This is a genomic window from Variovorax sp. dw_308 (genome assembly GCF_019207085.1).
In the GTDB taxonomy this organism is placed as follows: domain Bacteria; phylum Pseudomonadota; class Gammaproteobacteria; order Burkholderiales; family Burkholderiaceae_C; genus Variovorax.
This window is the reverse complement of sequence record NZ_JAATOM010000036.1, coordinates 1-43,852: the sequence shown is the minus strand read 5'-3', so window position 1 is coordinate 43,852 and position 43,852 is coordinate 1. Positions and strand designations below refer to the sequence as shown.

Sequence of the window (43,852 nt, the reverse complement as noted above, 5' to 3'; positions counted from 1 at the left end):
CGCCAGGTCGAAGGCCACGCTGACGCCTTGGCCGCCGGCGGCGAGTGCCTTGCGATAGAAGGCGTTGGATTCCTCTGCCGTCGAGAAGCCCGCGTACTGGCGGATGGTCCACGGGCGCACCGCGTACATGGTGGCCTGCGGGCCGCGCAGGTAGGGCTCGAAGCCCGGCAGCGTGTCGGTGTACTTCAGGCCCTGCAGGTCGGCCGCGGTGTAGAGCGGCTTGACGGTGATGCCGTCCGGCGTGAGCCAGTTGAGCGCTGCCAGGTCGCCGCCGGGGGCGGACTTGGCGGCGGCCTTGGTCCAGGCATCGAGGGTGGAAGGCTTGAAGGTGGGTTCGGAAGGTGTGCTCATGTGCGCCGCCTGGCTAGGGTCAATCTGTGTGGGTGTGGAGTCTACTCGATTTCGTAATTATTAATTTATAAGTCTGTTCTTGGGGTACATTTCGCTCATGTCTGCCGTCACGCTCACTCCCCGCGCCCTTTACGAAGAGGTGGCTGAACTGCTGCGCCAGCGGATCTTCCGCCGCGAACTGGAGCCCGGCAGCTGGATCGATGAACTCAAGCTGGCCGAGGAATACGGTATCAGCCGCACTCCGCTGCGGGAAGCCCTGAAGGTGCTGGCCGCGGAGGGCCTGGTGACGATGAAGGTGCGGCGCGGCGCCTACGTGACGGAGGTGTCGGAGAAGGACCTGTCGGACGTCTATCACCTGCTGAGCCTGCTGGAAAGCGATGCCGCCGGCGTGGTGGCGCAGCGCGCGACCGACGCGCAAGTCGAGGAATTGAAGGCGCTGCATGCCGAACTCGAAGCGGCGGCGCGGCCGGGCCATGTCGACCGCGACAGGTTCTTCGCCATCAACGAGCGCTTTCACATGCGCCTGCTGGCCATGGCCGACAACCGGTGGCGCGACCAGATGGTGGCCGACCTGCGCAAGGTCATGAAGCTCAACCGGCACAACTCCCTGCTGAAATCGGGCCGCATCGGCGAGTCGTTGAATGAGCACCGCGCGATCCTGGCGGCGCTGGTCGAGCGGGACGCGCCGACGGCCATGGCCCGCATGCGCGAGCACTTCGACAGCGGGCTCGAAGCGGCGGCCTGAGCGCCCCCATTGCCGGGCCACGCCCGGACCGCCCCCCTGCGGGGGATGAGTCGAGATGGCGAAGCCACATCGACTCAAGACGCCCAGAGTCCCCCAGGGTCATCGAATGCCGGCGCCCTCCATGGCAAGGCTCGCTCAACTTTTGCTTGCACAATAGCCGCTTCGTCTGATCCTGCGGCGGCGCCATGCCGTGGCGCATAAAAAGAAAGCAATCTGAATGAGTAGCGTGGTCGTGACCGGAGCGGGTTCCGGCATCGGGGCGGCGACCTGCAGGCGCCTGGCGGCGCAGGGCATCGACCTCGTGATCCACACCGGAAGCCAGCGCGCTGGCGCGGAGGCCGTCGCGGCGCAATGCCATGGCGTGCGCAGCAGCATCGTCGTGGGCGACATGGCATTGCCGCAGACGGTCGATGCCTTGCTCGACGCGGCCATTGCCCTGGGCGGACTGCGCGGCGTGGTCGCCAATGCCGGCTTTGCCGACCGCAGCACGCTGGCGCAACTCGATGACGACATCGTCAACCGCTCGCTGCAGACCATGGTCGTGTCGCTCGCCCACCTGCTGCGCAAGGGCCTGCCGCTGCTCCAGCAAGCCGGCGGCGCCGGCCGCTTCGTGGCCGTGAGTTCCTTCGTCGCCCATCGCTTCACGCTGGGCGCATCCACCTTCCCCGCGACCGCCGCGGCCAAGGCGGGCGTGGAAGCACTGGTCAAGGCCGCCGCGGCGGAATCCGCGGGCCTGGGCGTGACGGTCAACGCGGTCGCGCCGGGCTATGTGCGCAAGGACCGGCCCAAGTCCGGCGCCCTGAGCGATGCGCAGTGGCAGCGAGCCCTGCAGCGCGTGCCCGCGGGCCGGCTCGCCACGCCCGACGACATTGCCGCGCCCATTGCTTTCCTGCTGAGCCCGGAGGCCGGCTACATCACCGGACAGGTGATTCATGTCGATGGCGGCATGACGCTCTGACCTTCCCTTTTTCATAACAACCTCGATGGAGAACCACCGCATGACAAACCGTCGCCATTTCATGACCACCGTTGCCATGGCCAGCGCCGCCACGGCCTGGAGCCACAGCGTTTTCGCGCAGCAGCCCGACACCACGGAAAGCGCCTGGGCGCGCATCAACCGCACCAAGGTGATCCGCATGGGCGCGGTCGCGGGCGCGGCGCCCTACTATCACAAGGACCTGGCCTCGGGTGAGTGGAAAGGCTTCATGATCGACTTCGGCAAGGGCCTGGCCGACAGCCTGAAGGCCAAGCTGGAGATCAACGAAACCACCTGGGGCAACTCGGTGCTCGACCTGCAGTCGAACAAGATCGACGTGTTCTTCGGCCTGAACCCGACGCCGGCGCGCGCCCTGGTGGTGGACTTCTCGGATCCGCTGTTCAACAACGCCTTCGTGCTGCTGGCGCGCAAGGACTTCAACCCGAAGACCTGGGAAGAGATCAACAAGCCCGAGGTCAAGATCGCGGTCGACATCGGCTCCTCGCACGACCAGATGATCTCCAAGGTGTGCCCCAACGCCTCGATCATCCGCCTGGAAAAAGCCGCCGACGCCACGCTCGCCGTGCAGACCGGCCGTGCCGATTGCCAAGTGCTGGCGGTGGTGCTGGCGCTCACGGTGATCAGCAAGAATCCGACGATCGGCCACCTGGTGCTGCCTACGCCGACGCAGGCCACCACCACCAACCTCGGCTTCCGCAAGGAGACCGACCACCAGTGGAAGGAGTACGTCAACAAGTGGATCGCCCAGACGCGCAGCAGCGGCAAGGTCAAGGACGTGGTGCTGTCGAACATGCAGGTGCTGTCGGGCGTGAAGCCGGAGCAGATTCCCCCGACCATCAGCTTCTGACGCCGAGAGACCGCCGTGTACCAATGGAACTTTGAATTCCTCTGGGGCTTTCGCGAACTGCTCCTGACCGGCCTCGTCTACACGGCGGGCTACACAGTGATCTGCACGGCGCTGGGCCTGTTGATCGGGCTGGTGGTGGCGATGGGGCGGCTGGCCCAACCCGTGTGGGTGCGCGCCCCGCTGCGCGCCTACGTGGAAGTGTTCCGCTGCACGCCGGTGCTGGTGCAACTGGTGTGGTTCTACTACGCCCTGCCGGTGCTCACCGGCATCCAGATCTCGCCGGCGCTGGCCGCAGTGCTGGCACTGTCGCTCTACGGCGGCTCCTTCTATTCCGAGATCATCCGCGGCGGCATCATCTCGATCGATCCCGGGCAGAGCGAAGCGGCACGCGCCATCGGCATGCGACGTGCGCAGGTGATGCGGCGCGTGGTGCTGCCGCAAGCCTTCCGGCGCATGGTGCCGCCGCTGCTGAACCAGTCGATCATGCAGTTGAAGAACACCTCGCTGCTGTCGGTGCTCGCGCTGCCCGACCTGCTCTACCAGGGCCAGAGCATCGCGCACGAAACGTATCGCCCGCTCGAGACCTACACCATCGTCGCGATCGCCTATTTCCTGGTGCTGCTGCCGGCCACGATCCTGGTCAAGCGCGCCGAGACGCGGCTCTCCTCCTCCACCGCCCACGCATGACCGCATCGACCACATCCATGATCGAGGTGAGCCACCTCGGCAAACGCTTCGGCAGCAACCAGGTGCTGCGCGACGTGTCGCTCTCTGTCGAGAAGGGGCAGGCCGTGGCCCTGATCGGGCCTTCCGGCTCCGGCAAGTCGACGTTGCTGCGCTGCCTCAACCTGCTGACCGTGCCGGACGAAGGTACGGTGCGCATCGGAGAACAGTCGCTCGCTTTCACGGGCGCGGCGACCAGGCTGCCGAAGGATGCACTGCTCGCCGGCTTCCGCGCCCGCACGGGCATGGTGTTCCAGCACTTCAACCTGTTCCCGCACATGTCGGTGCTCGGCAACGTGATGGAGGGGCCGGTCACCGTGCTGCGGCAGCCCAAGGCGCAGGCGGCGGAAAAGGCGCGCGCGCTGCTCGCGAAGGTGGGCATGGAACACAAGGCCGACGCCTGGCCCGAGCAGCTGTCCGGCGGCCAGAAGCAGCGCGTGGCGATCGCCCGCGCGCTGGCGATGGAGCCGAAGGTGATGCTGTTCGACGAAGTCACGTCGGCGCTGGACCCCGAGCTCGTCGGCGAGGTGCTGCGCGTGATCCAGTCGCTGGCCGAGGAAGGCATGACGATGTTGCTGGTGACGCACGAGATGGCGTTTGCGCGCGATGTCGCGCACCGCGTGGCCTTCATGCGCGACGGCGTGATCGTCGAATACGGTCCGGCACGCCAGGTGATCGAGGCGCCGCGGGAGGCGGCGACGCAGGCGTTTTTGGCGCGCTTCCACGAGGGGCGGCCGGCGCGCGGCTGAAGGCCTTGAATACGGGAGCGGACAGCCGTACGCAAAGGTCGCGAAGGTCGCGAAGGTCGCGAAGGTTACGCGAAGGTCGCGAAAGGAATACCAAATTTTTTATTGGAATTCTTCTGCGACTTCTGCGTTCTTTTGTCTTCCTTCTGCGTTCGGCTGTCCGATCCCGTATTCAGCTCACCGCCTCGCGCACACCCTCGCCAGCGTGCGCGAGCGCCATGACCTCGTGCGGCGACGATGACTTGAGCTTGTGATCGCTCCACACCTGGCGCCAGCGGCGGGCGCCAGGGAGGCCGTTGCGCAGGCCCAGGATGTGGCGGGCGATGTTGGACCAGGGCGTGCCGTGCTCGGCGGCTTCGCGGACCATGTAGTTGCACATCTGCCGCTCGACTTCTTCGCGCGTGAGTTCGCGTGGCGCTTCGCCGAAGAAGCCGGCGTCCCATTCGGCCAGCCACCACGGGTTGTGGTACGCCTCGCGGCCGATCATCACGCCGTCGAGCAGGCGCAGTTGCGAATGCACCTCGGCGTTGTCGGCGATGCCGCCGTTGATGGAAATGCGCAGGTCAGGGAAGTCGTGCTTGAGGCGATGCACCAGCGCGTAGCGCAAGGGCGGCACCTCGCGATTCTGCTTGGGTGACAGGCCCTTGAGCCAGGCGTTGCGGGCATGCACGATGAAGGTGTTGCAGCCGGCCTCGTGCACGGTGCCGACGAAGTCGCGCACGAACTCGTAGCTCTCGGTCTTGTCGATGCCGATGCGGTGCTTGACGGTGACCGGCACATCGACGACATCGACCATGGCCTTCACGCAATCGGCCACCAGTTGCGGCTCCTGCATCAGGCAGGCGCCGAAGGCGCCGCGCTGCACGCGCTCACTGGGGCAGCCGCAGTTGAGGTTGATTTCGTCGTAGCCCCATTCCTCGCCCAGCCTGGCGCAGTGCGCCAGGTCGGCGGGTTCGCTGCCGCCGAGTTGCAGGGCCACCGGATGCTCCTCGGCGTTGAAGCGCAGGTGGCGCGGCACGTCGCCATGCACCAGCGCGCCGGTCGTCACCATCTCGGTGTAGAGCAGCGTGCGGCGGCTCAGCAGGCGGTGGAAGAAACGGCAGTGCCTGTCCGTCCAGTCCATCATGGGTGCCACGCTGACGCGCATGGCGTCCAGCTGCTGATTTGAAAGCGTTTTTTTGTCCATCCAAATCTCGAAAATCGATCGTGTGCAATTTCGAAGTGCGCGCATCGGCAACATGGAGGCAATATCCGGTCAACGATTGAACGCACACGGATTGCACACAACTGCACATGCCGGCTTGCACACGACGCCTACATTCTCCCAGCTACGCGGCGGCAATGGATCGTGCCGGTCTACTCGCCGGCGCGCAGGGTTTCCTGACACCACTTGGCATCACCACAGGAGACGGCGACGACTTCCGTCACGACGCCCTTCTCTTTCAGGCGCACAGCCTCTCCGACGGCGATTTCGTCGAAGGGGATCATGCTCATCTTGACGTTGACGATGTCCACGTCAGAACAATCGGACTTCACGCGAACCTTGACGTTGTTGTCAAACGACGCGCTTGACCGCCACCAATGCCTTCATCTCTTCAATCTCCTGTCATGGGCTGGCTTCAGCCCGTGGTTTCACGCTTGGATCTCGGGGGCGCTTCTGTGCGGCACATGCGGGCGCAGACCCCTCATCGCGCCTTGAACGTGGCCAGGTAGTGCGCCACGCTCTCGACGTCGTCTTCCGACATCGTGGCGGTGATGGCCGCCATCACGCCCTGGCGGTCGCGACGTGCGCCGCTCTTGAAGGCCAGCAACTGCTTGGCCAGGTAGTCGTTGCCCTGCCCGGCCAGGCGCGGATTCACGCCCTGGCCCTGCAGCACGGCCCCGTGGCAGGCGATGCAGTTGCCTGACTTGACCAGCAGCTCCCCCTTCTTCACCCGTTCCGGATCGACGGCGAAGGGCGCGTGCCCCGTCACCGGACGCGATTGGAAGAAGTCGCCCAGCGCGCTGATCTCTTCCCCGCTCAACTCGAGTGCCAGCGGCGACATGACCACGCTGGGGCGCTCGCCGCTGGCAAAGGCGTTGAGCTGCGCGACCACGTAGTCCTTGGGCTGGCCGGCGAGCCGCGCATAGCCCGGCGAAGCGGTGTTGCCGCCCGCACCGTGGCAGGGCATGCATGCATCGCTGCGCCGCGGCCATTGGCCCCCGGCGGCCAGGCGTTCCAAACTCGCCGCTCCAACGGCCTGATCGAAGCGGTGGTAGTCCAGCAGCATCGGCCCCAGGACAATGCCTGCCAGCACCGCGAGGGCGACAAGGACCAGGGCGCCCCACTTGAGCACGCGGCGTGCTCGCCAGTTTCTTCTGTTGGATGCCATTTCGTGTCCTCCCTGGCTCAGCCTTGCCGCAAGGCCTGCAGCGCCTGCAGCGCCGCGATGTGACCCGAACGCACAGCGCCATCCATGTAGCCCGCCCAGATGTCCGCCGTCTCCGTACCAGACCAGATCAGCCGGCCGGCCTGCGGACGCAGCGCCTCGCCGTGGCGCGACCAGAAACCGGGCGGGATCGGCGAGACGCAACTGATGGTCCATGGCTCATGGCCCCAGTCCAGGTCGTGGAACTGCTGCGGCTTCAGCGCCTCCTTGCCCAGCGCCTGGGCAAAGATCCCCGAGAGGATGGGCTCGGCCAGCTTCGGATCGTCCGGCAGCATCGACTGCACAACGAAGGCGTTGATGACGCCCATGGACGCGTCCGGCGGCGAGTTGTCGTAGGCCCAGATCAGCGGGCCGTTGACCTGCAGGATGCCACCGCTCAAGCCCTTCTCGCGCCAGAACGGCTTGGCATAGACGTGCGCCGTCTTGCGCCCCGGCGCGTGAGCCGGCCAGCGCCGCTGCAGCTCGGCGCGCGGCGCCGGCAGCGGCGGATCGAACTTGATCTGGTTGCACAGCGGGGGCGACAGGGCCGCGATCACGCACCGCGCGCGCACGGTGCCGGTGTCGGTCTGCAGGCTGACCACGGCCTGGTTCCAGTCGCGGATCTGGCGCACCGGCGACTTGAGCCTGAGCTTGTCGCCCAGGGCCTGCGCCATCTTGTCGCTCAGCAGCTGCGAGCCGCCGATGAAGCGAGTCTCCTGCGCGCTGTCCTTGATCGAATCCAGTTGCTCGTAGCGGCTGTTGGCCGAGTTGATCATCGACAGGAAATGCAGCAGGCCCATCTTGGCCGGCAGCGTGCCGCCGGACAGCAGGGAGGTCATGTCCCAGCCGATCTGGTCTTCCGGCTTGAGCTTCTGCCTGGCCAGGAAGTCGCCCAGCGTCATCTTGTCGAGTTCGGCGACGCGTTTGGATTTCCAGGGTGCGCCCGAGGGAACCTCGCGCGCCAGTTCGTCGAGCTGGGCAGCGATCTTCGGATCGGTGCCGAAGGTGCCGTGCAGGTCGATGGCGACCCGCCCGTCGCCTGCCAGCAGGACGGTCTCGCCGTCGTAGTAGGTGGTGAAGGTGCCGACGCCCAGTTCACGGGCCAGGTCGGCCACGGCGGTCTGGCCCGGGCCGATCCACTGGCCGCCGGCCTCCGACACGTAGCCGTTGCCGAGGTCGTGGTTGTAGGTTCGGCCGCCCACGCGATCGCGCGCCTCGAGCACGAGGAAGGACTCACAGCCGGCGCGGCGCAGGTCGCGTGCCGCGGTGAGGCCGGCCAGCCCTCCGCCGATGATCACCACGTCGAGCACATCGCCGTTGTCCTTGTCCAGCGCGGAGGCCACGCCAGGCAGGGCGCCCACCATCGCGACGCCGCCAGCCGCCTTGCCGAAGAAACGGCGCCGCGTCAGTGCCCGCTTGTCGGAGGGCTTCTCGCTTGCCTCTTGTGTTCTCTTGTTTTCCATGTTCACCACCTGCTCGAAGTTGCTCATGAACAGCGGAACGGCGCCGCTGGGCTTATGGTCGGAAGAATGGGATCGGCACGAATCGCGCCCCTCACCCCGGAAGGGCTCGCGCAGCCCCATGAAGCAGTGGCTCGCACTGGCGGCATTCCTACTCCGGGGCACAGCCCTTTCTGCGCGAGGCGATGACGCTACTGCGCAGGCCGGTACGGATCCGGCGTGCCGGGACGCACGGGCGGCTCCTGCTTCAGCGACTTCATGTGCTCGGTCAGGACCTGCACCGCCGGAAAGCGCACCCAGAAGTTCTCCAGCACGCGCGGGTCGGCGGCGTGCTCCTCCTTCGGGTCGGTCAGCAGGTTGTAGAAGAGCGGCACGCCGTAGCTGCGCACGGGCTCGCCGTAGCCGGTGCCGACTTCCTTGCTCATCATCTTCCAGTTGCGCCACTTGATGCCGTAGATCTCGTTGCCCACGTAGACCACGAAGCCCTCGCGCCCGGACTTCTGCGCCTTGCCGAGCAGGAAGTCGCCCTGGTCGACGCCGTCGATGACGCGGTCCTTCGGCACCTCGGCGCCGGTCCAGCGGGCCAGCGTCGGGAACACGTCCATCTCGTGCACGATCTCGTTGCTGACCGTGCCGGCGGGCACCTTGCCGGGCCAGCGCAGGATGAAGGGCACGCGCAGCGACCCTTCCAGCCCGGTGAAGTAGGTGCCGCGCCACGGGCCGCTCGAGCCGATGTTGGGCAGGAACATCTCCGGGCCGTTGTCCGAGGTGAAGATGAAGATGGTGTTGTCGCGCTGCCCGATCTGGTCGACCGCATCGATCAGGCGCCCGACATAGGCATCGGTCTGCGCCAGCACGTCGGCAAAGTCACCGTTGCCGGTCTTGCCCTTGAACTCGGGGCCGGGCAGCGTCGGGTAGTGCGGCTGCGTCAGCGGCAGGTAAAGGAAGAAGGGCTTGCCGGCCTGGCTCTGGCGGCGCATGAAATCGATGCCGCGCCGGGTCAGCTCGCCGTCAATGAGCGCGCGCTGTTCCAGGTCGTAGACCTTGACCTGCTTCGGGTCGGCGCCCTTCCTGCCTTCCATCAGGTACTCAGGCCTGGCATAGGGATGCACCGCCTTGCCGTCGACCAAGGGGTTGCCGCTCCAGTAGCTCTCGTCGGACGAGTTCGGGATGCCGTACCACTCGTCGAAGCCCTGGTCGGTCGGGAAGCGCCCTTCGGTGTGGCCGAGGTGCCATTTGCCGTAGGCCGCGGTGGCATAGCCCTTCGCCGACAGGGCTTCGGCGATGGTGACTTCCCATTGCGTCAAGCCATACAGCGGCGTGTCGAGCGGCACCGAGCCATTGCCGGTGCGCACCGCGTAGCGGCCGGTCATGAGCGCCGCGCGACTCGGCGTGCATTGCGCCTCGACATTGAAATTGGTGAGGCGCGTGCCCTGCTGCGCCAATGCGTCGATGCGCGGCGTGGCCGCGCCACGCGTGATGCCGCCGCCGTAGACGCCGGGCTCGCCATAGCCCAGGTTGTCCATCAGCACCAGCACGATATTGGGTTGGCCGGTCGCGGCCTGCGCGGGGGGCGCCGTGCACAGCAGGGCGGCCAACAGCCAGCCCATGGACATTCGCATCTTCATGGTCGTTCTCGATTAGATGGGCAGCGCGGCCGGCTACGGCGCCTTCTCGGCCGCCACGTTGATGGCATGCCCCTGCTTGAAGCGCATGGTGAGTGCACCGGGCGCCAGGAAGCCGGGCGCCGCACCCTTGAGGTAGTCCAGCGGATTGCCGGCATAGACCAGGAAGCTCGCCTCGTAGCCATCGCGCAGCATGCCGATCTTGCGGCCCGGGAAGATGTACTGGGGCGTCGTTTCGGTCAGCATCCGCAACACTTCGGGCGGGCTGTAGACGCCGAGGCTGGTCACATAGAGCGCCTCGTCGAACAGCGCCCTGCCCTTGTTCGGGCCGTCCAGCACGGGCACGTCGTCGGTGCCGATCAGCACCGGCACGTTGTACTTGCGCATCAGTTGCAGGTTGGGCAGGACCACTTCCTTTTCCACCAGCGCGACGTCTGCCGGGTTGGTGGCGCGCAGGTTGCCCAGGCGCGCGAGCGTGGTGGTGACCGGGATGCGGCGCTCGCCGGCGAAGCGGACGTCTTCCTCGGCGATCGCGTAGAGACGGTTCTGGTTGGTCGCGAACTTGCGCATCGGCTGCCCGGTCTTGGGATCGGTGGCGAAGGTGAATTCGCCGACCGTCATGTGGGCGATCGCATCCACCCCGGCCGCGAGCGCGTTGTGGAAATCGGGCCCGTTCTGGATGTGGGCCGTGGTGCGCAGGCCGGCCGCATGCGCGCGCCGCACGATCTCGGCCGCCAGCTTCGGATTGATCCCCCGCATGCCGTAGTAGGCGGGGTCGTCGGCGCGCTTGTCGTATTCCTCGCTGGAGACGAAATCGAGCTTCACGATGGCGGGCTTGCTGGCCATGAAGAGCGGCCAGTCGCGCTCGATGTCCGCCACGCTCTGGACCAGGAAGTAGGCCGCGTTCTCCAGGTGGTCGGCATGCATGCCGATGCCCCCGCGCTTGGCGAGCGTGGTGTAGAGCACCGGCGCGTGGCCGCCCTGGGCCGTCCAGCGTTGCTGGGCGCTGGCGAAGTCGACGCTGTCGGGCTTGTTGACCAGCGGGTCCAGGCGCGGGGAGAACTCGGGAATGCCGCCCAGGTCGAGGGCGTAGAACTGGCCGTAGCGCAACGAGGCGGCGACCACCTCGGACAAGTACGCCGGGGTTCCTGGGCCCGCGAGCCAGTGCAGGTGGGCGTCGCCGAACGGCGGGACGACGAACTGGCCGCCCAGGTCGATGGTCCGGTCGACGCTGGCCGGCTCCTTGTCGCGGAAGACGCCGCCCTCGGTGTACATCGTGGCGGCCACGAATTCGGTGCCGTTGAACCACTGGCCGTTGACCAGCTTGAGGTTCGGCGGGCGTTCGACGGCAGAGCGCGGCGCGGGTTGCGCGCTGGTGGCTTGGGCCTCGGGCGTAGCAGGCTGCGCCCACGATCCGCCCATGCTGGCCGACAGCGCGAGCAGGCCAATCGCGCCCAGCAGGTTGCGGCGAAGGTTTTTCATCGACGTGCTCCCGCCGTGGAAACGTTGCCGCTGCGCAGGCTCACGTAGGCGCAGACCAGGCAGATGAGCCACAGAACCCCTTTGATCACGATCGAGGCGGTGTCCTGGTACGGCTGGTCCGGACGCATGGTGTAGCCGCGCAACGCCGCTTCGAGATGGGCAAAGAAGGGCACGAACAGTCCGCCCAGGGAATAGGCCCAGGCCGCCGACATCAGCTTCGGCGCCAGGCTGTGCCGGCGATGCCAGAACAGGGCCGCCGCAATCAGCACGGCCCCACCGAAGTAGTCTTCGAACATCGTGGTCGCGTTGATCGCGAAGTAGCCCGGCCCGCGCTTGACCGTCTCTCCGATGATGAAGAAGAGTCCGACGACATAGGACAGGTGGTAGATGATGTTCATCGCCATGCCGTGGGACTTCGAGGTGTCGCGAAAGCCGATCGGACCCTCGGCGTGGGTGTTGCTTTGCATGTTCATTTCATTTCTCCTGGTTGGATCCGGAACCTCTTCATGGCAGCAGGGCCCCTGCGCGAAGGGGCGCTTCCGGGTAGCTGGGCGCACTGCGCATCCCGGCAGCCGGCGAGACGTCGCGCTCCGGTGGGGGAACCATGACCGATGAAGCGGCCACGATCAGCACGAAGGCTGCGACAGCGATCTCGGGCCAGAAGGATCGAAGATGCTTCATGGATGACTCCTTCGAGGCGAGGCGTGGCCGTGATTCAGCGGTTGGCCTGCGGCAGCGGTTTCGCAAGTGCAGCCGCGTCCAGCGCACCGGCGTCCTTGCGCAGCATCGTCCATCCCGTCAGGAAGGCCCATGCCAGGATGGTGAGCAGTGCCAAAAGCCCCGCCGTCTCCGCGCCCATGGCGGCGCCTGGCACCACGCTGGCCACGCCTGGAATCGTCAGCACCCAATAGAGCAGCCCGAGGACGCCGCCGGCGATCAGCAGGCTGCCGAAGCCGAACTTCGCCGCCCGCAGCGAGGAGCCGCACAGCAGCGCGTAGATCCCGAAGGGCAGCATCTCGAACCACCACAAGCCGTTCTGCGCCGTGTTGACGATGACGACCCAGGCAGCCTCCGCGCCTGGCATGCCCGCAGCGTGGGCCGCGGCGAGGGCCGGCAGGGCCGCCATCTGCAGCAGCGCGCCCAGGATGCCGAGGACCGCGAAGACCAGCAGGCACGGCGAGGCGAGCGCTGCCCGGGCGCGCTGCGCGGCGGGCAGGCAGGTCGCCAGGTAGCCGCCCAGCATCGCCGGCAACAGATAGAAGCCGAGCGTGTCGGCGACCATGCTGGCCGTGAAGACCGCCTGCGCCGAGGCCGGCAGGGCCAGCGCATAGGCCGGATCGAGAAGCGCCTCCGTGTTCCCGTTGGTCACCGACAGGAAGGTGGCGATGTTGAAGAGTCCCAGCGGCGCCGCCAGAAGGCCAGCCCAGCCGGCGATGCGGCGACCGCTCATTGCCTGTGTGTTCATTTCGTGTCTCCGGCGTTGGACGGGATCAGGCGTGCGTCGCCTGGGGAAACTCCGAGAGCTCGGGCACCGGCATGTTCGTCTCCTCGCAGTGCGCGTTCAGGCGTTCCAGCATCGAGCGCCAGTCCTCGATCGCGGCGACGTTGCCGGCCTCGTCGAGAAACTCCAGCGAACCGTCGAGCAGCACGAACAGCAGTGCGTCGTCGCCCGCCTCGCCCTGGAAGCTGTGGCGCGAGCCGGCAGTCTCATACACGAAGTCGCCGGCACGCGCGACCCAGTCGTGCTCCATGTAGCGCCAGCCGCCCTGGATCGTGTAGAGCACCACGCGGCCGCGGTGGTTGTGCGCGCCGAGGAAGGTGCCGGCGGGCACGCGCATCAGCAGGGCCATCTCGCCGCGCGACTGGTCGACGTGCAGCAGCTTGATGCCGACGTCGGCGTTGTAGGGGGTGAAGGGCAGCCAGGGCGTGTCGCCGCCTTGCAGGTACTTGGGATCGAAGCCGATGGAACTCATGTGGGGTCTCCTGGGGTTGTTGCGCTCGACATTGAGCGGTTGGGTGAACTTTAGGTTTTGGGGATTTTTCGACCCCCCCCAGCCCGGGGGGGAGGGTGCATCAGCCGGCGAAGCTGGTGAGGTCCTTGGGCGGGAGGCCCTGCGCCTTGCAATGGGCGATGTAGCGATTCACCGCGGTCTTCCAGTTCTCGATGGCGACGGTGTTGCCCAGGGCGTCGAGGTAGTGCGTCTCCCCGACGATCACGTTCAGGACGATCACATCGCCCTGCTGGTCGGCAATGGCCTGCGGGGTGTGGCGCGACGACGCCGGCTCGAACACCACGCTGCCGGGGCCGGCGACCCACTCGGTTTCCAGGTGGCGCCACCTGCCCTGCACCGTGTAGACGATGACGGTGCCGGTGTTGTGGTGCATCGGCAGCGAAATGCCGGGCGGCACCTTGAGCAGGGCGATGGTCTCGCCGCGGATGGGGTCGGCCCGGAAGTACTTGACCTCGACGCGGTCGCTGTACGGTGCGAACGGCATCCACGGGTACGCGTCGTCGTCCATGAGGCTGGTGTCCACGCGTTCAAAATTCATGCTTGCCTTTCGGGGGAGCCAGTAGTCCATGGGAAGCCCCGAAGGTATCCGCGCTCGCCGCATTCGACCCCCCCAGGCACGGGGGGGCCGGACGGCCCCGACCGGCCGCACCGAGCACGCGATTTCGCGGTACGCTCGGCGCCCCTACAGCATCCGCAGGAGGCCTCGGCAGCGCAGCCGCCCCGGCAACGATGGACCAAGACCGCATCGTCCTGAAGACAACGCCGCCACGCGCCCATCGCATGGTGATCGCGCGTCCCCGGCTGGCCCAGCTGTGGGACGAGGTGCGCGAACGCGCGTTCATCGAGGTGTGCGCGCCGGGCGGATTCGGCAAGTCCACGGTGCTGGTGCAGTGGCGCCTGCTCTGGCTCGAGCGCGGTGCGCTCGTGACCTGGGCGACGCTCGATGCGCAGGACGGCCCGATCCGCTTTGCCCGGGTGCTGGCCCAGGCGATGCGCAGCGCCAGCGGCCGCGCCAGCTTCGACCGCATCGCGCTCGAATACGGGGACGACCCCGAGCGCGCGCTCGATGCGCTGACCGCGGTGCTATCGGAGATTGCCAGCCTGGCCGCGCCCACCGTGATCGTCCTTGACGACGGCGAGAACCTGCCGCGGGAGACGGCGCGTGACGCGCTGGCCTACCTGCTCATGAACGCGCCGGCCAACCTGACTGTGGTTCTCGGCACGCGCGTGCCGCTGGTGCTGCCCACCGTCGAGCTCACCGCCCGCGGCGAATGCGCCCGCGTCACCGTCGACGACCTGCGCCTGGACCTAGACGATGCCGTCGCCCTGCTGCGCAAGCGCTTCGGCAAGCGCCTCGAGCTCGACGACTGCGTCAGGCTGCACGAGATGACCGAGGGTTGGCCGATCGGACTTCAGCTGGCGGCCGCGGCGATCGAGCGCTCGCCGCACTACCACACCGCCGTGCTGGCGCTGTCGGCCCGCAGCGGCGACCTCGAGCGCTACTTCATCGAATCGCTGCTCGACCACCTTCCCGAAGCCGTCGCAGCCTTCCTGACGCGCATCGCGATCCTCGACCCCCTGTCGCGCGAACTGTGCGAAGCGACCACGGGCAGCCCGATGGCGGCGCCATGGCTGGAGCAGATGATGGCGGACACGCCGATCTTCACCGTGACCGAGGCGCAAGGGTGGATGCGGCTGCACGCGCTCGCGCGCGACTTCCTGCTGGGCCGCTTCGAGCAGCTTCCCGAGGCGGAAAGAACGCAACTGCACCTGCGCGCCGCCCAGTGGCTGGCGCAGCGCCGGTTCTTTCCGGACGCAGCGCGGCACGCGCTCGCGGCAAAGGACGAGCCGCTCGCCCAGGCTTGCGCGAGCCAAGGCCTGTGGTCGGTGGCCACCAGCGGCGACCTCGCGGAAGCGCTGCAATGGATCCCCCACTTGGCGCCGGAAACGCTGGCCGACAACGTCCAGCTCCGGCTGATCGGAGCCTGGGTCATGGCACTCGGCAATCGTCCCGACGAAGCGCGCCGGACGGCGGACGAAGTCCTGCGCGATCCATCGACCGAACCCGCCATGACTTTCATGGCCGCGCTGGTCGCATCCTGCGCCGAGGCCTGCGCGGACCGGATCGGGCTGATCCCGGCCATCATGGCGCGCTGGCCGACGCTGCCGGACTACGTGGTCGACCCGGTTCACCGGCAGTCCTACTTCAACACCTGCGCAGTGGTAGCGGTGGCCAGTGGCGAGCTCGCGCAGGTGCATGCCATGGACACCAGCCCCGCCCCCGAGGCCGCCGACAACCGCACGCTGGCGCTGGTGTTCTCGATCTCCCGGCTCTACCTGGCGGTGGCCCTGCTGCGCGAGGGCGACCCGATCCGCGTGGAGGAACTGCTGCAGGGCCCGCTCGCGCATGCGGAGCGGACCCAGGGCCGGCGCAGCACCGTCGCGTGCCTGCACGCCGTTGGCATGGCGGCAGCGCTGCTGGAACGCGACGAGGTCGCGCGCGCCGAGGCCCTGCTCGCCCATCGGGTGGACGTGATGGAGCGCTTCGTGTTTCCCGACGCGATCCTGCTCGCCTATGAAACGCGGGTAAGGCTCGCGGCCGCGCAGGGCGACGAACGCCGTGCGCTGGGGGTGCTGGGCAGCATGGAGGCCGACGGGCGTGCCCGGTCCATGCCGCGGCTGGTGCTTGCGGGTCTGGCGATGCGCATCCACCTGCACGCGTGCAAGGGACACGTCGAATCGGCGACGGCGCTGATGCCGACCCTCGAGGCGCTGGCGCCCACCTTCGAGGGGCCCGAGTACCTGCCCTTCCTGCGCGAGTACAAGCTGCGCTGCGCGCTCGCACGCGCGCTGCTGGCCATCGCGCGATTCGACGGCGCCAGCGCGCAGGCTGAACTTTCGGACGCGGCCGAGCTGGCGCGCGCCGCCAACTTCGCGCGCGAGGCGGTCACGGTCCAGGCCTTGCGCGCGGTCGCGGCCGAGCTGGCGGGATCGGAGCGGGCGCTGCCCCTGCTTGCGGAAGCGCTGAGCATCGGCGCGATGCGTGGCTGCCTGCGGCTCGTGGAAGAAGCCCATCCGGCGGTCCTCGCGCTGCGCCGGAGACTCGAGGCCGCCGATGCGCGCCAGGCGCCGGCCGCCGCGTCAACCGCGCTACCGCCCGCGCACACGCCGCCCCGCAAGCCCGCGGCGAGCCCGGGCGGCTTGCTCACACCCAAGGAAGCCGAGGTGCTGCGCCTGGTCGCGGCCGGCCACTCCAACAAGCACATCGCCAAGGCCATGGACGTCGGCGACGAGACCGTCAAGTGGCACCTGAAAAATCTCTTCGCCAAGCTGTCGGCCGGCTCGCGGCGGCATGCCGTCGACCGGGCGCGGATGATGGGGCTGGTGATCGACGAAGACGCTGTCGCCTGAGGGCGTCAGCGCTCAGGCGGTCGGCAGCCTGTGCTCCTTGAACTGCTCGCGCAGCTTGTTCTTGAGCATCTTGCCGGTGGCACCCAGCGGGATGGCATCGACGAAGACCACGTCGTCGGGCGTCCACCACCTGGCGATCTTGCCGTCGTAGAAGGCCAGCAGTTCCTCGCGCGTCAGGGTCTGGTCCGGCTTCTTCACCACGACCAGCAGCGGCCGCTCGTCCCACTTCGGGTGGGCCACCGCGATGCAGGCCGCCATCGCCACCTGCGGGTGCGCCATGGCGACGTTCTCCAGGTCGATCGAGCCGATCCATTCGCCGCCGGACTTGATCACGTCCTTGCTGCGGTCGGTGATCTGCATGGTGCCGAGGGGGTCGATGGTCGCGACGTCGCCGGTGGGGAACCAGCCCTTGTTGCCCGTCACGACCAGCGGCGACTTGTCCGCCATGCGGAAGTAGTGCCCCACCACCCAGGGCCCGCGCACGTACAGGTCGCCACTGGACTGGCCGTCCCAGGGCAATTCATGGCCGTCCTCGCCGACGATCTTCATGTCGATGCCGAAGACGGCCCGGCCCTGCTTGGCCTGCACCGCGTAGCGCCCGTGCTCGGACAGCGCGCGTTGCGCAGGCTTGAAGCTGCACACGGTGCCGATGGGGCTGAGCTCGGTCATGCCCCAGGCGTGCAGAACGGCCACACCGTGGCGCTCCTGGAAGGTTCGCATCATGGCGGGCGGGCAGGCCGAGCCGCCGATGATGGTGCGGCGCATGGTGCTGAACTTCAAGTCGTTCGATTCCACATGCGCGAGCAAGCCCTGCCAGACCGTGGGCACGCCCGCCGACAGGGTGACGCCCTCGCTCTCGAAGAGCTCGTGCAGCGATTTGCCATCCAGTGCCGGGCCCGGGTACACCAGCTTGGCGCCCACCATGCAGGCGACGTACGGCAACCCCCAGGCGTTGACATGGAACATCGGCACCACCGGCAGGATCACATCGCTCGCCGCACAGTTCAGGGCATCGGGAAGCGCCGCGGCGAAGGTGTGCAGGAGAGTCGAACGGTGGCTGTAGAGCACGCCCTTGGGATTGCCCGTGGTGCCCGAGGTGTAGCAAAGCGACGAGGCGGTGTTCTCGTCGAACTCGGGCCAGGCGAACGTGTCGCTGGCGTCAGCGATCAGGTCCTCATAGCACAGCAGTGCGGGGATGCTGCTTTGCGCCGGCATGTGCGCGCGGTCTGTCATCGCCACGAAATGGCGGATGGTCTTGACGCGCGGTGCAATGGCCTCCACCAGCGGCAGGAAGCTCAGGTCGAAGAACAGCACCTGGTCCTCGGCATGGTCGGCGATCCACACCACCTGGTCCGCGTGCAGGCGGGGATTGAGCGTGTGCAGCACCGCGCCGGAGCCGGACACCGCGTAGTACAGCTCCATGTGCCGGTGGCCGTTCCAGGCCAGCGTGCCGACGCGATCGGAGGGCTTCACGCCCAGCGACACCAGCGCATTGGCCATGCGCCGCGAGCGCGCGGCCAAGTCGGCAAAGGTGTAGCGGTGGATGTCGCCTTCGACGCGGCGCGAGACGATTTCCTGCTCGCCGTGGTGCCGCTCGGCATGGATCAGAAGTGAGGAGATCAGCAGCGGCTGCTGCATCATGAGTCCGTTCATCGTCGTTCCTTGATGGGTTCTTGTCAGGCCGGCGTCGCCGCGAGATCGGCGCCGGCGGTGGTTGCAGAGGGAACCGGCTTGAAATGCCGGTCATTCAAGAGGAAGTGCGACAGGGCCGGGATCAGCACCAGCGCGCCGACCATGTTCCAGACGAACATGAAGGTCAGCAGGATGCCCATGTCGGCCTGGAACTTGATGGGCGAGAAAGCCCAGGTGATGACGCCCGCGGCCAGGGTCACGCCGACCAGCGCCACCACGCGACCGGTGAAGGTCACCGCTTCGGCATACGCCTTGGCCAAGGTGAGGCCGCGACGCTGCCCGGCGAGCTGCACGCTCAGCAGGTACAGCGCATAGTCCACCCCGATGCCCACGCCCAGCGCGATCACCGGCAATGTGGCCACCTTCACGCCGATGCCCAGCCATACCATCAGCGCCTCGCAAAGGATCGAGGTGAGGACCAGCGGGATCACCGCCACCAGCACCGCGCGCCAGGAGCGGAAGGTCAGGAAGCACAGCGCGATGACCGCCGCGTACACGTAGAACAGCATGGTGCGGTTGGCCTCGTGCACCACGATGTTGGTGGCCGCCTCGATGCCCGCGGAGCCCGCCGCGGGCAGCACCTGCACCAGCGCCGGGTCGGTCGGGTTGGCCTTCACGAAGTCCTCCACCACGCGCAGCACCTTCTGCAGGGTGGCCGCCTTGTGGTCGCTCAGGTAGGCCACCAGTGGCATCACCGAGCACTCGACGTTGAACATCTCGGGGTTGTTCACCGTGGCCTGCTGCGCGCCGTAGTTCAGGATGTCCTGGTTGCGCGAGATGGTCTGCCACTTGGGGTTGCCCTCGAAGGAACCGGCGGTGATCTGGCGCACCACGTCCGTGAGCGAAACCGTCGTTCGCACCTCGGGCAGCTGCTGCAGCTCCCAGGCCAGGCGGTCCACGTGCTCCAGCGTGGCGTACTTCAGGCAGCCTTCCTTGGGCGTCTTGACGATCACGGCGAACAGGTCGCTCGAGAGTGAATAGTTCTTCGCCACGTAGGCGTTGTCGCGGTTGTAGCGCGAGTCGGGGCGCAGCTCCGGTGCGCCCGGGTCGAGGTCGCCCACCTGCAGCTTGAGGCTGATGGCGAAGCCCACGACGCCAAGCGCGAGCGAGCCCAGCACCGCGGCCAGCGCCCAACTGCGCCTGGCCGCGAAGTTGTCCAGCACGGCCCACAGGCGTCCGCCCTGCCCCGCCGCTTGGGCCTGCTCCACCTGCAGGCTGCGCGCGGCCGCCTTCGGGCTCACGCCCACGTATGACAGCAGCACCGGCAGCAGCAGCAGGTTGGTGAAGATCAGCACCGCGACACCGATGCTGGCCGTGAGCGCGAGTTCGCGGATCACCGGGATCGGGATCAGCATCAGCACGCCGAAGCCCACCGCGTCCGCCAGCAATGCCGTGACGCCGGCCAGGAACAGGCGCCGGAAGGTGTAGCGCGCGGCCACCAGCCGGTGCGTGCCGCGGCCGATGTCCTGCATGATGCCGTTCATCTTCTGCGCGCCATGGCTCACGCCGATGGCGAACACCAGGAAGGGCACCAGCATGGAGTACGGGTCCAGCTCCAGCCCCACCAGCTGCACCAGCCCCACCTGCCACAGCACCGCGATCAGCGAGCAGGCCAACACCATGGCGGTGCTGCGCAGGCAGCGCGTGTAGCCGTACAGCAGCAGGCCGGCGATCAGCGTGGCGATGCCGAAATAAGCCATCACCTGCACCAGACCATCGAGCAGGTCGCCGATGATCTTGGCAAAGCCGATCACGTGCACCTTCACGCCCCAGGGCTGGCCATCGGCGGCCGTGCCCTTCTCGTACTTGTCGCGGATCTGCGTCTCGATGTCGTGCGACAGGCGCCAGTAGTCGAGCCGGCCGTCCTTGCCGCCGTCCAGCAATGGCGCCACGATGGCGCTGGACTTGAAGTCGTTGGCCACCAGGCTGCCGACCAGGCCGGCGCGCGCAACATTGAGCTTGAGCTTGTCGACGCTGGTGGCCTTGCCGTCGAAGTTGTCGGGCATCACCGGGCCGCCCTGGAAGCCTTCTTCGGTCACCTCGGTCCAGCGCGTGGCCGGGGTCCACAGCGACTTGACCCAGGCGCGGTCCACGCCCTGCATGAGGAACAAGTCGTCGTTGATGTGCTTGAGCGCATCGAGGTAGCGCGCATCGAAGATGTCGCCCTTCTCGCTTTCCACCACCACTCGCAGCGTGTTGCCCATGCCGCGCAGCTCGCTGCGGTTCTGCAGGTAGTTCTGGATGTAGGGATGACCCACCGGGATCATCTTGTCGAAGCTGGCGTTGAGCGACACGCGCGTGGCCAGGAAGCCCAGCACCAGCGTGGCGACGAGGCAGGCCAGTGTGACGAGCAGGCGATGGTTGAAGACGGCGCGCTCGAGCCAGTTGCCCGAGTTGCGCGGGAAGTCGGCGAGCTCGCGCACCACCGGCATCTGCTCTTGGGTGGTGGAGGGGGTCATGGCTTGTCCTTGGGTGTCAGCTCGATGGTGCGCAGGCCGGCGGGACCGCCCACGACGAGTTGGGTCTTGGCGCTGAAGGCCACTGCGGCCAGCGCCATGGGCGAGCGGATTGGCGCGCTCGCGAAGTTGCGGCCACCGTCGCCGCTGACGACGATGCCGCCGCCCTGATCGACCAGTGCCAGCGTGCCGTCGGCGTCGACACCATGGACGGCGCTGGCGACGATGCTGGCGGCGAGGCCGCTGCGCACCGGCTTCCAGCTCGCGCCTTCGTCCTCGCTCAGGAAGGCGTTGCCGCGCATGCCGTAGGCCAGCACGCCCGCGCTGGTGGCCACGATGCCGAAGAAGCTGCCCTTGTAGGGCGAGGCGAGCGCACGGAAGCGCTTGCCGTCGCGATCGAGCTTGAGCAGCAGCCCGCCCTCGCCCGCGATGTAGTGGCTGCCCTGGAAGGCGCAGACCGCATAGAGGTTGAGCAGTTGCGGGTTGTCGACGCGGTCATACCAGGAGGTCCAGTTGCGACCGCCATCGGCGGTGTGCATGACCAGGCCGTAGGCGCCCACCACGAAGCCCTCGTCGGCATTGGAGAAATGCAGGTCGAGGAAGGGCTTGTCGGGCCCGGCCTCCTGGTTGCGTTGCGCTTCGCCGAGCAGCTTGCGGTCCTGCTCGGAAGCGTCCGCGGCAGCGGCCCGCGTTTTCATCTGCTCAAGCACCAGCGTGTTGGCCCTCCGGCCATCAAGCAGGCGGATCCAGCTGCGGGCGCCATCGCGCGTGCCCAGCACCAGCCCGTCATGGCCCGTGACGTAGCCCACCTTGGCATCGACGAAGCGCACTGCGGTCAAGTCGCTGCTCACCGGCACCGTCGCCTGGGCCCAGGTCTGGCCGCCATCGGAGGAGACCACGATGTGGCCGCGCTGGCCGACGGCGACCAGCAGGCCGTCGGCGCGCGCAATCCCGGTGACGAGCCGCCGGGACGCCAGTGCGCTCAGGCGCGCCGGCCGCTCGGACACCTCGACCGCCCGGACTGCGGTGCTACTGGCGGCGGCCAGCGCGGCCAGCAGCACGCTTCTGCGTTGCATGATCGCTCCCGCCTCAGCGCACGCCGGCGCCGGCCAGCGCATCGGCGGACCAGGCGTTGGCCGACAGCGGATCCATGAACTTCACGCCGACGTCGTAGGCGCCCAGCAGGCCGATCATGTTGTAGCTGCCGCTGGTGAAGTCGTGGAAGGACTGGCCCATCGCGGCAGGTGCCGGCAGCTCGTAGGCAGGGTTGGTGTAGACGAAGCCGGCGCGGTAGAGCTGGCCACGGGCGTCGTACATGTCCGCGGCCACGGCGACCCAGCTGTCCTCGTCGACGTAGAAGGTGCGCTTGGCGTAGATGTGGCGCTTGTCGGCCTTCAGCGTGGCCTCCACCACCCACACCCGGTGCGCTTCCCAGCGCACGAAGTCGGGGTTGATATGGTTGGGCGTGGTCACCGCATACGGGTCCTTGGCATAGACCAGCTTGAAGGCGTTGTAGGGGACCAGCATCTCCTTCTTGCCCACCAGCTTGAAGTCATAGCGGTCCATCGCGCCGTTGAAGACCCAGGCGTCGTCGTAGGTGGAGGCACCGGCCGCGCCGGGGTTTGGCGTGTCGTAGGCGATGTCCGGTGCCAGCTTCACGCGACGCTGGCCGGGCAGGTACTGCCAGGCGCGGCGGCCGTTCTTCATCGGGTTGATGTAGTCCTGGACCAGCAGGGCCTCGCCGGCACGGCGCGCCGGTGCGGTGTAGGCGATCTTGGTGCGGAAGTAGATGTCGTTCTCCGCCGACGGGCCGCTGCGCTTGGGGTCGTAGTACGGGTAGTCCATGTAGATCTGCCCGGTGGTGGCCAGCACGGCCTTGCCCGACGAATCCACGTTGATCGAGTCGTACTGCGTGTAGTAGCTCTGGCCGGTGTAGCGCAGCAGGTGGTTCCACATCACCTCGTTGCCGGTCTTGGGGATCGGGAACGGGATGCCGGCGAAGGTGCCTTCCAGGCCCACGCCATCATCGGTGGTCTTGACCGAGGTGGCGTTCTTCACCGTGTTGTCGACCACGTACTTCGGGAAGGCGACCGAGCGGTGCGAGGGGTACACGTCCACACGCATGCTGGGGTACTTCTTCAGCAGTTCCCTGGTGCCGGCGGTGAGCTTTGCCTCGTACTGGCCCATGTTCTGGCCGGTGATGGAGAACAGGGGCTTCTCGGCTTCATAGGGGTCGGGGCGGATGCCCGAGCCCTTCTGGTAGCCGGCGGGCGGCGTGGTCAGCCCACCGGTGTATTCGGGGATGGACTTGTCGGCGCTGCCGGCACGCTCGGCGCCAGTGGGCGTGAGCGTGCTGCCGAGCTTCTTGGCCTCGTCGGCGCTGACGGCGGCCAGGGTGGCCTGGGCGGCCAGCGCGAGCAGCGCGCCGGCAAAGAGGGTGCGGGTTTTCATGATGTGTGTCTCCGTGGAAGTAGAAGGAACCGACTCAGAAGGTCGTCTTGAAGGTGAAAAGCACGTGGCCGCGGTCGGCGAGCGACGCGCTGGTGCCTTGCGCGACGTTGAGGGCACCCGTCGGCGTGGTGCTGTAGTTGCCGTAGAAGCCCACATAGCGCAGGCTGAAGCTGTACTTGGAGCGCACGTCGGCGGTGATGCCGATGCCGAAGGAACCGGCGCCCTTGTTGCCGCCCGAGGTGACGGCCGAATTGCCCGACAGGCCGGCAGCCCAGCTCAGCGGCATGGAAATATCGACGCTCGGGAACACCTGATACCAGGTCGGCGTGAAGTTCAGGCCCAGGCCGAAGAAGTCGCGGGTCACCGCGTCGACATTGGCGGGGTTCGCTGCATAGGCCGCACTGCCCTTGAAGGCGCCGGGGTTCTGGCTCACGCTGGTCCAGCGGTTCCACACCAGTTCGGCATTCCAGGAGGCAGAGTCGAACAGCGCGGTCTTGGAGACGACCCCCAGCAGGTTGAAGACGCCATGCACGGTATTGCCGCGCGCACCCGGCGCGTCGCCGCCGAACTGGGCCAGTTGTGCCAGCGAGACCGCGCCTGACGCGGGATTCACCAGCGCCGCCGGCAGCACCGTCACCGGCACGCTCTGCAACGGCATGTTGTGGCGGTAGCTGAGCTCGGCGCCCACGCTGATGCCGGCGACGTTCTTTGCCAGGCTCAGGCCGAAAATGTCGATGTCGCGGCCGTAGAAGGCCTGGTACTGGCCGACATAGCCGGCCTGGATCATGGGCAGCGTGGCTGCGGCAGGGTTGACGTAGCAGGTCGTCGGGCCTATGGCGCGCAGGCCGGCCTTGGCGCATGCTGCCGCGGGCACGCCGCCAGCGACGGCAGGCACCAGGGCCAGTTGCGGCTGGATGTCCGCGGTGCGTCGCGCGTAGGCGCCGGCGGTGCCGTCCAGCCACTCGGGGCTCCAGCGTGCCGCGAAGCCGAAGTCACCGGTCTTCTTCGGGTCGCCGCCCTCGGTCTGCAGCGCGCGCTGGCCGGGACCGGCGATGAGAGAGTCGCCGCCGTGAAGCAGCGCGTCGTTCACCGTCAGGTAGCTGCCCGACTCCGGGTAGCGAACGCTTTCCCAATCGAAGAAGGTCTGGGCCGACAGCGACAGCGTGGGCGTTGGTTGCACCTGCAGGGTCATCGAGTTGCGCGGGCGATAGATCTCCTTGGCCTCGATGCCCGGCGTGGCATAGGCCTTCCAAAGGTCGAGCGAGTACTGGCCGTAGCTGATGCCGTGGATCGCGCCGCCGCCCAACAGGCTCTCGCCCCAGTACACCGTGGTCTTGCCCAGACGCAGGTTCACGTCGGTCTCGCCGAAGGTGGCATTGCCGAACACGAAGGCATCGAGCAGTTCGCCCGAGGGGCCCTTGGCATAGCGCGAGGTGTAGTCGGACAGCGCGCCCGCGGTGGGCACGCCGTAGCGCAGCGTGTTGGCGGTGGCGTTGTTGCGGTTGTCCAGGTGGCTGTAGGCATCGTCGTACCAGGCCGCGCCGCTCACGCGGAAGCCGTACTTCTTCTGGTACACCACGTCGAACTCGCTCAGCAGGTCGATCCGGTTGGCGATCAGCGAACCCTTCTTGAAGTTGCGGTCGCCGTCGTCCAGGTTCGGGTTGCCCAGGATCGCCGGATCCTGCGCCTGCGTGCGCACCCCCACGTTGTAGCGCAGCGTGTTGTCCCAGCGAATGCTGAGGTCCGGATTTCCGACATCGATCTCCGCTGCATGGGAAGCCGACGCGAACAGAAGGAAGGAAAGCGCCGCGCTCGCCACGGCTGAGAGCCGACGGGTTGCCTCGAACTGGCGTGTATCTGGGTGGGGCATGAAAATACTCCTCGGGTCTTGTTGTTGGAAGCGGGACGCGAGTCCCGTGGTGGTTGCAGGGCTTGTGAAAGAAAGGTCCGGTGCTCTTGTGCGGCGGCCTCAGCCGAAGGCCGTGAGGTCCCTGGGGGTGATGGATGCGTTCCTGCAAAAGGTCAGGTAGCGCCCCAGGCTGGTCTTCCAGTTCTCCATCGCGATCACCTTGTCGTTCTCGTCGAGGAAGACCAGGTCGCCGGTCACGATCGTCAGCAGGACGACGTCGCCATGACCCGGCTGGGCCTGCGGCGTGTGGCTGGAAGCGGCGGTCTCGTAGACGACGCTGCCGGGGCCCGCGATCCAGTCGTGCTCCAGGTACTTCCAGCGGCCCTCGAGCGTGTAGGCGATCACGGTGCCCGAGTGGTGGTGCCTGGGCATGCGGATGCCGGCGGGCATCTTCATCATCACGATCATTTCGCCGCGGACCGGGTCCAGCCTGAAGTACTTCAGCAGGACGTTGTCCGCATACGGTGCGAAGGGAATCCACGGCACCGATTCGTCGTCGATGACGCTGGTGAGGATCTGCTCGTGCAGCATGGGTTGGTCCGGCATTGAAGTTCGTGGAAGGTGGCGTAGCATTTGCAAGCAGGCTTTGCCGCGTTGGCTGGCACCAATGATCGGAAAGTCGCCGAATTCGCGCGCTATCAAACGCTGACATCTGTTTGTCACTTTCCGACACATGAGTGATAACCCCGACCCCGCGATGCATCGCCGAGCTCCCCCGGCCAACGGGGTGACGGTGCCTGCCCGCTACTTCGTGCAGCTGTGCAATTCGCTGGCGGAAACAGGCGTGGACATCGACGAGGTGCTGCGCTGCGCGCACATCGACCGCACGAACTTCGAGCGGCCGGACACGCGCTTGCTGCCGGCGCAGGTCAACGATCTGCTGGTGTCGATGCGCCGCCTCACCGGCCGCACGGACCTGGGCTTCGAGATAGGCCGCCTGGTCAAGCTCAACTCGCACGACATCCTGGGCTATGGCCTGATCAGTTGCCGCAACCTCGAGCATGCGATCCAGTTGGCCTGCCGCTACTACCACCTGATGAACGAGCTGTTCACCATGAGCTACAAACGCCGCGGGCAGGTCGGCGAAGTGGTGTTCAGTCCCGTCACCGCGCTGCCGCTCGAGACGATGCGCTTCTTCCTGGAGCTGCTTTCGGTATCGCTGGAGAACCAGGTGCAGTTGCTGGTGGGACCGGAGACCGGTGGCGGCGACTACCGGCTGTCGATGCCGGTGCCGCCGCACCACCAGCGCTACTTCAGGCTGGCGCCTTCGCGCTTTGCGTTCGACGAGTCGGCGGTGCCTGGTGTCATCGCGCTGATGAGCAGCGCCATGCTGGACAAGCCGCTGCCCATGTGGGCGCCCCTGGTGGTGCAGCAGGTCGAAGAGCGTTGCGGCCCCCGGCTTCGCCCGCCAGGTCCTGGCGAGCAATGGGGCGAATTTGTCATGATGATGCTGCGCGAGTCCCAGGGCCAGCACCTCACGCTGGACGCGCTCGCGCGCCGGATGAACGTCTCGCCGCGCACCATCGACCGGGGCCTGAAGCGCGAGAACCTGCAGTTCCGGGACTTGGCCCAGAAGATCCGCATCGAGGTCGCGTGCCAACTGCTCATCGGCAGCAAGGCCACCGTCAGTGAGGTGGCGCAGCGGCTCGGTTTTGCAGACACCGGCAATTTCAGCCGCGCGTTCCGCCGCCTCACCGGGCTCACTCCGAGCGACTATCGGCAGGATGCCATGTCGAGACAATAACCAGGACGCTTTTCGAGCCCAATCCTGGTGACCGGTACGGTCGCGGCGATGTCCGCGATCTTCAGTGGCGCGGGCCACGCGGTCACGGCCAAGACTCAACCCAAAGTCCGCGCCCTGCTCAGTGGCCATCGGACCCGACGGGCAGATTCGCCTACGCGGCAAATTACACCGCCAACAACGTGTCGGCCATGCGACCTCTTGAGTGAAGGATCGTTTGGTTCAGTCGTTTTCCCCGATCGAACGCACGCCCCCTCCACCCGCTTGGGGTGGTCCCTCTTTTGGCCCTCCGCCCGACCATACCCCCACGCAATCTCGCCCGGCTGGAGACAACGGCACGAGACGTGGTTGCGCCCATATCGCAACCTGTCCAACGCTCAAAGGATTTCTCGTGACGTCACGTTTCCGCCTTGCCTCGGCCATCGCCGTCGCCGCCCTCGCCGCCGTGTCGGCCCATGCCGCCAAGCCCCTTGCCCAGCAGCACAACCCCTACCTCGCGCAGTCGTACAACAACCAGACGCACTGGGACGACGCCGCCTCCGACAGCACGGACATCGCCGTGCCGCGCGGCTTCTTCGAGGTCACGCCGGAGTCGGTGCAACTGATCCCCAACGAATCGGTCGGCCTGCCCTCGATGACCGACACGGTCGCCGGCCAGGAGCTCCAGTTCTGGTGGTCGGGCTTCGGCCTGCGCAAGATGAAGACCGAGAACGGCAAGCTGGTCGAGATCGCGCGCAGCGACATCCCGATGAAGCTGCCGAACTATGCCCCGGTGAGCGCCGAAGAGCGCCGTGCACAGGCCGCAGCGGTCCAGAAGTTCATCGAGGCGAAGGACGAGAAGGGCCTGCTCGACTACATGAAGGCGCAGCCCAACCGCATGGCCTCCGCATCGACCGACCAGGTCGCCAACGGCGCCGTCTACGCCGTGCTGACGCGTGACGACGCCTTCATCGGCTGCAACGGCCGCCAGGTGTTCCGCATCGAGCAGGAAGACCCGAAGAACCCGGCCTCGGGCATGAAGCCGGCACGCGCCATCACCCTGCCCGCCTCGCTGTTCGACAACGCCCGTGCCAAGGCGAAGAGCCGCATCCCCGTCGACATGTCCTTCGGCCTGGGCATGAGCTTCAACGGCTTCGTGGTCATCAACACGCTGGGCGGCAAGGTCGTCACGCTCAACCGCGAGACGCTGGAGATCATCGACATCTACACCACCGCCGGCGCCGACGAGCAGTTCATGAACAGCTTCGCCACCGGCCCCGAGGCCAATGGCGGCGCGGTGTACGTGGCGTCGAACACCACCATGTACCGCCTGGTGGTCGACGCCAACGGCAAGATCCACGACGACGAGGCCAGCGGCGCCTGGGCCGCACACTACGACCGCGGCGTGCAGATGCCGGCCCCGAAGATCGGCGACGGGACCGGTTCGACGCCCACGCTCATGGGCTTCGGCAAGGACGACGACAAGCTGGTGGTCATCACCGATGGCGCGAAGAAGATGCGCCTGGTGTCGTTCTGGCGCGACGGCATCCCGGCCGGCTGGAAGCAGAAGCCCGGCACGCTGTCGCCGCGCATCGCCGACCAGATCGAGGTCGACATGGGCCCGGGCCAGGACGTCGTGCAGTCGGAGCAGTCGGTGGGTGTCTACGGCGACCAGGCCTTCGTGGTCAACAACATCGTGACCCGGGAAGACCAGCCCCTGCTGAGCCAGGACAGCTACTACGTCAACCTGGTCAATGGCGCGACCCGTCCCGCTGCCGTCGGCGCGGCTGGCTTCAAGTGGGACAACCGCAAGCACGCGTGGAGCCAGCAATGGAAGCGCGACGATGTGTCGTCGGTCTCGGTCGTGCCGATGATCAGCGGCGGCAGCCACATGGCCATCATCGATGGCTACTTCGCCGGCCGCTGGGGCGACCGCCACCACATCGGCATGGACCTGGACACGGGCAAGACGGTGATGAGCATCCGCACCGGCAGCAACCCGATGTTCAACGGCATGTACGCGCCGGTGAAAGTCGACTCGCAGGGCAACCTGCTCTACGGCATGGCCTTCGGCGTGGTGCGCATGGACACATCGAAGATGAAGCGCATCGAGCCCTGAAGGCGTGAGGGCCTGAGCCTGTAAAGCCGGATTTGCCCGCCCCCCGTCATGGGTGGCGCGGGTGGTCGCAAGCCTGCGCATCCTGCGGGCCATGAAGACCTCATTTCCCCAACAGCCATCCTCGTCCATGAACAACGAATCGTCGAATCGCCCCGCCACGCGCGGCATGCCGCTGAACCTGCGGGCAGGCCGGCCGGACCGTGAAGTCCGCGCCTTCCTGCGCTGGTTCAACCTGGCGCCGGGGCAGATCACCGATCGCTCGGTGGGCACGCAGCGCAAGCTCTGGCGCCTCATGGCGCTGGCGATGGGCCGGCGGCCGAGGGTGGCATCGGTGAGCCAGCGGACCATCCCCGGCCCCGGCGGCCCGATCGAGCTGCGGATCTTCTCCGCGGGGCCGTCGAAAGAGCGCCGACCCGCCTTCCTGTGGTGCCACGGCGGCGGCTTCATCGTCGGGGGACTGGACTCCGCCGATTCGATCTGCCGCAGCATCGCGCTCGCCACGGATTGCATCGTCATCGCGGTCGGCTACCGCCTCGCGCCCGAGCATCCGCTGACGGCATGCCGCGAAGATTTCCTCGAAGCACTCGAATGGGTCGCGCAGTTCGGCGGCACGCTCGGCATCGACACGACGCGCCTGGCCATCGGCGGGGATTCGGCCGGCGGCAACATCAGCGCCGCCGTGGCGCAGCACACCGCGCGCAACGACGGCCCCCGGCTGGCGCTGCAGGTGCTGGCCTATCCGGCCACCGACCTGGTGGAGGAATTCCCTTCGCTGGTGGAAAACGCGAGCGGCTACCTGATCACCGAGCGCTTGCTGCGCGGCGTCATGGCGCACGTCGGGGACATCACCGATGCGCAGGACCCCTGGCTCTCGCCGCGCCGCCAGCCCGACCTGCGGGGCCTGCCGCCGGCGCTGGTCATCAGCGCCGGCTTCGACCCGATCCGCGATGACGGCCTGGACTACGCGGCACGCCTGCGCGCCGCCGGCGTGCCGGTGGAACTGCTGCACTACGCGGGCCAGATCCATGGCTTCCTCAATTTCGATTCGGTGATCAACGCCGGGCGCGACGCGCTCGATCGCATCGCCATCGCCCTGAACCATGCCTTCGCCGGCGACTGCGCGCGGGATCGCACGATCGAGGTCGCCGACGGCCCCGGCAGCGCGTTCGCCGCGTTCAGGCCCGTGACCGAACTGGTCATGACCTCGCTGATCGGCTGGGCCACGGCGGAGCGCGTCTGGCTGACGCTGCTCGGCCGCCTCTCGGCAAGAACGGACCACGCGGCGCGCAGGCTGCTCGATTCGCGCTTCGTGCCGGGCGCCTTCCTGCGCCAGACCGCCGTTGCGCACGGCAACGAGCTCGAAGCGCGCCAGACCTGGCCGCACACCGCCAGCCTGCACTGCATGCAGGCCCGCAAGCCCCATGAATCCTCGCCGCAACGCGACGCACGCGAGCGGCCCCCCAAGGAAAGATCCACATGAGCCCCAAGCAACTCCTCGACCCCCTGGCGCTGCGGCGCGAGGCCATCGACCGCCTCGAGGGCGGCCTCAACAGCTACGCCACGCGCAACATGGAGTCCGAGCGCTTCTCCCAGGCGCTGGCCATCGTCCTGCGCGCCGGGTTGGGCACGCACCACCTGTTCGACAAGAACCTGGCCCGCTTGTACGAGCGACTGGGCCTGCCGAGCCGCAGCGAACTGGAGGCTGTCGCCGCCACGATGCGCCGCATCGAAGACAAGCTGGACATGCTGCTGCCGCCACCGGCGCCGGCGCATCGTCCCGCCCGCACCAAGCGGGCGCCGGCGGCTGCCGCCGCGTTGGCCGCGCCGGTTGCGTCCCCGGAGGCTAAGACCGTTTCGACCCCCGTTCGTGCGAAGGCGACTGCCTCGAAGCAGCCGCCCGCCGTGCCCGCTCGCCGCAGCGCAAGGGGCAAGGCATGAACGCACCCGTCAAGACCGAAAAGACCGCCAAGGCCGAAAAGCCCGAGGCGCCGTCGATCACCCAGCGCCTGCGCACCGAGGTCGACCGCGCCATCCAGCGCAGCTTCAAGGGTCTCGAATACCTCGGCTCGCCGGCCCCGGCCGTCGGCACCACGCCGCGGACCCTGATGCATCGCCGCGGCACGCTGGGCCTCTACCACTACCACCCGCAAAGCGCCGAGGTCTACCGCGTGCCGCTGCTGCTGGTGATGGCCACCACCAACAAGAGCTACATCTTCGACCTGGCCCCGGGCCAGAGCCTGATCGAGTTCCTGCTCAAGCGCGGCTACGACGTCTACGTGATGGACTGGGACGCGCCCACCCTCGACGAGAAGCGCCTCAAGTTCGAGGACTACACGCTCGACTTCATCCCCGACTGCATCCGCCGCGTGCAGGAACGCTCGGGCGAACAGGACGTGACGCTGGTGGGCTACTGCATGGGCGGCGTGCTTGCGACCATCTATACGGCACTGCATCCCGCCGGTCCTGTGAAGAACCTCGTGTGCTTCACCACGCCGATCGACTGGTCGAAGATGACCCTGTTCCAGTCGATGGCCGACAAGCGCCACTTCGACGTGGATCGCCTGGTCGACACGCTGGGCAACGTGCCCTCGCAGGTGGTGATGAGCGCATTCGAAGCGCAACGCCCGACCAGCCGCGTCGCCGCACAAGTGCGCCTGTGGGACAACATGTGGAACGACCAGTACGTCAAGGGCTACCGCATGATGGACCGCTTCGGCGCCGAGACCTTGCCGCTCGCGGGCGAATACCTGCGCCAGACCGTCAAGCAACTGGTCTGGAAGAACAGCCTCTACGACAACACCCTGCGCGTTGGCGGCCGCACCGTCGACATCCACAACATCACCGTGCCGCTGCTGCACGTGACCGCGCAGTACGACCACCTCGTGCCGCCCGAATGCGCCGCCCCGCTGGTGGCGCAGGCCGGCTCGCAGGACAAGGAACAAATCACCCTGCCGGGCGGCCACGTCAGCCTGGTGGCCGGCCCCAATGCGGTCAAGCGCATGTGGCCGGCACTCGATCAATGGCTTGGAAAGAGATCCGAATGATGAACGACACCACCACCTCCACCCGCGCCTATCCGCGCACGCAACGACTCGCCAACACGACCGTCGAGGTCGATCTGCTCAAGCCGGAAGACGGCGCGGCGGTCGCAGGCTTCATCCAGAAGCTGCCGACGCACGACATCCTGTTCGTGCGGCGCGACGTGACCCACCCCAAGGTGGTCACCGCCTGGCTCGCCTCGATCGCCGAAGGAACCATCACCAGCCTTGCCGCGCGCTCGAACGGCGAGCTCATCGGCTGCACCGCCATCGTCACCGACCCGCGTTCCTGGTCGCGTCACGTGGGCGAGCTGCGCGTGATGATCTCGCCCGACTGGCGCGGCCGCGGCCTCGGGCGCCTGCTGATCCAGGAGTGCTTTGCGCTGGCGCTGGGCCTCGGCCTGGAGAAGCTGTACGTGCAGATGACGGTCGACCAGCGCTCGGCCATCGCCGTGTTCGAGGAACTCGGCTTCCGCGCCGAAGCGGTGCTGCGCGACCACGTGAAAGACCGCGACGGCACTACCTACGACCTCGCTGTCCTCAGCCACAACATCGCCGAAGTGCAGGCCCGCTTCGAGGTCTACGGCGTAGCGGACGCGCTGGGCACCTGACCCTTCTTATTTCTACAACGGAGACAAATCATGCAAATCACTCAATCCCTGCGCCGCTCGGCGCAACTCTTCCCGCGCCGCACTTCCACCGTGTATGGCGAGCGCCGCCGCACCTGGTCGGAGACGTCCAACCGCGTCGCGCGCCTGGCCGGCGGCATCGCCGCCATGGGCGTGCAGCCCGGCGAGCGCGTGATGGTGCTGGCCTCGAACAGCGACCGCTACATCGAGACCGTGTATGCCGTGATCTGGGCCGGCTGCGTCGTCGTGCCGGCCAACACGCGCTGGGCGCCCGGCGAGCACGCCTACGCCTTGCAGGACAGCACGCCCACCCTCTTCCTGGTCGACCAGGACTTCGTCGACCTGGCCCGCAAGCTGCCCGGCTTCGATCCGCGCCGCACCATCTACATGGGCGACGATGCGCAAGCTGGCCTCGTGTCCTTCGAATCGCTGATTGCCGACCACGCGCCGTTGCCCGAGCGCGCCAGCCAGGGCGAGGCGATGGCCGCCATCATCTATACCGGCGGCACCACGGGATTCCCCAAGGGCGTGATGCTGTCGCATGACAACCTGGTGCTGGCGACCATCGCCTTCGCGCTGGAATGCCCGTATGAACAGGACACGGTCTTCCTGCACGTGGCGCCCATGTTCCACCTGGCCGCATTGAGCTCGATGTTCAGCTACACCTCGGCCGGTGCCACGCACGTTGTCGCACCGCGCTTCGACCCCGCGCTCATCTGCAACATGATCGCGTCGGAAAAGGTCAACATGACGCTGATGGTGCCGACGATGATCGACTTCATCGACCGCTACCTGCAGGCCGTGCCCACCGACGTGAGCTCGCTGCGCAAGATGATCTACGGCGCCGCGCCCATCTCCGAAGCGCTGCTGCGCCGCGTGATGAAGAGCCTGCCGAATGTCCAGCTCTACCAGGGCTACGGCCAGACCGAGATGTCCGGCGGCGTGGTGGTGCTGCGCCCCGAGTTCCATGCCGTCGAGGGCCCCAATGCGCGCCTGCTGCGTGCCGCCGGCCGCGCCAGCATGGCAGCGGAGATCCGCATCGTCGACGACGAGTTGAACGAAGTGCCGCGCGGCACCGTCGGCGAGATCGCGGCACGCGGCGCGACCGTGATGCTGGGCTACTGGAACAAGCCAGAGCAGACCCGCGCGGCCGTCGTCGACGGCTGGCTGCGCAGCGGCGACGCCGGCTACATGGACGAGGAAGGCTTCGTCTTCATCGTCGACCGCCTGAAGGACATGATCGTCTCGGGTGGCGAGAACGTGTTCTCGGCCGAGGTGGAGAACGCCCTCTCGCGCCACCCCGCGGTGCTGGAATGCGCGGTGATCGGGATTCCGCACGAGAAGTGGGGCGAGGCGGTGCACGCGGAACTGCGCCTGCGCGATGGCTTCGAGGTGGACGAGGAAACGCTGGGCAACCATTGCGCCGAACTCATCGCGAGCTACAAGCGGCCCCGTTCGTTCAACTTCCGCAAGGACCCGCTGCCGCTGTCGGCGGCGGGCAAGATCCTCAAGAATGAACTGCGCAAGCCGTACTGGGAAGGGCAGGCGCGCAGCATCGCCTGATCGCGATGTCGAGGCGCGGGACATGCGCCCCGCGCGGTTGGATCGAGGTCGCCATCCTTCGCATCGGCCATGGACACGCACAGCGTGGCCCCGGCACGTTCGCCATCGATGCGACGAGTTTTTTGGGGCCGGGGGCGCGTGTCGTGCTGGCCGATCGGCAGCGCCATCAATGCGGACGATGGTGCCGCAGCACCGCCGGAACGCTGCTTTCCAATCGGGCTTCCGCGCGAGGACCGGCTTGCGTCCCGCGATGCCTGAAGGCGTCTCCCGGCACCACCTCGTCGACACCTGGCGATGCTGAAGCTCGCGGCGCGCCCTCCTCGGCGCATGTCCCGTTCGGGTAAATGCATGTCTCCCGGGGTCGAGGCCAGTCCGCTGGCGTCCTCACCCCCATCGGGTAGTAAGACAGCGCAGCCCAAAGTGGCCGCCGCTGCTGCAAAATGCCCGGCCGCCCCGGCGCACCACAAACTTCATGCCGCCCAAGACCCCCACTCCGGGCACGCCGCAGCCCCCCACCGCGCCAGCCGTGCAACGCTCGGGCGTGGGCGTCGTCGGGCGTGAGAAGCTGCTCGCGCGGCTGGTCGATGCACGGAGGCTGCGCTGCATCGTGGTCACCGGCCCCACCGGCTCGGGCAAGTCCACCCTCATCGCCGCGTGGCGCAAGGCGCTGGTTCCGCTGGGCTTCGACGTCGCATGGCTCAGCGCCACGGGCGACTGCAACACCCCTTCGCGCTTCCTGGGCGAGCTGCAGGCCAGCGTGGCGGTGGTGGAGCCCGCGCTGGTGCGGGAAGCTGCCGAGCTTGGCGACGCCGGCCTCGGCACCGACCCCGATGCGGTCGAGCGGCTCGTGATCTCGCTGGTGCGCGGCATCGCCACGCATCCGCGCGACCTGGTGCTGGTGCTCGACGACCTGCATCAGCTCACCCATCCGGCGATCCAGGAGGCGCTGCAGTGGTTGCTCGATTACGCACCGCCGAACCTGCACCTGGTGCTGGTGTCGCGCGGCCAGACCCGGCTCTCGCTCGACCGGCTGCGCAGCCAGTCGCAGACGCTGGAACTGGACCTGCGCGACCTGCGCTTCAGCCTCGCCGAGACCGGCCAGTTCCTCAAGGCGCAACTCGGCGAAATCGATGCGCGGACCATCAAGACCCTGCACGAACTGAGCGACGGCTGGGTGGCCGGCTTGCGGCTGTTCACGGTCGACTGGAAGAAGAAGCAGCTCGAATCCGGACGCTCCGCCCCGGGCGAACCCTTTGCGCGCGTGCCGGTGCGCGATGCGCAGGCTTTTGCGCAATATTTCGAGCAGGAAGTCCTCTCGCAGCTCGCACCCGACGAGCTCGACACGCTGGTGCGCGCCGCAGCCTGCAGCCGCTTCTGCGCGTCGCTGTGCGCGGCCTTGCTCGGCGCGCCTGGCGCCGTCGCGCAAGCCTCGGCCCTGCTCGGCCGGCTGGAGAGCGACGACCTGTTCGTGGTGCCCGTCGAAAGCCGGGAGCCCGAGGCCTGGTACCGCCTGCATCCGCTGCTGCGCGAGACGCTGCGGGCCCGCTTCAACAGGCTCGACGCGGCCACGCAGCAGGCGGTGCACGCGCGCGCCTTCGCCTGGTTCCGTGAACGCGGCTTGCTGGAAGACGCGGTGCGCCATGCCGCTCAGGCCGGTGATCCGGCGCAGGCCGCCGAACTCATCGACCGCTGCGCCCCATCGCTCATCGTGCGCGGAGAAAGCAACGAGTTCATCGCGCTGCTGCGCCAGTTGCCGCCGGAGCAGGTGCGCCAGAGCTTCCGGATGCGCATGTGGATGGCACGCTCGCAGATGTTCCAGCGCGAGATGGAGGCCTGTCGAAAGACGCTCGACGAACTGGCGCAGGACCTGCCGGAGACCGAGGGCGCATTGCGCTTTTATGTGACGACCCTGCGCGCCGCTGTGGCCGTACAGCGCGACGACCTCGAAGCGGCCCTGGCGATGCTGCCGCAGTTGCTGGACATACCACCCGATGCCGATCCCCTCGCCATCGGCGGACGCAACAACATCCTCTCGTGGCTCTACACCCAGCAGGGCGAGTACGAAAAGGCGCGCAGCGTGCAACTCGACACGCCGCCGCAGATGGTCGACGGCGCACCGCTGGTCAGCACTGCCGCCGGCAGCCTTCACGGGCGCTGCCTGGTCGGCATGAGCTACGCGCTGGAAGGCCGCATGACGCAGGCCGAGCGCATCTACCGCGCAGTGCTGGCCGAGGCCGCGCAAGGCGGCAGGGGCTGCGTCGATGCATATCACCTCGCGGTCGGCCTGCTCGCCGACGTGCTCTACGAACTCAACGACGCGCGGCAGGCCCGCGCGCTGCTGGAAAGCAAGGTCGACGTGATCGAGCGCATCGCCATCCCCGATGCCGTGCTGCGCACTTTCCGGCTGCTGGCCGCAGCCAACTGGCAGGACGGCAACCGGCAGGAAACCTTCGCGCACCTCGAGCGGCTGGAGGACTATGCCGTCAAGCACAAGATCGACCGCCTGCTGGCGCACAGCCTGTCGGAACAGGTTCACTACCGGCTGTTGCTCGGCGAGACGACCGCTGCCGACGCGGCGCTGGCGCAGCTGGATGTCGTCGACGCGCGCCATTCGGCATCGACATCGCGGGCGCCGCGCGAGATCAGCGAACTGGCGCAGCGCGCGCACATCCGCATGGCGGTGACGCACGGCGACCTGGAAGGCGCGGCGGCGCAACTCGCACGCCTGGTCGCGCAATGCGAGGTGAGCGGACGGGAGCGCATCGTGGCGCACCTGCTGGTCAAGAGCGCAGTGGTGGAGGCACGCCTCGGGCGCTACGAGTCGGCGCGGCAGAAGCTGCTCGATGCCTTGCGCCGCGGACACAGGCTCGGCCTGCTGCGCAGCCTGGTCGATGCGGACCCGATCGCGTTCGAGTTGATGGACGACCTTGCGCACACCTGGCAACCGGACTCGGTGCTGGCCTTCTATGTCGAGCGCCTGCAGGCCACGCGCAAGCCGCCGGAGCAGCCGCCTGGCGCCGCCAGGGCGAGCGAACGCGGTGCCATGCCGGCCACGCTGGACGCCTTCAACGAGCGCGAGATCGACGTGCTGCGCCTGCTCGCCCAGGCCATGCCCAACAAGAAGATCGCGCGAGCCCTGGGCCTCTCGCCCGAGACGGTCAAGTGGTACCTGAGCCGCATCTACGGCAAGTTGCGCGTGTCGGGGCGGGATGAAGCGGTGGCGCGGGTGCGGGACTTCGGCTGGGATGCGGAGCAGTCACGCAGCTGAAGCGCCACGGGAGGCCACGAGAGCGGGGTAAGCCCTGACGCCACCCACTCCGGGTAGGGCATCCCGCCGTGCCGCGCCGGATCATCGTCCGCTCCACGGAACGAGGATCCCATGCCGAGCGAACTCAACATTGCGCTGCGCGAATCGCAGCTCTCGATCGACGACGGCATCGCCGTGTTCACGCACCTGCGGCCTGCCGCGCGCAACGCGCTGTCGATCGAGCTGCGGATGGACTACGGCGACATGCTCGGGCATGTCGAGGCCGACCGCAGCGTGCGCGCGCTGGTGCTCACCGGCTCCGGCGGCAGCTTCTGCGCCGGCGGCGACCTGAAGGCGCGGCAGGCCAGCACCGACCCCGAATTCCGCACGGCCGACGCAATGCGCCGCCGCATCCAGGCCGGCCACGGCTGGATCGAGCGGCTGCACTCGCTGGAGATGCCGGTGATCGCCGCGGTGGACGGCCCTGCCGCCGGCGCCGGCTTCTCGATTGCGCTGGCGGCGGACTTCATCCTTGCCTCGACACGCGCCTTCTTCTGCATGTCCTTCGCCAGGGTCGGCCTGATTCCGGACCTGGGCGCCTTTCACTTCCTGCCGCGCGCCGTCGGCCTGCCGATGGCCAGGGAACTGGCGCTGACCGCGCGCCGCGTGAGCGCCGCGGAGGGCAAGCAACTCGGCTTCGTCCACACGCTGCACGAGCCCGACGCGCTGCAGGCCGAGGCGCTGCGCTTTGCCCGCCGCTTCATCGCCGGCCCGCGCGAAGCGATGGGGCTGACCAAGGCGTTGCTCAACAAGAGCTTCGAGACACCCTACGCGACGCTGGCCGAGCTGGAGGCCAACGCCCAGGCCGTCGCCTCCACCACGCCCTACCACGAAGCCGCCGTGGCCGGCTTCCTGCGCGGCGAGCCCGCAGCCTACGACTGGGACCGCACTCGGGAATGACGCCCGCCCCCCATCCAGGGTAGTCCCCTCCACCCTGCCAGCGAATAACTTAGACCCCAGAGACAAGTTCCCAAAAAGGAGACTCCCAGTGAACGTGACCCGCAACGTCTTCCGAGACGACCATGAGATGTACCGCGAGACTGTGCGCCGCTTCCTGGAACGCGAATGCCTGCCGCGCCAGCACGCCTGGGACCAGGCGGGCCAGGTCGACCGCGAGACCTGGCTGAAGGCCGGCAAGGAAGGCCTGCTGTGCGCCTCGCTGCCAGAGGAATACGGCGGTGGCGGCGGCGACTTCGGCCACTGCGCCGTGTTCGCCGAAGAGGTTGCGCGCTCCGGCGTCAGCGGCCCCTCCTTCGGCATGCACTCGGACATCATCGCGCCCTACATCCTGCGCGCCGGCACCGAGGAACAGAAGCAGAAGTGGCTGCCCAAGGCCGCCTCGGGCGAGATCATCCTGGCCATCGCGATGACCGAGCCCGGCACCGGCAGCGACCTCAAGGCCGTGAAGACCACCGCCATGCGCGACGGCGACGACTACGTCATCAACGGCAGCAAGACCTTCATCAGCAACGGCCTGACCGCCGACCTGGTCATCGTGGTCTGCAAGACCGACCCGAAGGCCGGCGCCAAGGGCATCAGCCTGATCGCGGTCGAGGCCACGCGCGAAGGCTTCCGCCGTGGCCGCAAGCTGGACAAGGTGGGCCAGTACGCGCAGGACACGGCCGAGCTCTTCTTCGACAACGTGCGCGTGCCGGTGGCCAACCGCCTCGGCGAGGAAGGCAAGGGCTTCGCCTACCTGATGGGCGAGCTGCCGCAGGAACGCTTCTCGATCGCCGTCTCGGCGGCCGCGCGGCTGGAGCGCGCGCTGGAGAACACGATCGCCTACGTCAAGGAACGCAAGGCCTTCGACCAGACCGTGTGGGACTTTCAGAACACCAAGTTCAAGCTGGCCGACATCAAGGCGCAGGCCGTGGCCGTACGCACGCTGATCGACCACTACATCGGCGAGCACACGCGCCGCCGCCTCACGCTGGAAGAGGCGGCCATCGCCAAGCTGTTTGCCACCGAGACGCTGGGCAAGGCGCTCGACGAGATGGTGCAGCTGCACGGCGGCTACGGCTACATGCTGGAGTACCCGATCGCCCGCGACTTCGTGGACTCGCGCGTCACGCGAATCTACGGCGGCACCAGCGAGGTCATGCGCGAGCTGATCTCCAGAAAACTCTAAACCCCAACTCAAGGAACAACATGACAAACAAGGTTTTCGTTGCCGGCGTCGGCATGATCCAGTTCAAGAAGCCCGGCATGAGCGAGCCTTACGACGTGATGGGCGAGCAAGCCATCCGCGCGGCGCTGGCCGATGCCGGCCTTGAGTTCAGCGACGTGCAGCAGGCCTATGCCGGCTATGTGTACGGCGACTCCACCTGCGGCCAGAAAGCGGTGTACCGCGTGGGCATGACGGGCATCCCGGTGCTCAACGTCAACAACAACTGCGCCACGGGCTCGTCGGCGCTGTACCTCGCACGTCAGGCGGTGCAGAGCGGCGCGGTCGATTGCGCCCTCGCCTTCGGCTTCGAGCAGATGAACCCGGGCGCGCTGAAGTCGCGCTGGGACGACCGCGCACCGGCGCTCGAACGCGCCGCAAAAGTTGTCGACGAACTGGTCGGCCATCCCGAGATTCCGTCCGCCATCCGCCAGTTCGCTGGCGCGGGCCGCGCCCACATGCAGAAATACGGCACCAAGCTGGAGACCTTCGCCAAGGTCCGCGCCAAGGCCAGCCGCCATGCCGCCAACAACCCGTTGGCCGTGTTCCGCAACGTCGTGACCACGGAAGACGTGATGAACTCGCCGATGCTGTGGGACGGCGTCATCACCCGCCTCATGGCCTGCCCGCCCACCTGCGGCGGCGCCGCGGCCATCGTGGTCTCCGAAGCATTCGCGCGCAAGCGCGGCCTGCGCACCGACGTGCTGATCGCCGGCCAGGCACTCGCCACCGACCTGCCCAGCACCTACGACGCCAAGGACATGATCCGCGTCGTCGGCTTCGACATGACGGCCCTCGCCGCGAAGCAGGCCTACGAACAGGCTGGCGTCGGGCCCAAGGATGTCGACGTGATCGAGCTGCACGACTGCTTCGCACAGAACGAACTCATCACCTATGAAGGCCTGGGCCTGTGCGGTGAAGGCGAAGGCGAGAAGCTGGTGAACGACGGCGACAACACCTATGGCGGCCGCTGGGTCACCAACCCTTCCGGCGGCCTGCTCTCCAAGGGCCACCCGCTCGGCGCCACGGGCCTGGCGCAGTGCTACGAGCTGACGCACCAGTTGCGCGGCACAGCGGACCAACGCCAGGTCGCGAATGCGAAGGTCGCCCTGCAACACAACCTCGGCCTCGGCGGCGCCGGCGTCGTGACCATCTACAAGAAGGCTTGAGTCTCATGATCGACAAGAAGCACATCGGCATGAAGCTGCCGGTCTACACGGCGAAGGCTGAGACAGGCCAGCTCCGCTTCTTCGCCAAGTCCATCGGCGAGACGGACCCGATCTACATCGACGAAGCCGCCGCGCGCGACGCCGGCCACCCCGCCCTCCCGTTGCCGCCGACCTTCCTGTTCTCGCTGGAGTTCCAGATCCCCTCGAACGCCTGGCGTGACGAGCTGGGCATCGTCACCTCGCGCATCCTGCACGGCGAGGAAACCTTCAACTACCACCGCATGGCCTACGCCGGCGACACGCTGCAGTTCGAGACGCACATCGCCGACATCTACGACAAGAAGGGCGGCGCCCTGAGCTTCGTGGTGCGCGAGTCGAAAGTCAGCAACCAGCATGGCGAACACGTCGCGGACCTGCGCAGCGTGCTGGTCCACAAGAACGCATGAACGACAGGAGCACATACGCCATGAACCAGAGACAAGCCCCCTTCGACGTCACCGTTGGCGCCACCCTGCCCCCGCTGGAACTGCCGCCCATCAACCGCACCACGCTGGCGCTCTTCGCCGGCGCCTCGGGTGACCACAACCAGATCCACATCGACACCGACTACGCCCGCAAGGCCGGCATGGTCGACGTGTTCGCGCACGGCATGTTGTCGATGGCGTACCTCGGCCGGCTACTGACGCAGTGGGTCGACCAGCGCCAGATCCGCAGCTTCGGCGTGCGCTTTACAGGCATCACGCACCTGGGCCACAAGATCACTTGCAGCGGCCGCGTGGTCGAGCGCTTCGAAGCCGACGGCGAGCAGCGCGTGAAGCTCGAGATCGAAACGCGCAACCAGTATGGCGACACCAGGATCGTTGGCGATGCCGTGATCGCGCTCTGAATCCATCCATCAATTTTTCACTCGGAGATACACATCATGGGAACACTCGACGGCAAGGTAGCCCTCGTCACCGGTTCGGGCCGCGGCATCGGCCAGGCCATCGCACTGAAGCTCGCCAGCCAGGGCGCGCGCCTCGTCATCAATGACCTCGACGCCGATCCGGCGAACGAAACGGTCGAACTGCTGCGGAAGAATGGCACGGACGCCGTGGCCTGCGTCGGCAACGTCAGCGCACCGGACTTCGCAGAGCGCTTCATCAAGACCGCGGTCGACAACTACAAGGGCATCGACATCATCGTCAACAACGCCGGCTTCACCTGGGACGACGTGGTGCAGCGCATGACGGACGAGCAGTGGTACGGCATCCTCGACTGCCACCTGACCGCGCCCTTTCGCATCCTGCGCGCGGCCTACCCGGTGATCAAGGCGCAGGCCATGGCCGACCAGGAAAAGGGCGTCGAGAACTACCGCAAGGTGGTCAACATCTCGTCGACCTCCGCACTCAACGGCAACGCCGGCCAGATGAACTACTCGTCGGCCAAGGCCGGCGTGATCGGCATGACGCGCGCGCTGAGCCGCGAATGGGGCCGCTTCCGGGTCAACGTCAACGCGGTGGCCTTCGGCCTGATCCACACCCGCATGACCAACGCCGACGCCAAGGCCGGCGCCACGGTGAATATCGAAGGCAAGGAAATCCGCGTGGGCCTGAACCCCGAGTTGCTGAAGTCGCATGCGGCGCGCAATCCGCTGGGCCGTGGCGGCACACCGGAAGAAGCGGCTGGTGCGGTGTACCTGTTCTGCACGCCCGAGTCCAACTACATCACCGGCCAGGTCGTGGCGGTGGCCGGCTCGCCGCAGTAACTGCGCCGGCGAAATCTGGGCGAGTCCGGCGAGCACGCGCTTTCCGCCGCGACTTGTCTAGCGTGTCCCGCGATGGGGATGGCAGCGGGGCATGGACTGACCTCGCTGCCCCAGTCGATCAAGAAGATTCCGGAGACAAGACACATGACTACCTTCGCCACCGAAGCCCTCGCCCCCGAAGCCCTAGCACCCGCCCCCGTGCGCTACAGGCCGGTGCCGTACGAGATCCGCAAGGCCGTCTGCGAACGGCGCGCGGATGGCTCGCTGATCCTGCGTTCGCCGCTCACGCCGACGCCGACAGGCCGCACCGGCTTCGCCGGCTTCATCCCGCACTGGGCGAGCCGTCGCGGTGATGCGCCCGCCTTCTGCGAGCGCGACGCGCAAGGCGGCGAATGGAAGCGCCTGACCTGGCGTCGGCTGTGGCAGCAGGTGCAGACGGTGGGCGCGGCCCTGCTCGACATGGGGCTCGGCCAGGGCAAGCCGCTGGTGGTGCTGTCGCCCAACTCGCTCGAACTGCTCGTGCTGCTGATGGCGGCGGAGTATGTCGGCGTGCCGGTGGCGCCGGTGTCACCGGCCTATTCCCTGCTGAGCAAGGACTTCGCGCGCCTCAAGGGCGTTTGCGAACTGGTGCCGCCCGCAGCCTTGTTCGTGCAGGACGCCGCGACCTTCCAGACCGCCATCGCCGCGCTGGGTTGCACCGGCGTGCCCTTGATCGCAGTGAACGGCGCCGCAGGAAATCAGCATGCATGGAAGACGCTGGCGGACGCCGATCTCACGGCGCAACGGCGCGACCAGGTCGCCGCGGCCCATGCGGCGATCCGGCCCGAAGACGTGGCCAGGATCCTCTTCACATCCGGCTCGACGGGCGTTCCCAAGGGAGTGCCCGTCAGCAACAGCAACCTGCAAGCCTGCGCGGCCAACCTCCAGAGCATGTTCGGGCGACTGGCCGAGGGCGACGAGCCGCCCGTGTTCCTCGACTGGCTGCCGTGGCATCACGCACTGGGCGGCGTGCTCAACCTGGGCCGCGCGGCGCTGCTGGGCGCCACGCACTACATCGACGACGGCAAGCCGCTGCCGGGCC

38 protein-coding genes and 1 pseudogene are annotated in these 43,852 nt (G+C 67.5%); 21 read left to right on the top strand and 18 right to left on the bottom strand.

Annotated features, from left to right (window positions below; genetic code table 11):
• Positions 1-351: methylmalonyl-CoA mutase family protein (locus tag HCU76_RS33975; protein WP_256354681.1), on the bottom strand; the 351-nt coding region annotated here is incomplete at its 3' end.
• Between the two features lie 97 nt (positions 352-448).
• Between HCU76_RS33975 and HCU76_RS33970 the strand changes: the two genes are divergently transcribed.
• From HCU76_RS33970 to HCU76_RS33950, 5 genes are all read left to right on the top strand, one after another.
• Positions 449-1,096 carry a GntR family transcriptional regulator gene (locus tag HCU76_RS33970; RefSeq protein ID WP_213959635.1) on the top strand — a complete coding sequence of 216 codons (648 nt, stop codon included), beginning with the start codon at positions 449-451 and terminating at the stop codon, positions 1,094-1,096.
• A gap of 217 nt (positions 1,097-1,313) precedes the next feature.
• Entirely contained in the window at positions 1,314-2,054 is a 741-nt protein-coding gene (locus tag HCU76_RS33965; protein ID WP_213959634.1) for an SDR family NAD(P)-dependent oxidoreductase, read from the top strand.
• Positions 2,055-2,115: 61 nt separating this feature from the next.
• On the top strand, positions 2,116-2,940 hold the full coding sequence (locus HCU76_RS33960) for a transporter substrate-binding domain-containing protein (protein ID WP_256354680.1): 825 nt from the start codon (positions 2,116-2,118) through the stop codon (positions 2,938-2,940).
• Between the two features lie 15 nt (positions 2,941-2,955).
• Positions 2,956-3,627 carry an amino acid ABC transporter permease gene (locus tag HCU76_RS33955; protein ID WP_213959632.1) on the top strand — a complete coding sequence of 224 codons (672 nt, stop codon included), beginning with the start codon at positions 2,956-2,958 and terminating at the stop codon, positions 3,625-3,627.
• Positions 3,624-4,412, top strand: a complete 789-nt coding sequence (locus HCU76_RS33950) for an amino acid ABC transporter ATP-binding protein (RefSeq protein ID WP_275946427.1) — start codon at positions 3,624-3,626, stop codon at positions 4,410-4,412. The genes HCU76_RS33955 and HCU76_RS33950 overlap by 4 nt, the downstream gene beginning before the upstream one ends.
• 169 nt (positions 4,413-4,581) lie before the next feature.
• Here HCU76_RS33950 and dusA read toward each other — a convergent pair whose 3' ends face one another.
• The 11 genes and pseudogenes from dusA to HCU76_RS33895 form a co-directional block, all read right to left on the bottom strand.
• Positions 4,582-5,595 (bottom strand): tRNA dihydrouridine(20/20a) synthase DusA, encoded by a 1,014-nt coding sequence (gene dusA, locus HCU76_RS33945; RefSeq protein ID WP_213959631.1) that lies wholly within the window; start codon positions 5,593-5,595, stop codon positions 4,582-4,584.
• 182 nt (positions 5,596-5,777) lie between these two features.
• Positions 5,778-6,000 (bottom strand): annotated as a pseudogene (locus HCU76_RS36990) (electron transfer flavoprotein subunit beta/FixA family protein); the annotation flags it as partial.
• Between the two features lie 94 nt (positions 6,001-6,094).
• A complete protein-coding gene (locus HCU76_RS33935; RefSeq protein ID WP_213959630.1) occupies positions 6,095-6,781 on the bottom strand; it encodes a c-type cytochrome in 687 nt (228 codons plus the stop codon).
• A 17-nt stretch (positions 6,782-6,798) separates the two neighbouring features.
• On the bottom strand, positions 6,799-8,181 hold the full coding sequence (locus HCU76_RS33930; RefSeq protein ID WP_256354682.1) for an FAD-dependent oxidoreductase: 1,383 nt from the start codon (positions 8,179-8,181) through the stop codon (positions 6,799-6,801).
• 287 nt (positions 8,182-8,468) lie between these two features.
• Positions 8,469-9,887 (bottom strand): arylsulfatase, encoded by a 1,419-nt coding sequence (locus tag HCU76_RS33925; protein ID WP_213959639.1) that lies wholly within the window; start codon positions 9,885-9,887, stop codon positions 8,469-8,471.
• A 51-nt stretch (positions 9,888-9,938) separates the two neighbouring features.
• Positions 9,939-11,384 (bottom strand): amidohydrolase family protein, encoded by a 1,446-nt coding sequence (locus HCU76_RS33920; protein WP_218511722.1) that lies wholly within the window; start codon positions 11,382-11,384, stop codon positions 9,939-9,941.
• Complete coding sequence (locus tag HCU76_RS33915) at positions 11,381-11,857, bottom strand: hypothetical protein (protein WP_218511721.1); 477 nt, start codon at positions 11,855-11,857, stop codon at positions 11,381-11,383. The genes HCU76_RS33920 and HCU76_RS33915 overlap by 4 nt, the downstream gene beginning before the upstream one ends.
• 31 nt (positions 11,858-11,888) lie before the next feature.
• Positions 11,889-12,065, bottom strand: a complete 177-nt coding sequence (locus HCU76_RS33910; protein WP_213959626.1) for a hypothetical protein — start codon at positions 12,063-12,065, stop codon at positions 11,889-11,891.
• 34 nt (positions 12,066-12,099) lie between these two features.
• A complete protein-coding gene (locus HCU76_RS33905) occupies positions 12,100-12,849 on the bottom strand; it encodes a hypothetical protein (RefSeq protein WP_218511720.1) in 750 nt (249 codons plus the stop codon).
• Between the two features lie 25 nt (positions 12,850-12,874).
• Positions 12,875-13,357 (bottom strand): 2,4'-dihydroxyacetophenone dioxygenase family protein, encoded by a 483-nt coding sequence (locus HCU76_RS33900; protein ID WP_213959624.1) that lies wholly within the window; start codon positions 13,355-13,357, stop codon positions 12,875-12,877.
• Positions 13,358-13,457: 100 nt separating this feature from the next.
• On the bottom strand, positions 13,458-13,934 hold the full coding sequence (locus HCU76_RS33895) for a 2,4'-dihydroxyacetophenone dioxygenase family protein (RefSeq protein ID WP_218511719.1): 477 nt from the start codon (positions 13,932-13,934) through the stop codon (positions 13,458-13,460).
• Positions 13,935-14,125: 191 nt separating this feature from the next.
• Between HCU76_RS33895 and HCU76_RS33890 the strand changes: the two genes are divergently transcribed.
• Positions 14,126-16,807, top strand: coding sequence for a LuxR C-terminal-related transcriptional regulator (locus tag HCU76_RS33890; protein ID WP_218511718.1), 2,682 nt, complete (start codon positions 14,126-14,128; stop codon positions 16,805-16,807).
• 12 nt (positions 16,808-16,819) lie between these two features.
• Here HCU76_RS33890 and HCU76_RS33885 read toward each other — a convergent pair whose 3' ends face one another.
• From HCU76_RS33885 to HCU76_RS33860, 6 genes are all read right to left on the bottom strand, one after another.
• Positions 16,820-18,460, bottom strand: coding sequence for a 3-(methylthio)propionyl-CoA ligase (locus HCU76_RS33885; protein ID WP_213959621.1), 1,641 nt, complete (start codon positions 18,458-18,460; stop codon positions 16,820-16,822).
• A 23-nt stretch (positions 18,461-18,483) separates the two neighbouring features.
• Positions 18,484-20,958, bottom strand: coding sequence for an RND family transporter (locus tag HCU76_RS33880; RefSeq protein WP_213959620.1), 2,475 nt, complete (start codon positions 20,956-20,958; stop codon positions 18,484-18,486).
• Entirely contained in the window at positions 20,955-22,031 is a 1,077-nt protein-coding gene (locus HCU76_RS33875) for a YCF48-related protein (protein ID WP_213959619.1), read from the bottom strand. The genes HCU76_RS33880 and HCU76_RS33875 overlap by 4 nt, the downstream gene beginning before the upstream one ends.
• A 13-nt stretch (positions 22,032-22,044) precedes the next feature.
• On the bottom strand, positions 22,045-23,406 hold the full coding sequence (locus HCU76_RS33870) for a DUF1329 domain-containing protein (RefSeq protein ID WP_213959618.1): 1,362 nt from the start codon (positions 23,404-23,406) through the stop codon (positions 22,045-22,047).
• Positions 23,407-23,440: 34 nt separating this feature from the next.
• A complete protein-coding gene (locus HCU76_RS33865) occupies positions 23,441-25,276 on the bottom strand; it encodes a DUF1302 domain-containing protein (RefSeq protein WP_213959617.1) in 1,836 nt (611 codons plus the stop codon).
• A 99-nt stretch (positions 25,277-25,375) separates the two neighbouring features.
• Entirely contained in the window at positions 25,376-25,846 is a 471-nt protein-coding gene (locus HCU76_RS33860; protein WP_213959638.1) for a 2,4'-dihydroxyacetophenone dioxygenase family protein, read from the bottom strand.
• 142 nt (positions 25,847-25,988) lie between these two features.
• Here HCU76_RS33860 and HCU76_RS33855 point away from each other — a divergent pair, with 142 nt between their 5' ends.
• From HCU76_RS33855 to HCU76_RS33785, 15 genes are all read left to right on the top strand, one after another.
• A complete protein-coding gene (locus HCU76_RS33855; RefSeq protein ID WP_213959616.1) occupies positions 25,989-27,059 on the top strand; it encodes an AraC family transcriptional regulator in 1,071 nt (356 codons plus the stop codon).
• Positions 27,060-27,447: 388 nt separating this feature from the next.
• Positions 27,448-29,154 carry a hypothetical protein gene (locus HCU76_RS33850; protein ID WP_256354678.1) on the top strand — a complete coding sequence of 569 codons (1,707 nt, stop codon included), beginning with the start codon at positions 27,448-27,450 and terminating at the stop codon, positions 29,152-29,154.
• Positions 29,155-29,281: 127 nt separating this feature from the next.
• Complete coding sequence (locus HCU76_RS33845) at positions 29,282-30,634, top strand: alpha/beta hydrolase (RefSeq protein WP_213959615.1); 1,353 nt, start codon at positions 29,282-29,284, stop codon at positions 30,632-30,634.
• Positions 30,631-31,092: a hypothetical protein gene (locus HCU76_RS33840; protein WP_213959614.1), complete on the top strand. Its 462-nt coding sequence runs from the start codon at positions 30,631-30,633 to the stop codon at positions 31,090-31,092. Before HCU76_RS33845 ends, HCU76_RS33840 begins: the two co-directional genes overlap by 4 nt.
• Positions 31,089-32,198 carry an alpha/beta fold hydrolase gene (locus tag HCU76_RS33835; RefSeq protein ID WP_213959613.1) on the top strand — a complete coding sequence of 370 codons (1,110 nt, stop codon included), beginning with the start codon at positions 31,089-31,091 and terminating at the stop codon, positions 32,196-32,198. Before HCU76_RS33840 ends, HCU76_RS33835 begins: the two co-directional genes overlap by 4 nt.
• A complete protein-coding gene (locus tag HCU76_RS33830; RefSeq protein ID WP_256354676.1) occupies positions 32,195-32,803 on the top strand; it encodes a GNAT family N-acetyltransferase in 609 nt (202 codons plus the stop codon). Before HCU76_RS33835 ends, HCU76_RS33830 begins: the two co-directional genes overlap by 4 nt.
• 30 nt (positions 32,804-32,833) lie before the next feature.
• Positions 32,834-34,384: a long-chain-fatty-acid--CoA ligase gene (locus tag HCU76_RS33825; protein WP_213959612.1), complete on the top strand. Its 1,551-nt coding sequence runs from the start codon at positions 32,834-32,836 to the stop codon at positions 34,382-34,384.
• A 472-nt stretch (positions 34,385-34,856) separates the two neighbouring features.
• On the top strand, positions 34,857-37,652 hold the full coding sequence (locus tag HCU76_RS33820) for a LuxR C-terminal-related transcriptional regulator (RefSeq protein WP_218511717.1): 2,796 nt from the start codon (positions 34,857-34,859) through the stop codon (positions 37,650-37,652).
• Between the two features lie 111 nt (positions 37,653-37,763).
• Complete coding sequence (locus tag HCU76_RS33815) at positions 37,764-38,591, top strand: enoyl-CoA hydratase/isomerase family protein (protein ID WP_213959609.1); 828 nt, start codon at positions 37,764-37,766, stop codon at positions 38,589-38,591.
• Positions 38,592-38,679: 88 nt separating this feature from the next.
• On the top strand, positions 38,680-39,819 hold the full coding sequence (locus tag HCU76_RS33810; RefSeq protein WP_213959607.1) for an acyl-CoA dehydrogenase family protein: 1,140 nt from the start codon (positions 38,680-38,682) through the stop codon (positions 39,817-39,819).
• A gap of 20 nt (positions 39,820-39,839) precedes the next feature.
• Positions 39,840-41,024, top strand: coding sequence for a lipid-transfer protein (locus tag HCU76_RS33805; RefSeq protein WP_218511716.1), 1,185 nt, complete (start codon positions 39,840-39,842; stop codon positions 41,022-41,024).
• 5 nt (positions 41,025-41,029) lie between these two features.
• On the top strand, positions 41,030-41,470 hold the full coding sequence (locus HCU76_RS33800; RefSeq protein ID WP_218511715.1) for a MaoC family dehydratase N-terminal domain-containing protein: 441 nt from the start codon (positions 41,030-41,032) through the stop codon (positions 41,468-41,470).
• A 20-nt stretch (positions 41,471-41,490) separates the two neighbouring features.
• Positions 41,491-41,910: a MaoC family dehydratase gene (locus tag HCU76_RS33795; protein WP_218511714.1), complete on the top strand. Its 420-nt coding sequence runs from the start codon at positions 41,491-41,493 to the stop codon at positions 41,908-41,910.
• Positions 41,911-41,946: 36 nt separating this feature from the next.
• Positions 41,947-42,771, top strand: coding sequence for an SDR family NAD(P)-dependent oxidoreductase (locus HCU76_RS33790; RefSeq protein ID WP_218511713.1), 825 nt, complete (start codon positions 41,947-41,949; stop codon positions 42,769-42,771).
• Between the two features lie 144 nt (positions 42,772-42,915).
• Positions 42,916-43,852: AMP-binding protein (locus HCU76_RS33785; protein WP_218511712.1), on the top strand; the 937-nt coding region annotated here is incomplete at its 3' end.

Coding starts and splice junctions, on each gene's coding strand:
- HCU76_RS33970 (WP_213959635.1), top strand. CDS start 449: ATGTCTGCCGTCACGCTCACTCCCCGCGCCCTTTACGAAGAGGTGGCT.
- HCU76_RS33965 (WP_213959634.1), top strand. CDS start 1,314: ATGAGTAGCGTGGTCGTGACCGGAGCGGGTTCCGGCATCGGGGCGGCG.
- HCU76_RS33960 (WP_256354680.1), top strand. CDS start 2,116: ATGACCACCGTTGCCATGGCCAGCGCCGCCACGGCCTGGAGCCACAGC.
- HCU76_RS33950 (WP_275946427.1), top strand. CDS start 3,624: ATGACCGCATCGACCACATCCATGATCGAGGTGAGCCACCTCGGCAAA.
- dusA (WP_213959631.1), bottom strand. CDS start 5,595: ATGGACAAAAAAACGCTTTCAAATCAGCAGCTGGACGCCATGCGCGTC.
- HCU76_RS33935 (WP_213959630.1), bottom strand. CDS start 6,781: ATGGCATCCAACAGAAGAAACTGGCGAGCACGCCGCGTGCTCAAGTGG.
- HCU76_RS33930 (WP_256354682.1), bottom strand. CDS start 8,181: ATGGTGGGCGCCCTGCCTGGCGTGGCCTCCGCGCTGGACAAGGACAAC.
- HCU76_RS33925 (WP_213959639.1), bottom strand. CDS start 9,887: ATGGGCTGGCTGTTGGCCGCCCTGCTGTGCACGGCGCCCCCCGCGCAG.
- HCU76_RS33920 (WP_218511722.1), bottom strand. CDS start 11,384: ATGAAAAACCTTCGCCGCAACCTGCTGGGCGCGATTGGCCTGCTCGCG.
- HCU76_RS33915 (WP_218511721.1), bottom strand. CDS start 11,857: ATGAACATGCAAAGCAACACCCACGCCGAGGGTCCGATCGGCTTTCGC.
- HCU76_RS33910 (WP_213959626.1), bottom strand. CDS start 12,065: ATGAAGCATCTTCGATCCTTCTGGCCCGAGATCGCTGTCGCAGCCTTC.
- HCU76_RS33905 (WP_218511720.1), bottom strand. CDS start 12,849: ATGAACACACAGGCAATGAGCGGTCGCCGCATCGCCGGCTGGGCTGGC.
- HCU76_RS33900 (WP_213959624.1), bottom strand. CDS start 13,357: ATGAGTTCCATCGGCTTCGATCCCAAGTACCTGCAAGGCGGCGACACG.
- HCU76_RS33895 (WP_218511719.1), bottom strand. CDS start 13,934: ATGAATTTTGAACGCGTGGACACCAGCCTCATGGACGACGACGCGTAC.
- HCU76_RS33890 (WP_218511718.1), top strand. CDS start 14,126: ATGGACCAAGACCGCATCGTCCTGAAGACAACGCCGCCACGCGCCCAT.
- HCU76_RS33885 (WP_213959621.1), bottom strand. CDS start 18,460: ATGAACGGACTCATGATGCAGCAGCCGCTGCTGATCTCCTCACTTCTG.
- HCU76_RS33880 (WP_213959620.1), bottom strand. CDS start 20,958: ATGACCCCCTCCACCACCCAAGAGCAGATGCCGGTGGTGCGCGAGCTC.
- HCU76_RS33875 (WP_213959619.1), bottom strand. CDS start 22,031: ATGCAACGCAGAAGCGTGCTGCTGGCCGCGCTGGCCGCCGCCAGTAGC.
- HCU76_RS33870 (WP_213959618.1), bottom strand. CDS start 23,406: ATGAAAACCCGCACCCTCTTTGCCGGCGCGCTGCTCGCGCTGGCCGCC.
- HCU76_RS33865 (WP_213959617.1), bottom strand. CDS start 25,276: ATGCCCCACCCAGATACACGCCAGTTCGAGGCAACCCGTCGGCTCTCA.
- HCU76_RS33860 (WP_213959638.1), bottom strand. CDS start 25,846: ATGCTGCACGAGCAGATCCTCACCAGCGTCATCGACGACGAATCGGTG.
- HCU76_RS33855 (WP_213959616.1), top strand. CDS start 25,989: ATGAGTGATAACCCCGACCCCGCGATGCATCGCCGAGCTCCCCCGGCC.
- HCU76_RS33845 (WP_213959615.1), top strand. CDS start 29,282: ATGAACAACGAATCGTCGAATCGCCCCGCCACGCGCGGCATGCCGCTG.
- HCU76_RS33840 (WP_213959614.1), top strand. CDS start 30,631: ATGAGCCCCAAGCAACTCCTCGACCCCCTGGCGCTGCGGCGCGAGGCC.
- HCU76_RS33835 (WP_213959613.1), top strand. CDS start 31,089: ATGAACGCACCCGTCAAGACCGAAAAGACCGCCAAGGCCGAAAAGCCC.
- HCU76_RS33830 (WP_256354676.1), top strand. CDS start 32,195: ATGATGAACGACACCACCACCTCCACCCGCGCCTATCCGCGCACGCAA.
- HCU76_RS33825 (WP_213959612.1), top strand. CDS start 32,834: ATGCAAATCACTCAATCCCTGCGCCGCTCGGCGCAACTCTTCCCGCGC.
- HCU76_RS33820 (WP_218511717.1), top strand. CDS start 34,857: ATGCCGCCCAAGACCCCCACTCCGGGCACGCCGCAGCCCCCCACCGCG.
- HCU76_RS33815 (WP_213959609.1), top strand. CDS start 37,764: ATGCCGAGCGAACTCAACATTGCGCTGCGCGAATCGCAGCTCTCGATC.
- HCU76_RS33805 (WP_218511716.1), top strand. CDS start 39,840: ATGACAAACAAGGTTTTCGTTGCCGGCGTCGGCATGATCCAGTTCAAG.
- HCU76_RS33800 (WP_218511715.1), top strand. CDS start 41,030: ATGATCGACAAGAAGCACATCGGCATGAAGCTGCCGGTCTACACGGCG.
- HCU76_RS33795 (WP_218511714.1), top strand. CDS start 41,491: ATGAACCAGAGACAAGCCCCCTTCGACGTCACCGTTGGCGCCACCCTG.
- HCU76_RS33790 (WP_218511713.1), top strand. CDS start 41,947: ATGGGAACACTCGACGGCAAGGTAGCCCTCGTCACCGGTTCGGGCCGC.